Consider the following 51,071-nt stretch of genomic DNA (forward strand, 5'->3'; position numbering starts at 1 on the left):
GTAAGTCTGGGTTTTCAATTTTTATATTTCGCACTCTCATCGTGAAAACCTCTTTTATTTACTATAATTATAGACACTTCTGCAAATAACTATAAATGTGAATTAAATGAATTAAATGTGAATTAAATGGGTCAGGTTCGGTTTATTTTTCAAGGCCGAATCTAATTCATCAAACCACCTAACACGGTGCTCCAGCCGAAGCCAGTTTCGCTCTCGCTGATGCTCGATAAATCCGCGTCAGCTAGAATCGGTTACAATAAAGCTAATTATCTACTGGATTTTTTGTGCAGACGTGGTTAGCCGATGTAAGCTTAAGCTGGCCGATCTTTCCGCGCTCGCCCGTCGCTGCACGCGGGTATTCTCAAATCGCTGGAGACGCTTGATTTTATGTCTGTTTCACCTTTCGCCCTTGACGACGATTCAGCCTATCAGCACTGGCGCGAACACAAGCTCGCGCAGACTCCGACCGATCTTGCGGCGCTCATCGTCGAAATCCGCGATCCGCGACAACTCACCGCAGCCGAGCGCACGGCACTGCTCGACCGCTGTCGGCGTACCAATATGGCGATCTATATTGGAACAACGGGCGACGATCCCGATAAAGCGATTCCGCGTATGCTCGGGGCGCAACTCGGTTTACATTGCCTCGATCATAATGCCGGAGCCGATGACGATGCGATTACTTCATTAACGGTGCAAACAGATGCCCGACATCGTGATTACATTCCGTATTCAAATCGCGCAATTTCGTGGCACACCGACGGCTATTACAATCGCCCCGAACAGCAAATTCATGGTTTGCTATTACATTGCGTGCAGCCAGCGGCTGAGGGCGGACAAAACGATCTGCTTGATCATGAAATCGCCTATATTTTACTCCGCGACCAGAATCCTGAATTTATTCGTGCCTTGATGCATTCGGAGTGCATGACGATTCCGGCGAATCATGTTGATGGTGAAGAAGTGCGACCCGATCAAACCGGCGCAGTTTTTACAGTGCGGGCAGATGGACGCTTACATATGCGTTATACCAATCGCGCCCGCAATATTCGTTGGCGTGATGATGCCGTAACACGCGAAGCGGTCGCGGCACTGAAATCACTACTGGAAACAGGCACGCCCTGGATGATGAGCGGACGATTAGAGGCGGGCTGGGGTTTAATCAGCAATAACGTGCTGCATACGCGCAGTGGTTTTACTGATGGAGCAGTGCCGCGTTTGTTATATCGGGCGCGATATTATGATCGGCTGCAAGAGACATGATAGATTCGGGCTTTCAGCTATCAGCCGCCTGCGACCAGTGTTTAGGAGTTATGAAGCCTTGAGCTTTGTGACTAAAAATAATTAGACAGGATTAACAGGATTGATTTAAAAATAAATTCAAAATTGTCTTAAAAAATCCTGTCAATCTTGAACAATTCTGTTAATCCTGTCTAAATCTGCGCCTGACTCTCTTGCTCTAATTGCCGTTTCACTGCCCCGGGTGAACCAGTACACCGCGCTAGTCGATCATAGGCCACTGGCACCACGAACAGCGTAAATACGGTCGCCGCTAATACGCCGAATAAAATCACAACCCCAATCACAGCGCGGGTTTCCGATCCTGCGCCACGCGATAACAACAGCGGCACCGCACCCGCTGCGGTAGTAATGCCGGTCATTAAAATCGGGCGCAAGCGCGTTTCACTGGCTTCGAGCAGCGCGGCACGCAAGGCTAAACCTTGATCGCGTAATTGATTGGCAAATTCGACAATCAAAATGCCGTTTTTCGCGGCTAATCCTACCAGCATCACTAAGCCAATCTGACTGAATAGATTAAGACTGTGCCCGGTGAGCCAGAGACCGAATAACGCGCCCGCCATCGCTAATGGCACGGTGAGCATAATCACGAACGGATGAATCCAGCTTTCAAATTGCGCCGCTAGCACTAAATACACAACAATTAAGCCGAGCACAAAGACAAATAACACCCCAGCGGCGCTATTTTTGAAATCACGGCTCTGACCTTTGTAATCAATTTGGGCGTGTTCGGGCAGATGGGTGCGGACTTTAGTTTCGAGATAAGCGAGTGCATCACCGAGCGCCAGCCCCTCGGCGAGACTGGCTTCCAGCGTGATTGCTCGCACACGATTAAAGCGATTAAGGCTGGGCGATTCGGCGATCTCCGATACCTGCGCGAGGCTGGCGAGCGGAATCAGCGCCTCGGTACGCGCCGAGCGAATAAACACATGATCGAGACTGGTCGGGGTGCGTTGACTGTCGCGCTTGCCTTCGAGGATCACGTCGTATTCTTCGCCCTGATCCAGATAGGTCGTCACCCGCCGCGAGCCAAGCAGGGTTTCGAGCGTGCGCCCGAGTGCGCCGACCGTCACCCCAAGATCGGCGGCACGGTCGTAGTCGATTGCAACCCGCAGTTGCGGCTTAGTTTCTTTGTAATCCCAGTCGATGCCGGTTAGCCCTGGATTGTCTTGGTCAATGGCCGCCAGCAGGGTGTCGCGCCACGCGGCCAATTCTTCATAGCTGCCGCCGCCGAGCACGAATTGCACCGGTTTACTGGTGCGGGTGCCAAACCCTTGCCGCATCACCGGAAATGCCCGCACGCCGGGCAGATCGGCGAGCGTGGCGCGGACTTCATCCATGATGACCCACGCGGAACGGCGGTTGGCGTGGCGGTCGAGCACCACGACCACCATGCCGGTGTTAAAGCTCGCGGTGTTAGAAAAGGCTCGCGGACTGCGCACTAACAGCCGAATCGCCTCGCCACTCTCGGCATAGGGCAGCAAGCGCCGCTCGATTTCGGCCAGATACCGCTGCATATAAGCGTGCGACGCGCCCTCGGGGCCGTTGACGAGAATAAAAAACGCGCCGCGATCTTCCTTCGGCGTGTATTCCTGCGGGATCTGCGTAAACAGCCACCCCGCCGCGCCCAGCGTTGCGATCAGCGTCACCAGCACGATCCAAGATTGACGCAATAGCCCATCGAGCAGCCGCCGATAGCCGCGCCGAATCAGTAGAAATGCGCGATCAATCTGGGTTGCCAAGCCGAACCGAGCTTGGGGCTTTGTTGTTACGGCATGGGCGGGCGGGAGGATTTTTGAGGCCAGCATCGGCGAGAGCGATAGCGCGACGATGGACGAAAACACCACCGCTGCCGCCATCGTCAAGGCAAATTCAGCAAACAAGCGCCCAAGATCGCCCTGCAAAAACGCAATCGGCACGAACACGGCGACGAGCACAAGCGTCGTTGCGACCACGGCAAAGCCAACCTGCCGCGCTCCGCGATAGGCGGCCACAAGGCGCGTTTCGCCGTACTCTTCCATGCGGCGATGAATGTTTTCCAGCACCACAATCGCATCATCGACCACCAGCCCAATGGCCAGCACCAGCGCCAGCAGCGTCAAAATGTTGATGGAAAAGCCTAGCCACAGCAGCACGGTAAAGGTTGCCACCACCGAGACCGGCACCGTGACCGCTGGCACCAGCGTCGCTCGCCAACTGCCCAAAAACAGAAAAATCACCAGCACTACCAGCCCAATCGCCAGTACCAGCGTGCTGTAAACCGCGTCAATCGCTTCTTCAACAAACACCGAGCTGTCGAAACTTTGGCTGAGGTGCATCCCCTCGGGCAGCGACTGATTGATGCGCTCCATCTCGGCTTTCGCCGCCTGCGCGACAGTGACGGTATTGGCGGTCGATTGCTTGATGATTCCTAAGCCAACCATCGGCTGACCATTGCCGCGAAACAGGGTGCGTGATTCTTCGGTGCCGCGTTCGACCCGCGCTACATCGCCGAGCCGCACTAAATAGTCATCGTCACCGCGCTTGAGCACCAGTTGCGCAAAATCCTCGGCGGTATTAAACGCCCGCTCCACGCGCACGCTAAATTGACGGTCAAGCGATTCGACCGCACCGGCTGGCAGTTCGATATTTTCCGCCCGCAGCGCCTCCTCGACATCAGCGACTGTCAGGTCACGCGCTGCTAGAGCATGGCGGTCGAGCCAGATGCGCATGGCATAGACCTGTTCACCACCGACCTGCACCCGCGCCACGCCTTCGAGCACCGAGAACCGATCCACCAGATAGCGCCGCGCATAATCCGATAATTGCGGCACGCTCAGGTGTTCGCTGGAGAGATTGAACCAGACGATCACATCATCATTGCTATCGACCTTTTGGATTTCGGGCGGATCAGCTTCGCTCGGCAACTGGTCGATGATCCCCGCAACGCGATCCCGCACATCATTGGCGGCGCTATCAACATCACGGTCAATGCTGAACTCGATACTGATGCGCGAGCGCCCGTCCTCGCTGCTCGATTCGACACTGCGCATCCCCGCCACGCCGGCGATGCGCTCTTCGATGATCTGGGTAATCCGGCTCTCAACCACAGCGGCGGCGGCACCACGATAAGTCGTCGAGATTGACACCACCGGCGGGTCAATATCGGGAAATTGACGCAGTGGCAGGCGATCAAAGGCGACCAATCCGAACGCGACCAGCAGCAGTGACAGCACACTGGCCAAAACCGGACGGGTGATGGAGAGATCGGACAGGATCATGGCGCGGCACGCGGGCCATCGATCAGGCGCAGCGGCTGACCGGGGCGCACTTTTTCCTGACCGTCGGTGATGACCCGCGCTGTCGCGGTCAGGCCGTCACGAATCTCAACCCAGCCCGGCAGCCGCGTGCCGATGCGCACCGCGATCCGGGTGGCGGTCAAACCGCGTTCATCGTCCTCTAGTCGCATCACAAAGTGTTCGGCCCCGCGCTGCACAATCGCTGCTTCGGGAACGGTCAGTGCCTCGCGTGGATCAAGCCGCAGAGTGACCTGCATCAGCAGCCCAGGTTTTAAGCGCAACTCAGGATTGGGCAAAATCGCCCGCACCCGCACCGAACGGGTGATCGGATCAATGCGGCTGTCGATGCCGCGCACCACGCCGCTAAACACCTGTGTACCAAAGGCCGGACTGACTGCCGCGATGGGCAATCCGGGCTGAAGCGCGGCCAGATGCGCACTCGGTACGCTGAAATCGAGCTTCATCAGCCGATCATCGTCGAGCGTGGTAATCAGATCGCCCGGCTCGACCAACGCGCCGACGCTCACATGCCGCAATCCAAGCATACCGGCAAAGGGCGCTTTGATGACACGATCCGCGACCCGCGATTGCAGCGCCGCCAACAGCGCCTGCGCTGCATTCAGATCGCGCTGGCGCTCATCGAGCAGCGATTCCGACGCCGACCGCTGCGTCACCAGTGATTTAACGCGCTGATATTGGCGCTCGGCTTCGTGAGCGCGGACTTCGGCTTCATCAAGCAGCGCGTGCTCTTCGGCGCTAGTCAGCTCGACCAATGGCGCACCGGCTGGCACGCGCTGCCCGTCATCAAAATGCAGTGCTGAGATGGTCTCCGTGACCCGCGAGGTGATGGCGACGGATTCATTAGCTTGCAGCGTGCCCAGCGCCTCAACTTCCTGACTCATCGGCTGGATGCGCACCGAGGCAGCGACGACGGCCAGCGGTGGCGCAGCGGCAGCGATGGTGGTCAGTCCTGCCAGCAGTACGATCAGGATTGGGATGAGGGCGACGGGCATGGGTGGGACTCGTTTGTCTTTGAATTTTCAGATTATCAACAATCGCACAGACTCAATACATAAAGTATATGTGGGAGCATATCTAGAATAGAACCGCACAGAATGCGACACTTACCCACTCACAATTCACCCTAAAACATCATCCAACCGGATCATTCAGTACCATGACCATGATTACTCCAAACGCGATTGACGATGCCCTAAATGCCTGTGTTTATGCCCGTGATGAACGCAAAGCACCGGACGCGCATCGGCGCAGTAAATTTCTCGTTGGTTGGGAGGATGCCACGCAGCATCAAAAGATTTATACAGACGAGGCACTTGAACGGCTCACCTGGAAAAATCTCGGCTACCGTTTAGGACAGCATTTCGGTGCGCAGACAGCGGCTGAAATTGATGCGGTATTTGATTATCTGACTGAAGTTTGGAATCGCACCGCGACCGCTTAAATGCACCGCGCTGCTACAGGCTTGCAATAGCACTCGCATTAACTTGCTTGTCTCTGACGCAATCAAAACTCGCGTCAGAGACAAGCGACTCACCGCTCACACACCCAACATCTTTTCGAGATAGTGAATATTCGCGCCACCGGCGAGAAAAGCACCATCGCGCATAATTGCACGCTGAAGTTTGATGTTGGTGTTAATACCCTCAATCACCGTTTCGCGCAACGCATTGCACATGCGAGCAGTCGCAGCTTCGCGGTCTTCACCATGCGTGATGAGCTTACCGATCATCGAATCATAGTGACAGGGCACGGTATATCCCGAATAAATATGGGTGTCGATCCGCACCCCAGGGCCGCCCGGAGCATGAAAATCGGTAATCTTGCCCGGACTTGGCATAAAGGTTTCGGGATGTTCGGCATTGATACGACATTCAATCGCATGGCCGCGCATCTGAATATCGGCTTGTCGATAACGCAAGGGTTCGCCAGCAGCAATTAAAATCTGCTCTTTGACAATATCGACGCCTGTGACTAATTCCGTAACCGGATGCTCAACTTGAACGCGGGTGTTCATTTCGATGAAATAAAACTGCCCGTTTTCATACAGAAATTCAAACGTCCCGGCACCGCGATAGCCAATCGAGCGACAGGCCGCTGCACAGCGTTCGCCGATTTCGCGCCGCTGTTGCTCGGTAATGCCGGGCGCGGGCGCTTCTTCGACAACCTTTTGATGGCGGCGCTGCATCGAGCAATCGCGCTCACCGAGATGAATCGCGTTGCCCATTTGATCGGCGAGCACTTGAAATTCGATATGGCGTGGGTTCTCTAAGAACTTTTCCATATACACCATATCGTTATTAAATGCCGCTGCTGCTTCCGCACGGGTCAGCGCAATCGCATTTAATAAGGTCGCTTCGGAATGCACCACGCGCATTCCGCGCCCGCCGCCGCCACCAGATGATTTAATCATGATCGGATAGCCGATCTCACGGGCTAATTCGAGCGTGCGTTTTTTATTATCATCAATTGGGCCATCCGAGCCAGGCACGCAGGGTACGCCGGCGGCTTTCATCGCGGCAATCGCTGAGACTTTATCGCCCATTAAGCGAATGGTTTCAGGACGTGGCCCGATGAAAATAAAGCCGGATTTTTCGACGCGCTCGGCAAAATCGGCATTTTCCGATAAAAAGCCATAGCCTGGATGAATGGCGACGGTATCAGTGACTTCAGCGGCGCTGATTAACGCCGGAATATTTAAATAGCTCTGCAATGCTGGAGCTGGGCCAATACAGACCGATTCATCGGCGTGTAGAACATGCTTTAAATCGCGGTCAGCTTCCGAATGTACCGCGACAGTTTTAATGCCGAGTTCGCGGCACGCTCGCAAAATGCGCAGGGCAATTTCGCCGCGATTGGCGATGAGAATTTTCTCAATCATGGCAGACATAATACAGCGGCCCTCAGTCGATTAAGAACAGCGGTTGGTTGTATTCAACCGGCTGTCCATTTTCGACTAAGATGCGCTTGATCGTTCCCGATTGTTCGCATTCGATCTGATTGAGAATTTTCATCGCCTCAATAATGCAGAGCGTATCACCAGCTTTGACGGCGTGCCCTTCTTCAACAAAGGGTTTTGATCCCGGCGCGGGCGCACGATAAAAGGTGCCGACCATCGGCGAGCGCACCAACGTGCCGGTGATGATTTCTTCGGCCTCTTCACTGGCGGCGGCGCTGGCAGACGCGGCAGCCGACGGCGCGGCACCGGCGTTCATGGGCATCGCCATCGGCATCCCCTGAGGCATGTAGAACGGCATCGCCGCACCGCCGTTGATGTGACGGCTGATGCGCACCGATTCCTCGCCCTCGTGGATCTCGATCTCAGCTACGTCGGATTGCTCCAACAACTCGATCAGCTTTTTGACCTTGCGAATATCCATCGTTTTAGGTGTTCTCGTTCGTTGAGTCCTGCGCCAAGCGGCCCAGCGCGGCGCGGAGCGCCAACGTGTACCCTTCGGCCCCGAGTCCGCAGATGACGCCCACTGCGATGTCAGAAAAATAGGAGTGGGCGCGGAATGGCTCGCGGGCGTGTACATTCGAAAGATGTACTTCGATGAAGGGGATGGCCACGGCGAGGAGGGCATCGCGCAAGGCGACGCTGGTGTGGGTAAAGGCGGCCGGATTGATGAGGATAAAACGCACCTCGTCGCGCCCGGCCTGATGTATCGCCTCGATCAAAACATGTTCGGCATTGCTTTGCACGAATCCTAGCGCGTGACCGGCGGCCTGAGCCTCGGCGCGAAGTTGGCGCTCGATGTCAGCGAGGGTGACGCGCCCGTAATGACTGGGTTCGCGGGTTCCGAGCAGATTGAGATTCGGCCCGTTGAGGACGAGGATCGAGGGCATGGCGCGACTGCCTGACAGACCAAAAAGGGGATGGGGGGGTGCGTCATTGCCGACCGGCCAAAATCGGCGGCAAATCGCGGCGAATTGTCCCGATTTCATCCGATCTTGTCCAGCGAGCATCGGAAGTTACTTTGAGCTTTCAGCGTTTTTCAGCGTTTTCAGCGGCCAAAACTAGGATGCTCTAAGCTGCTAACCGCTATGTGGAATCGCATCACTTCGGATGCGCCAATCACACCACAACCACGCGATCCCGTCCGCCTTCTTTAGCGAGATATAAACCGCGATCTGCTCGTTCAATGAACGACTCCGATGTTTCACCGGGTTGAAAGCGGGTTAAACCAATCGAAACAGTAATCGAGCGAATGGTATCCTGCGTGCTTTTACGGCGAATGTGTAGAGTGGCAATTTGACGGTGAATCTCAGCGGCAAGCTGCTGCGCGACGGCTAATTCATCATTTACAATCACCGCAAATTCTTCGCCGCCATAGCGTGCAACAAATACGCGCTCATTGTGCAAATGTGCGAGCACCTGTCCGACAACTTCCAGCACGCGATCACCCATTACATGCCCATAGCTATCATTGAGTCGCTTAAAATGATCGAGGTCGATGATTAAAAGGCAGGTCGGCTCATCGGGTGCGGACAATGATTGAGCAAGGGCTTCATCAAAAGCGCGGCGATTGGGAATCTGCGTCAGTGCATCTATCCGCGCTTGGCGCTCACTGGCTTCTAATTCGCGCTTAAGCTGTTCAACTTGGGCGTTGGCTGATTCGAGTTCATTGCAAAAAACTTGCGTTTGGTGCGCTAAATCACGGGTTTCTGTGAGCAATTGCCCGAGCATAAAGCGGATATGTTCTTGATCGACATTATTTTCAAAGACTTCTATTGCTTCGCGCAAGCTGGCTCCGTAATCCTGCGCGTCACGTAGATTACGCGAAACAGCCCGTGTCAACTGCGTGACAATATCGACAATCAGATCGCGGACTTGCGGGCTGCTAGGTAGGTAATGCTTGACGAAGTACTCAAAAAACAAGACTTCGCTAATTTCAGGGTTATAGGGGCCGCTTTCGGGAAATTCAGCCAGCAAAGCGCGGCTGAGTTCTGGCGAAGCGTTCTGCACATGCGCATACCAGAGTGCATAATTATAGGGCGTTGGCGGAATACGACGGCGTACCATCAGCGGCACTGCCATGCGTAGATAATCCGAAGCTGTACTGAGATCATCCTTGAAATTCATCCGGTTCACGCTCATCAATCTTACGCGAGAAACCCCGTCCTAATTATAGGGCTGGGAGGCAGAGCGCACGGTGCGGAGCACCATTAAGCCGCCAATCTCGCTTCCTCCGGTTGTGTTAGGTTGAATGAATAACCATAACCATCAGCGCGTTGCAGCACTGAGCAATGGCGATGAGCAATCCCTTGAATTACGCCGGTGGCGGTTTGAATATTGAAGCTGCCGGAGGTGCGCACCGCCACGCGCCCGACGTGAACTCCAGCTTTTTTACCGCTCGGTATGTGAGCGATGACCCGATCCCCGGTCTGAAATCCATGAATGCGCTTGTGGCGCATCAGATGACCACGCGGAAAGCCGAAGCGATTCAGTCGCGTGCGCTGATAGCTACCACGTCCCATCGCTTTAATAGCGAGTGTGGGGATTTGCCAATTGTGTAGCGCATCAAGCTTACCAACACAGGCGGCATCGAGCGCATGAGTTTTGGGAATACCGAGGCGTTGGCGGTTGTATTTGGTTTGACCACCTGAGCCGGTTTTGACTTGCAGGCCGGTGGCCTTGAGTGCATTAAACAGTGCCCAACGAGTCGTATTAACGGCAGCGGCATCTTTTAATGGAGCCTGAGCCTGCGCTTGAATCTGTTTAAGTAATTCCAATTTATGTTTCAGGAATGCTTCAATCGACTGTGCGCCTTTTTTGTGATTACAGGGCGCACAGGCTAACGTCAAATTGCTCAGGCGATTGGAACCACCAGCGGATTTAGGGCGAATATGTTCGATCTGAAGCGGAACCTGTTGTGCTCCACAATAAGCACAGGTGCGCTGCCATTTTTCTAATAAATATTCGCGCACTTCATACCCAGCTAATTCACCTTGCTGATATTCAATTCCACTGATTTCAGGATGCTGCATCGCTTGCAAATCAAAACGCACCAATTCCTGAGTGATTTCTGTAATCGGTGCAAGTCGGCGTAAGCGTTTTACCCAATTGATCGTTGTCTCGACACGATGACGCAGACTCGGTGCCAACCAGCCTTTTGGTTTGGTGCGATTGAGAAAGCGTGGGGCACGATAGCGGAGATTCGCGGAGCGCCGACGACGACGCATCGCACTACGTGCCCGCAGTGCTTCGCTGATTTGATAACCGCGATGGGTCAGTTCAGCTAACCACACTACAGACTCATCACGACGTACTACTTCACGCACTAGCGCAATCCCAGTGGTTTTGCTCCCCGGGTCAAGCTTTAGGCGCAGCGGTTGTAATACGCCGCCGATTCGATCCTTTAATCGGATCGTAAAAGGCACTAAACGCACCACCACCGCCCGACCGCGTTCAAGTAACAACCGTGCTCGCTTTTCCGAGCACGGCATCAGCGGTCTTTTCTGTTTATTCAGTACAAAAACAGACATATATTCACACTCAAACATCTGCCCTTACGGGCCTAGTAACGGAAGCCCAAAGGCTTCGCTCCCCTCGGGACTGTCTACAACCGGCTCCCGCTTCGCAGCGGCGATCAGAACCTTCGGCGTTTTACCTTGCGCCAGCCTAATCCTGACCTTTCAGAGCGGCGGACTGAGGAAGCATCCGCCGGTGAGTCTTGACGACCTATTGTAAACGGAGCGGGTTGGTTACCGCTTTCCCTGGTCAACGTGGCTTGCGAGTCACCTCACAAGCCCCTGCCATAAGGCGGGGGTTCGTTGACCGCTGGATTCGCCGCGAATTAGGTTGCAACATCGCGAAGCGGCGCTCCTGCGTACAGGTGGCGCTAGCTTCCAATTTCATTTATCGCGTCCCGTGCGATGGTGTTCTACGCCTAAGCTGGCAGCCGATTTCAACTCCCCTCAATCCGCTGGTGCAGATAGGCAAACACCGCCAGCGCCCCGGCGATCACCTGATCGGGGACTAGCGCCTGATGCAGCGCCAGCGTATTGAGGGCAGAAGTAAAGGCTTTCCATGCAGCGGCGGTCTGATCGCTGTGGAAATCGAGAAACCGTGCCGCGCCCAGCGACTCGCCGAGACGGCGCCGCAGATGACGCGCAATCGTCCGTCCGCCCAGCGTCGCCCCTTCCAGTACATACAGACCGCCGACGGTGGCGCTGAGATCGTGGGGCAAGGCAAGCGTCGCGGTCATCGCGACCAGTCTGGGATGATAGGTCAAGCCCTGTTCATCGAGATCGGCCAGCAGCGCCGGCAGCTTCGGGCGCACTCCGAGTTGTTCACGGATCGCCGGATCAATCACATCAAACAGCGTGCGTTCCAGCGGCGCAAGAATACTGACCATCGCGTGCAAATACTGCTGATAGGCCGCTAGCGTCACCGTCTCAGCGGTCAGTTGCGCCATCAGTGGCAACAGCTCAATCTCGGCATGAACGCCTGCCGTAGCACGGCGCAGCACACGGGCAAGATCGCGGTCAGTGCATGACGCAGAACCGGTTGCAGGATACGGCATAACACTGTCCATCTGGTTTAAGATCGCGCTACCCGACTTCAATACCCGAACCCCCATCATGAGCGAATCCCTAGCACCGGGCTTTTTGGCTGAATGCGAGCGTGAGCAGTTGCATCATGTCCAGTCTATCCAACCTTGGGGTTGCGTGCTAGGCGGTCGCACGGGTGCGCCAATCGTCGAGGTGGTCAGCGCCAATCTGCCCGCTTGGACGGGCTGGATACCCGAAGCGGTGTTAGGTCAGGCGCTCACAACCCTGCTGCCGGAGTTTCCACCGCAGACCGAACTGACCGATATTACCAACGCCCCGGATGCGTGGATGCTGGCAGCCAGCGATAAGCGGTTCTATCCGGCGCTGCTCGCGGGGCCGAGCGGCCCGCTCGATGGTTTGCTCTCCTGCAATGCGCACAACTGGCTGCTCGAATTAGAACCAGCTTTGCCCAGCGAGCAACAGGCCGATGCCTATCGTCCGGTGCCGCATCGCCTCTATCGGATGCCGTATTCAGAGCGCGATTGGGCCAGTCATTGCCAGTATCTTGCTGATGAGCTGCGCACCGCGAGCGGCTTTGAACGAGTGATGATTTATCGCTTTCGTCACGATGGGTGCGGCGAGGTCATCGCCGAGAGTCTGCGTGACGGACTGCCGCCCTATCTTGGGCTACGCTATCCGGCATCGGATATTCCACAGATTGCCCGTCAGCTCTATCGACTCAACTCCCATCGTCAGATCCCCAACATTGCCGCGCCGCCGGTGCCGTTGCTCAGTCTGGAGCCGGAAGCGGTCGCCGATTTAACGCTGTCGGATCTGCGTGCCGTCTCGCCGGTGCATCTGGAATATCTCAAAAATATGGGCGTCACCGCCTCGCTGTCGTTTTCGATTCTTATCAGCGGCGAGCTGTGGGGGCTGATTGCCTGTCATCATTCCGCGCCGCGTCATCTGGCGCTGCCGGTGCGCTTGCGCTGTGCTGAGATGACGCAGGTGTTTACGCTGGCGATCTCAGGCTATCAAAGTACACAACGGCTGATGGATCTGAACGAAAGCGATCAAGAGATTCTCGCGCTGTTGGCCGCGCTGCGCCTAGTGGATGATGAGCGCGATTTGATCGCCGAACTCGGAACTGGTCGTGCGAATGTAATCGACCACACCCTCGCGCAAGCCCTGCTATCGCTGGCGCGAGCAACGGGCGCGGCGCTGGTTGATGCGTCCAATATTGTGACTGTCGGCCAGACGCCAGAGGTGAGCGACATTCGCGCTCTGGTCAACTGGCTGCATGAAACCGTGACTGCGCCGATTTTTGTCACCGACCGGCTCGCGGCGCTCTATCCCGAAGCCATCGCCTTTGCTGAACTCGGAAGCGGTCTGATGGCGGTGCGGGTTGACGGCTATCGTGAGACCGGCGACCGCTGGTTTTTATGGTGGCGACCCGAGCAACCGCATACTGTTTACTGGGCGGGCGATCCGCGCAAAGGTGCGCTCTTTGATGAACAACGCCAAGTACTCTCGCCGCGTTCCTCGTTTGCCCGCTGGATTGAAACCACAGCGCGTCAGTCCGAACCCTGGACGGACGCCGATTGGCTCCGCGCTAAGAAGTTTCGCAGTCTGGTGCTACACGACATCAATGCGCGTTTTTTGGGGCGGTGAGCGGCATCACTGTCTGATAGCTTACAGGACTCACCCATGAACACGGCGCTCATCACTGGTGCAAATTCTGGATTGGGCCGCGCCTGCGCACAGGCGCTCGCGGCGGCGGGTTGGCGCGTGGGATTAGTCGCCCGCGACCGCACACGCGGTGCAGCGGCGCTGGCTGAAATTCAAGCCACAACCGGCAATCCGCATTTACATCTGTTTGTCGCCGATTTGGTCAGTCAAGCTGAGGTGCGGGCACTGGCCGCTGCGGTGCTTGCGCAGTTCGATCACCTACAGTTGCTCATCAATAATGCCGGAACAGCATTTCGTGAACGGCGGCTGAGTCCTGATGGCATCGAGCGGGCGCTGGCGATCAATCATCTTGCGCCATTTTTACTCACACAGTTGTTGCTCGACCGGCTGACGGCCAGTGCTCCAGCACAGATTGTCAATATCAGCACCCGCATAAACACCGCGCTCGATCTCGATGATTGGAACTGGGAGCGCCGCCCGTATCGCATGATGGCCGCCTATGGTCAGTCGAAGCTTGGCAATCTGCACCTGACATTCGAGCTGGCGCGACGGCTCGCCGATAGCGGCGTGCGCGTCAACGCAGTTTTTCCGGGTGTGTTCCGCTCCAATCTCGGCGGCACCGATGGCGCACAAGGGCGGTTCTGGCGCGTACTTGATCGTCTGATTGGCTGGGCACTGCCGACACCGGAGCAGGTCGCTCGCCGATTGCTGCCGCTGCTGCTGGATACCTCGCCGCCGCTGTTGCACGGCGCGTATCTCGATCAGCGTCGCCGCCTGTTGCCAGCTCCGGCGCAAGCGCGTGATCCGGCGCTCAATCAGCGGGTATGGGCGTTGAGCGTAGCCGCGACGGGGTTGGATCAGCCGCGCTAATTTCCCGTCGATTCTTCACTCTTCCCGCAACCACACACAGGCCCCGCTGGCCGCCTGAATCGCTGCCAACCGCGCCTGATGCGCGGCACATTCCTCAGCCGTAGCACGCACAATCGGCAAGCGCGGGCGATTCGGATCCAGACGACCGCGCAGACTCGCCTGCTCGCCGCCGCTATTCAGATCGCCGCGCTCGCCGCCGAGCAGCAGCGTCACCTGCCCGCCGGTCATCGCTAAATAGACATCTGCAAGAATCTCAGCATCGAGCAACGCGCCATGCAGCGTGCGTTCTGTGTTGTCGATCCCGTAGCGTTTACAGAGTGCATCGAGGCTATTGCGCTGGCCCGGATGCAGGCGTCGCGCCAGCAGCAGGCTATCGGTCACGGTGCATAGATCGGCGATGCGTGGCGCATCCGCACCGCGCCATAACGTCAATTCGTGGTCGAGAAAGCCGGCATCGAATGCCGCGTTATGAATAATGAGTTCGGCATCACGCAAATAATCCAGCAGACGCTCGGCGATCTCGGCAAAACGCGGTTTCGATGCCAGAAACGGATTGCTGATGCCATGTACCGCTTCGGCTTCGGCGTCGATGTCGCGGTCAGGATTGAGATATTCGTGAAAATTATGACCACTCGGGCGGCGGTCGATCAGCTCAACACAGCCGATCTCAATTATCCGATGTCCGTCACGCGGTTCGAGGCCGGTGGTTTCGGTATCGAGCACGATTTGACGCATGTTTAGCGCCCTCCTGATTGCGGCACGCCGCGATTCGCAAGTTGATCGGCGCGTTCATTTTCAGCATGTCCGGCGTGACCTTTGACCCAGCGCCAACTGACCGTATGCTGGCGCAACGCCAGATCGAGACGCTCCCATAGATCGCGATTTTTGACCGGCTGTCGGCCAGCGGTCAGCCAGCCGTTGCGCTTCCAGCGTGGCAGCCATTCGCCAACACCGCGTTTGACATATTGCGAATCAGTGGTAATGCGGATCGGCGTTGGACGCTTGAGGGCTTCGAGTGCTTGAATCACCGCCATCAGTTCCATGCGATTATTCGTCGTTTCGTGCTCACCGCCGTATAGTGTTTTTTCGACCGCACCCCAGCGCAACAGCACGCCCCAGCCGCCCGGCCCCGGATTGCCTTTGCAGGCACCATCGGTAAAGGCTTCGACGCAATTCGCACCATTAGCACTATCAGCATCATTAGCACCATCAGACATGGCCAGTTCCTCGCGTGGTCGGACGCACAGCGCCGCCCGGAAGTAGCGCACGACGGCAGGCGCGATAGGGTTTAATCGGGGTCAGGGTCGCCACACGCTTGACGGCACGCATCGCGTATACCCCACCGAACAGCGGCGCGAGGCGGCGACCGAGTGCTGCAAGCACCGAGCAGCGCCCGATGAACGCGGCTAACGGCGGTGGGCAGATAAGTGTTCGTTCGCGGGCTTCGATCTCAAATCCCTGTTCCCGCAACCACCGCTCAACCTGCCACGCACTGTGCCAGCGGCCACTGCTGAACGCCCGCCGTCGCCCTAATCCCCAGAGACTCAGCGGCTCAAATCCCAGCAACACGAGGCGTCCGTGCGGAATCAGCACGCGCTCGACTTCCGCGAGTAACACACGAGGTTGAGCGGTCGATTCGAGCGTATGCGGCAACAGCACTGCGTCCAGACTCTCGCTGGCCAGCGGCAGTGCGTGCAGATCCGCGACCAAACTGGCACCAGTTGCGCGGGCTGCCGTCAGCGTCGGCGCGAGGCGCACGCGCTGCCGAATCCGACTTGCCGCTAATGCCGAATCAAAGTGCTCGCCAGCGCCAATCTGCACCAGATAATAGCCAAAGGTATTGGCCAGCAACCGCTGCACAATCGCGCATTCGCTCTGCGCCAGCACCGCGCCCGGTGCCGTGCGCAACCACGCCTGCAAAGGATCGGATTGATCTGACTGAAGGGGATCTGTGCTCATGCGTAGCGCCTCTGTAGGGACTACATGGTACCCGTGATCGTCGGTCGCTGTCCCCGCGCCGCGAGGCGTTTCCAGACGCGCAATTCTGGAATTTAGCGCCCCCTTTGCGTATGATAGCTGGACAATTTTCATAATGTTTCGCTAAATCAAGGCGTTACGTTCATCGACTCGGGGTTTCCATGCCAGAAGTCAAACTTCTGGGGCCGACCGCCTGTGCGCTCTCGGCCCTCGCCCTCCCCTTTTTTACTGGGTGCGCTAGTCACAGCACCGTCGCCGAACGAGATCAATCCTTAGACCTCTATGCCGGTGTCGTCTCGGCGCGTGATTATGGCTATGTGCGCCCAGCACGCGATGTCAAGGTCACCGCCCGCTCACAAACAGTTGAGCGGGATCGCATCGGTCACGGTCAGGATCTGTGGCAGCGCGTGCGCTCGGGGATGCAACTCAACCTACAAGCACACGCCCATATCGACAGTGCGCTCGAACGCTTCCGCCGCGATCCGCGCTATCTGGAGCGCCTGTCGCAGCGCGGAGCACCCTATCTGCCGGTGATTGTTGCTGAGATCGAGCGGCGCGGCCTGCCAATGGAGCTGGCGCTTTTGCCGCACATCGAGAGCCGCTATAACCCAGCGGCGACCTCACCCAAATCCGCCGCTGGCATCTGGCAATTCATGCCTAGCACGGCGCGTGATATGGGCTTACATTTAGATGAAGCAACCGACGAACGCCGTGATGTCATTGCTTCCACTCGTGCGGCATTGGATTATCTGGAACGGCTCAATAAACGCTTTGAAGGCGATTGGGAATTAACAATGGCCGCCTATAACTGCGGCCCGGGTTGCGTATCTGCTGCAATAGATACAAACCGCCGTCAGGGATTACCGACTGATTTCTGGTCACTGAATCTGCCGAATGAAACGCGGCAGTATGTGCCACAAATTCTCGCCGCATCGCGTTTAGTAGCCGATGCGCGGCGTTATGGTCAACATCTGCCCGCGATTGCCGACCGAATTGGGGTTGATGTGATTCGCTCGAATCAACCGATGGATTTAGCCAAGCTCGCGCTCGATACCGGCATTAATCTCGATGAGCTAAAAAAGCTCAATCCAGACTTAAAACTCGGGCGCTGGTCACGACCAGATATTACGGCATTAAATGTGCCGCAAGGTCAGGGCGCACGCATTCGCGCCAAAGCTCCAGCAATTCAGCTCGATGCACTGCCCGTGATTGGACGACGCGCAGCTCCGGCGCGTTTAGCTGCACGTCAGCCGCCAGCGACACCTGCGACATCCGCCACGCGCACGCATCTTGTCAAAACAGGCGAAACGCTGGCTGCTGTGGCGCAGCGGCATGGCTTAGATCGCCAAACCCTAGCCGAAGCCAATGGTTTAACTGAGCACGATCCGTTATTACCCGGGCAAACGCTCGAATTGCCAATGCGTCACGCATTGCCAGCGGTAATTACGCATCGCGTACAACCCGGCGAATCCCTCACCGGCCTCGCTCGCCGCTATAACGTCTCAACCGAAGAAATCCGTCGCTGGAATCAACTAGCGGATAATGTGCTGAAAAGCGGCGCGATGGTGCGGATTTATTTGCGGGATCGGTCGTAGAGTGCGCTGCCATCACCCGATGTTGTTTATCTAATTTACATCTGGATTTTTAGTTTACTATTCAACGACCACCAACTTTAGCCGGTGGTTGTTGGAAGTAACTTAGCAAGACACTTACCCAAATGCGCGTTGTTTAAACACCATCACCGCGCACTACCCGCTCAAAAACAAATTGCTCGCCATTTAGCCCAACTGCAATTAAATCGCCCGGGCCAAATTTACCCGCCAAAATCTGCTGTGCCAGCGGATTTTCTAGTTGGGCGCGAATAGCTCGCTTGAGCGGACGCGCACCATAAACCGGATCAAATCCGGCTGCGCCTAAATGATCGAGCGCCGCATCACTGACCTCAAGCTGCATCTCGCGCTCGGCTAAACGCTGCTGCAAATAACCAAGCTGAATCCGCGCAATGGCGCGAATCTGCGTCTGTTGCAGCGGATGAAAAACGACGATCTCATCGAGACGGTTAATAAACTCAGGACGAAAAGCAAGACGCACACGCTCCATAACTGCCGCTTTCATATCAGCATACTGCGCTTCATTGGCGCGTTGCTGAATGATCTCTGACCCAAGATTTGAGGTCATGACAATCACTGCATTGCGAAAATCAACCGTCCGCCCTTGTCCATCTGTTAAACGGCCATCATCAAGCACCTGTAACAGCACATTAAAAACATCAGGATGTGCCTTTTCGACTTCATCGAGCAAAATCAAGCTATAAGGCCGCCGCCGAATGGCTTCGGTTAAATACCCGCCCTCTTCATATCCGACATAGCCAGGCGGTGCGCCAATCATTCGCGCCACTGAATGTTTTTCCATAAATTCCGACATATCAATGCGGATCATCGCCGCTTCGGTGTCGAATAAAAAGCTCGCTAAGGCTTTACAAAGTTCGGTTTTACCAACACCCGTCGGCCCGAGAAATAAAAATGAGCCAATCGGTCGCCCCGGATCGGATAAACCAGCGCGTGAGCGACGAATTGCATCACTCACAGCACGCACGGCTTCGCTTTGCCCAACCACGCGCTGTTCGATTTCGGATTCCATGCGTAACAGCTTGTCGCGCTCACCTTCGAGCATTTTTGCGACCGGAATGCCCGTCCATTTTGAGACCACTTCGGCCACTTCTTCATCCGTGACTTTATTGCGCAATAGTCGATTATCACCGTGCTCAATTTCAACCGCAGCGGTGAGTTGTTTTTCTAATTCCGGGATGCGGCCATAGGCTAATTCGGACATCCGCGCTAAATCACCGGCACGACGCGCCGCTTCCATATCAATGCGAGCGCGGTCGAGTAATTCTTTAATCTGTGCGGTGCCCTGTACCGCAGCTTTTTCGGCTTTCCAAATCGCGTCAAGATCGGCAAATTCACGTTCGAGTCGCTGAATTTGACCTTCTAAATCCGTGCGTCGTTTGCGTGAAGCCTCATCGGATTCTTTTTTCAGCGCCTCGCGTTCCATTTTCAATTGAATTAAGCGGCGGTCGAGCCGATCCATTGCTTCGGGCATGGAGTCGATTTCCATGCGAATGCGCGAGGCGGCTTCGTCAATCAGATCAATGGCTTTATCGGGTAATTGCCGGTCGGCAATATAACGATGTGAGAGCGTGGCGGCGGCGACAATCGCGGTATCGGTGATTTCGACCGCATGATGTACTTCATAACGCTCTTTTAAGCCACGCAGAATAGCGATGGTGTCGGCGACATTCGGCTCATCGACCAGTACTTTTTGAAAGCGCCGTTCGAGTGCCGCATCTTTTTCGACATATTTGCGGTATTCGTCGAGCGTGGTTGCGCCGACACAGTGTAATTCACCACGCGCTAATGCAGGTTTGAGCATATTGCCGGCATCCATTGCGCCTTCTGCTTTACCCGCGCCGACCATCGTGTGCAGTTCGTCAATAAAGAGAATGATCTTGCCTTCTTGACGGGCAATATCATTTAATACAGCTTTGAGTCGTTCTTCAAATTCACCGCGAAATTTCGCACCAGCAATCAATGCTGCCATATCGAGTGCCAGCAGCCGTTTCTGTTTTAGCCCTTCGGGAACTTCATTATTGACAATGCGCTGGGCTAATCCTTCGAGAATGGCGGTTTTACCGACACCGGGTAAACCAATTAATACCGGATTATTTTTGGTGCGCCGCTGCAAAACTTGAATGGTGCGGCGAATTTCATCATCGCGTCCAATGACTGGATCGAGCTTGCCTTGCTCGGCGCGTTCGGTCAGGTCAATGGTGTATTTTTGTAACGCTTGGCGCTGTTCTTCGGCGTTGGGATCGTTGACGGCTTGGCCGCCGCGCACCGTCTGAATCGCCTGCTCAATCGCGCTCTTGCTGGCTCCGGCTTGGCGCAGGGCGTTGCCAAGAGTGCCGGTGTCGTCGAGCGCGGCGAGCACGAACAGTTCGGAGGAGATGTATTGATCGTTGCGCTGCTGCGCGAGCTTGTCGGTGAGATTGAGCAGGCGCGAAAGATCGTTGCTGATATGGACATCGCCGCCGACACCCTGCACGGTCGGCAGGCGTTCGAGTGCCGCGCCGAGCGTTGAGCGGAGTGTGTTAGCGTTGACATCAGCGGTGTTGAGCAGATGGCGGATGGTGCCGCCGACTTGATCGAGCAGGGCAACCATCAAATGAACAGGTTCGATGAATTGATGGTCGCGCCCGAGGGCAAGGCTTTGGGCGTCGGCAAGGGCGAGTTGGAATTTGGCAGTCAGTTTGTCCTGGCGCACGGTCGGTGACTCCTATAAATATCCGGTCAAGTTGGCGGGGAATTTGGGGCGAGGTGGTGGGGGAATCAAGCGTTGGGGGCGGTGTGTCAAGTCCCTATAGCATGTTTCGTTAGTCAACTGATGCTGGAAGGCACGCTCTCGCCGCATTCTGTGTGTTCTAGCGAGACGGCCTTGCTATCGCCATCGCTGCGGCATAGGCTGAAGTTCGCCCAAGCTTGTGTCATAATTTTTGGCTAATCATCGCGTGCTACGGCTTGGATCCCACCCCTGCAACGGAGACCTGAATGGACGAGAACCGCAAGAAGGCGTTGGCCGCTGCGCTGACCCAAATCGAAAAGCAGTTCGGCAAAGGCTCAGTGATGCGCATGGGCGATGTCGGAGCTGTGCGCAACATTGAGGCGATTTCAACTGGTTCGCTCGGTCTGGATCTGGCGTTGGGGATCGGCGGGGTGCCCAAAGGGCGCGTGATCGAGATCTATGGCCCTGAGTCCTCGGGCAAGACAACGCTGACGCTGCATATCATCGCTGAGTCGCAGAAACTCGGCGGCACGGCGGCCTTTGTCGATGCTGAACATGCGCTCGATCCGGTGTATGCCGAAAAGCTCGGCGTCAATATGACGGATTTGTTGGTTTCGCAGCCGGACACCGGCGAGCAGGCGCTGGAAATCACCGATATGTTGGTGCGCTCAGGCGCGGTGGATATTGTTGTCGTGGACTCGGTGGCGGCGCTGACGCCCAAAGCTGAGATCGAAGGCGAGATGGGCGACTCGCATGTCGGGCTGCAAGCGCGGTTGATGTCGCAAGCACTGCGCAAGCTCACCGGCAATATCAAACGCTCTAATTGCTGCGTGATTTTTATTAATCAAATCCGCATGAAAATTGGCGTGATGTTTGGCTGTTTTGATTATCACGCTCGCGTCGTCTTAGCGGATGGTACGACACGCGCAATCGGTGAAATCGTCGAGCAGCGTTTACCAGTTGAGGTGCTGTCGATGAATCCCAGCACGGGCAAACTGTCGCCTTGTCAGGTAGTGAATTGGTTCCGCAACGGCGAAACGGATGAATGGCTTGATCTCGACATCGCGTCCCCTGACGGTATTACGACGCATCGTTTAACTTGTACGTCGAATCACCTTATTTTCACACCAAACGGAACCTGTCCTGCGGGCGAACTAGTTGCAGGTGATGAAGTCATGGCGGCTTTTGAGGGTAACATGCACTCTGCGCGTCTGGTGCAGATCGCATCTCGACCTGCTGCACCCGATCAACGCGAACGCTTTGACCTCGAAGTCGCTGGCAATCATAGCTATCTTGTCGATCATGTGGCGGTGCATAACTCACCAGAAACCACAACCGGCGGCAATGCCCTCAAATTTTATGCCTCAGTTCGGCTCGATATTCGTCGTACCGGCGGCATTAAAAAAGGCGATGAAGTCATTGGCAATGAAACCAAAGTTAAGGTCGTTAAAAACAAGGTCGCGCCGCCATTCCGCCAAGCTGAATTTGACATTCTTTACGGTCAAGGTATTTCACGCGAAGGTGAAATCGTTGATTTAGGCGTCGCTGAAGGTTTTATCGACAAATCCGGTGCTTGGTATAGTTACGAGGGCACACGCATCGGGCAGGGCAAAGATAACGCCCGTAACTTCTTGTGCGAAAATCGCGAGCTGGCCCGCACCATCGAAGCCCGCATCCGCGACAAGCTGCTGCCCAAAGATGGCGTCGAAGCACCAGCGGAAACCGATGCCCTTGAGTCACCGGAGGATTGATCTCTGAACGGCGCGGCGCAGGATGATCGGGATGCAGCGGGCGCAGCCGACGCCATCGATGAGGCGGTGCGCGTGTCCTTGCGCTTGCTAGTCGCCCGCGAGCATTCGCGGCTGGAACTGACCCGCAAGCTTCAGGCACGCGGTCATCGCGCCGAGGCCATCGGCGGCGCGTTAGAGCGTCTGATCGACGACGGCGCACTCGATGAAGCGCGGCTGGCAGCACACTATGTCGCCGAACGCGCCGCCAAAGGTTTTGGCCCGCAACGCATCCGCGCCGAGTTACGCGACAAGGGACTCGCCGCCGACCTGATTGAGCGTCACTTGCAACCGATGCACGACACTTGGCCGGAGCTGTTGGCGCAGACCCATGCGCGGCGCTTCGGCTCCTCACCACCCAGTGACCATTCCGACTATGGCAAACGTGCCCGTTTTCTCGAACAGCGTGGCTTTACGCCCGATGCGATCCGGCGGCTGCTGCGTTTTCCTGACTGATGCACATTGATTCAAGCCGTGCGGCGTGCGCGGTTCATTCGAGAGTTTTCCATGACCACCAGTGCCGAGCTTCGAGCAAGCTTTCTTGATTATTTCGCGCAACAGGGACATGAGCGGGTGGCGTCTAGCCCGTTGATTCCGGCTAACGATCCGACCCTGTTGTTTACCAATGCCGGGATGGTGCAGTTCAAGGATGCGTTTTTGGGCCGCGAGCGCCGCGCCAATCCGCGTGCCGTTAGCTCGCAACGCTGCGTGCGTGCCGGTGGCAAGCATAACGATTTGGAAAATGTCGGCTATACCGCCCGTCATCACACCTTTTTTGAGATGTTGGGTAATTTCAGCTTTGGCGATTATTTCAAGCGCGAAGCCATTGAATATGCGTGGGATTATCTGACCCGCGTGCTGGCGCTGCCGCCGGAACGTCTGTGGGTGACGGTGTTCGAGGACGACGACGAGGCCGCGAATATTTGGCTCAAAGACATCGGCGTCGATCCGCGTCGTTTTTCGCGCTGCGGGGCGAAAGATAATTTCTGGTCGATGGGCGACACCGGCCCCTGCGGCCCGTGCTCGGAGATTTTTTACGATCACGGCCCGCATATCCTCGGCGGCCCGCCCGGGTCGCCCGATGCAGACGGCGACCGCTATGTCGAGATCTGGAATCTGGTGTTCATGCAGTTCAACCGCGATGCTGAGGGGAATATGACCCCGCTGCCGCATCCGTCAGTGGATACTGGCATGGGCTTAGAACGGCTCGCGGCGGTGATGCAGGGTGTGCAGAGCAATTATGAGATTGATCTATTTCGGCATTTGATCGACGCGGCGGCGCAAGCGACTGGCTGCACCGATCTGGCGAACAAATCACTGCGCGTCATCGCCGATCATATTCGCTCGACGGCGTTTTTGATTATCGATGGGGTCACGCCGGGCAACGAAGGGCGCGGCTATGTATTGCGCCGCATCATGCGCCGCGCCATTCGGCATGGCTATCAACTCGGTTGCACCACGCCCTTTTTTCACAGCTTGATCGAACCGCTGGCCCGCGAGATGGGCGACGCCTATCCCGAACTGCGTACCCATCAGGCGCATGTCGAACGCTTGGTAAAGCTTGAAGAGGAGCGTTTTGCTGAGACCCTTGAACACGGAATGCGCTTGCTCGATGAGGCGATTGCGCATCTGAACGGCACGCAGATTGGCGGCGAGACCGTGTTTAAGCTCTATGACACCTATGGATTTCCGGTCGATCTGACCGCCGATATTGCCCGTGAACGCGGTTTGACGCTCGATCTGGTCGGCTTTGAACAGGCGATGGCGCAGCAAAAAGCCCGTGCGCGGGCGGCGAGTCATTTTGGCGCGAGTCAGGCGCACGAGATTCAGATTCAGGGTGAAACCGATTTCTGCGGTTATGAGCGGCTGACCGCTGATGCAACCGTGGTCGCGCTCTACCGCGACGGCACATCCTGCGATGTGTTGGAGACGGGCGAGGCGGGAATTGTGATTCTCGATCTCTCGCCGTTTTATGGCGAATCCGGCGGTCAGGTCGGCGATCAGGGCTGGCTGACGACGGAGAGCGCCCGCTTTGCGGTGCAGGATACGCAGAAAAAAGGCGATGGCGTGCTGGTGCATCTTGGGCGCGTTGAGAGCGGGCCGTTGACGGTCGGGGATCGCGTTGAAGCGCGGGTCGATGGCGAGCGGCGGCGGGCAACGGCGCTCAATCACTCGGCGACTCATTTGCTTCACGCTGCGCTGCGCGAGGTGTTGGGGACGCATGTGCAGCAAAAAGGTTCGCAAGTCGGCCCCGAGCGGTTGCGCTTCGATTTTGCGCATTTTGAGCCGCTGTCTCGTGAGCAGGTGTTGACCATCGAACGGCTGATTAACCGCGAAGTGCGGGCTAATCATCTGGTCGAAACCCGCATTATGAGTTTGGAAGATGCCAAAGCTACCGGCGCGATGGCGTTGTTTGGCGAAAAATATGCCGATCAGGTGCGGGTGTTGCGCATGGGTGAGTTCTCGACCGAACTCTGCGGCGGCACGCATGTGAAGGCGGTCGGCGATATTGGCTTGATTAAGATTCTCTCTGAAAGCGGTATTGCTGCTGGTGTGCGCCGCATTGAGGCGGTGACCGGCGCGACGGCGTTGGAGTGGATCGAAGCGGATGAAGAGCGTTTGTTGCGGCTTACTGGGTTGCTTAAAGGCGGACGTGATGACATCGACGAGCGTGTCACTCAGTTGCTCGACCGTGCTCGGCGATTGGAAAAAGAACTCGATCAGCTCAAGGCTAAAGCAGCCAGTTCTGCCGGGCAGGATCTCGCGGCGCAAGCGATTGAGATTCAAGGCATCAAGACGCTGGCGGCGCGGCTCGATGGCGCTGATTCTAAAAGCCTGCGCGTCACGCTCGATCAACTGAAAGATAAGCTCGGTAGTGCGGTGATCGTGTTGGCGACCGAAACCGATGGCAAGGTCAGTCTGATTGCTGGTGTGACTAAAGATCTGACTGACCGGCTTCAAGCTGGGGAGTTGATCCGCGAAGTCGCCGAGCAGGTCGGCGGCAAGGGCGGCGGGCGTCCCGATATGGCGCAAGCTGGCGGCACCAATCCGGCTGGATTACCTGCTGCGTTGGCGCTGGTGTCCGGCTGGGTCAAGGCGCGGCTGGGTTGATGGTTATGAGCGTTGTCTTGCTGCGCTTTTCAGTTTTTTGCCGCTGAAAGCGCGGAATTACGCAGAAAAATCTTTTCGGGTGACGAATTTTTAGCTTCGCTTGCTCCTAACGCCGCCCATCGTGCAAACTCCAGTGATTCCGAGGTGAGCACGGCGCTTGCTGCAAACGCCGGTTGCGCACGCGGGATATTCACATCACAACAACAATTTCGGAGGACACCCCGACTATGAGCCTTCAGCCCGCTCAAATGCCCTTGTGCCAACGCGCTCTGTCGCAGTTACTGATCATCGACGCACAAGAACGCCTCGCCGCCGCGATGCCGCCAGATGAACTCGAACAGGTCGTCGCTAACATCAATCGCCTGATTACCGCCGCGAAAGTGCTCGATATTCCGGTCATCGCTACGCAGCACAATTCCAAAGGTCTCGGCCCGATCATCGAATCCATCGGCACAAATATGCCGAAAGTTCACGAACCGACCGAAAAAACCGCCTTTTCCTGCTGCACTGCGCCGGGCTTTGAGCGCAACATTTCCTCGCATCCCGACCGGCGACAGCTGATCGTCGTCGGTATGGAAGCGCATATTTGCATTGCCCAAACCGTCTCCGGCCTGCAACGCTGGGGCTATCAGGTGTTTGTCGCGGCTGATGCGATTATTTCGCGCAAAACCGCCTATAAAGACAATGTGTTAGCGCGGATGCGGCAGGGTGGTATTCAGGTCGTCTGCACGGAATCAGTCGGGTTTGAATGGCTCGGCGATTCGACCGACGCGCAATTCCGCGAAGTCTGGTCGCTATTCAAAGGCGCTTGAACCGCCGCCGCTAACCAGGGCGCGAGCGCAATGAACACGCGCTGAAGCGCCCCACGCTGCGCAGCAACCACGGCCCGACCGCGTGCGCCCATCTCAGCTCGGCGTTCCGATGACGCAAGCAGGGTGCGTACCGCGTCACTCAGGGTCGCGGTATCGCTGATGCGCCGCGCCGCGTGCGCATCCAGCAGCCACGCGCTGATCGTCGCAAAGTTGAAGGTGTGCGGCCCGACGAGGATCGGAACGCCCGAGGCCGCCGCTTCCAGCGGATTATGTCCGCCGGTCGGCATCAGACTGCCGCCGATGAACGCCACATCACTCGCCGCCAACCACAGCGGCAGTTCGCCCATTCGATCCCCCAAATAGACCGCTTCGTGCGCGGCAACGGGACGTTCAGCACTGTGCCGAGTGTAGGCCAAGCCTTGCCGTTCGATGAGCGCGGCTACCGTTTCAAAGCGTTCGGGATGACGCGGTACCAGCACCAGCAGCGCATCCGGCCATTGCGCCAGCACCTGTTGATGCGCCTCTAGCACCGGCAACTCTTCACCGGCGTGCGTGCTGGCCGCGATCCACACCGGACGCGCCGCGCCCCAGTTCTGACGGATCGCTGCTGCGCGGGCTGCCAAATCCGCTGCTTGCGGTTGATCGAACTTCAGATTGCCAGTCACGATGACGCGCTCAGGCGGCGCACCGAGCGCGATGAACCGCTCGGCATCAGCGGTCGCCTGTGCCGCAATCAGCGTCAATCGCGCCAGCGCCGAGCGCGTGAGCGATCCCAGCCGTGCATAGCCGCGTGCCGAGCGTTCCGACAGTCGCGCATTGATCAGCGCCACCGGAATCGCCCGTTGTTCGAGCACCGCGAGCAGATTCGGCCAGATTTCCGTTTCCAGAATGATGACAAGTTTCGGCTGCACCGCATCGACCAAGCGCCCCATCATCACCGGCAGATCAAACGGCAGATAACGCTGCGGGATCGTCTCCCCGAACAGCGTCCGTAGGCGTTCGGCTCCGGTCGGGGTGGTAGTGGTCACTAGCAGCGACGGCGCAGGCGTTGTCGCTAGTAATTGCCGGAGCAGTGCTTCTGCCGCCTGCACTTCACCGACTGAAACCGCGTGGATCCAAATATCTGCGCGGGGTGTGTGACTGCGCCGACTGGCCAGCCGCTCGCCGAGGCGGTGCCGATACCCAGGCTGAACACGTCCGCGCCACAGCAGTCGCGCCAGCGCCAGCGGTAGCGCCAGCCACCACAGCACACTGTAAAGCCGTCGCGCCCTTCGGTCAGCGCCGCTCACGTCACACCGCCGCCCGTTCGGCAGCAGCGCGTGTCATGATCGATTTCATATCGCGCACCGCTTGATCGAGTCCCGAAAACAGCGCCCGCGCTATGATCGAATGCCCGATATTGAGTTCGCGGATGCCAGCAATCGCTGCAATCGCACTGACAGTATGATAATCAAGTCCATGTCCAGCATTGACCTGAAGCCCCAGCGATAGCCCCAGCTCGACCGCCGACTGGATACGGGCTAACTGTGCAGCGCGTTCCGGTGCGGTCGCTGCATCGGCATAGTGTCCAGTATGAATCTCGATCACCGGCGCACCAACAGCATGGGCGGCTTCGATTTGGCGCGGATCGGCGTCGATAAACAGCGACACGCGAATCCCCGCCTCAGCTAACCGCGCACAGAAATCGCGCATCAGCTCGGGACGACTGGCCACATCGAGTCCACCTTCGGTGGTCAATTCTTCGCGCCGTTCGGGAACCAGACAGCAATCAGCCGGGCGAATGCGGCAGGCAATGTCACCCATTTCGGGCGTTACCGCCATTTCCAGATTCATGCGCGTCTGCAAGATGCCGCGCAACAGCTCGACATCCCGATCTTGAATATGTCGCCGATCTTCGCGCAGATGCAGCGTGATCGCGTCAGCTCCGGCGTGTTCGGCGACTAACGCGGCTTGAATCGGCTCAGGATAGCGGGTGCCGCGTGCTTGGCGCAGCGTGGCAATATGGTCGATATTGACGCCGAGCAGCAGTGCGTGAGCAGGGTATAACAGCGATGACATGATTTTTTTATTAGCTCTCGTGAAGGTGGTGAGCGGCAAACCAGTGCCGGTACAGCTCGCGGCTGTGGAGCGGTCGCCCGCCAAGATAGGGTTCAAGCACCATGCGCAACAGGGTACGAGCCTCGCGGCGCTGTGTCGCGTCTAACGGTGCGCTTTGCGCCAGAGCTAACAGCGTCGCGCCGGAAACAAGCGGGCCATGTCGCCGTTCGGACGGATAACACGGCCCGCAGTCGCACACATAGGTATAGACCTGAGTCGGCTGAATCGGCGCTCCATCATCCACCACCCGTTCCAGCGTCAGCCCGTAACCAAGTTCGGCAAGCAGGTGACATTCAAAATGACGCAGTGGCGTTTCCAGTTCCGGGGTCGCGGCCAGTTGCGCAAGCGTCGCTTGATAGAACACAAATAGCGCCGGATGCGGATCGTGACGAGCGAGCAGGCGCATCAGCAGTTCATTAAGATAAAACCCTGCAAGCAAGGCTGGCCCGTGCAGCGCAAGCGGTGGGCTGACTTCTTCAATGGTGGTCAGGGTTTGTATCGCCCCGCGTCCACGACACGCAAGCCACAGCGGTTGAAACGGTTGCAATAGGGCGCTGGTGTGCTGATGTGGGCGGCGGGCACCTCGCGCAATCGCCGCAATCCGGCCCGAAGTATCACCGAATAGCTCAAGCAGGAGACTGGTGTTGCTGTATTCACTGCGTTTGAGCACGAAGGCGAGGAAGAGTGGAGCAGAGGTGGGCATAGGTCTGGTTTATGATAAAGCTTTTATCTGGTCACGAAACTTCCACTTGACCGACTCAGTGGAAAACTGGCCCTCTTCTATTCCACTGTACGTAACCAAAACGGAGGATGCGAGATTGGCGGCTTAACGGCGCTCTGCCTCCCCGTCAGTCAAGGACGGGGTTTCTCGCGCAAGATTGATGAAAATTCCCAAACGTCTCGAACCACTCGTTCAGGAAGGACTGATTGATGCTGTCCTCGGCTCGCTCAAAAGCGGCAAGGAAGCAGCCGTGTATGTGGTGCGTGCCGAGGGGGTCATCCGCTGCGCCAAGGTCTATAAAGCGGTCGATCAACGTGGTTTTCACAAGCAGTCGCTGTATCGCGAAGGGCGGCAGGTGCGTAGCAGTCGTCAAGCGCGGGCGATGGCAAAAGGCTCGCGCTATGGTCGCCAAGAACAGGAAGATGTGTGGCAAAACACCGAAGTCGATGCGCTCTATCGTCTGGCGGCGGCTGGAGTGCGGGTGCCGCAGCCGGTCAATTTCATCGACGGCGTGTTACTGATGGAGCTGATTACTGACGCCGACGGCGAGGCCGCGCCCCGACTCAACGATCTGGAATTAGCGCCCGAGCAAGCGCGGGCCTATCACGCTTCACTGATCGCTGATGTCGTCAAGATGCTGTGTATCGGCTTAATTCATGGCGATCTCTCTGAATTTAACATTCTGGTCGATGCGCACGGGCCGGTGATTATCGACCTGCCGCAAGCCGTCGATGCCGCCGCCAATAATCATGCGCCCTGGATGCTCAAGCGTGATGTGGCTAATCTGGCAGCATATTTCGGTCAATTTGCCCCGGAACTTCTAACCACCAGCTATGGCGAGGAAATCTGGCATCTGTACGAACATGGCCATTTGACGCCCGAAATCAGCCTCACGGGTCATTTCAAAGGTCAGCATCGCACGGTCGATCTCGATGGCCTGCTCCACGAAATCCACGACGCCGATGCAGAAGAAATGCGCCGTCGCCAGTTGGCTCAGGATAGCGATCCGCTCGATGCTGAATCAGTTTCGCAGTGAGCCGATCTTCGCCCGCCATCCCTCAGTTTTTAGCTGACTTGCCATCATTCGCCATGACCGATTCGCACATCTCGCCAACGCTTACCCCGCAAAATTGGCTGCACGACTATCGCATACGTTTGCATGAATGCGCTGTGCATGTCTGCGCTGATGAACCCCTTTCCCCCGCGCAGCGCATGATCTTAGATGCAAACGATTGGGAACCCGCCGCCCGTGTTGCCGCTGAATTGGGCGCACGTCATGCCGGTGTGTGGGTCGATCCACTCGATACCGCTGCCGATCTCGCTAATCACGCCGAACCACGGCTGCGCGTGATGGCCTGTCTGGAACGCGATGGCGCCTATCTGTTGCTGGAAACCGAAGTGCCATTGCAGCAACCGCATCTGGCTTCGCAAGCGCGGCATTTCCCCGGAATCAGCCGTCTGGAGCGCCACGCGCACGATCTCACCGGCATGATTTGGCATGACGCGCCCGATTCCCGCCGTTGGACGCGCCATCAAGCCTGGCCCGAAGCGTGTTTCCCCTTGCGGGCTGACTCGTCCATAAATGGCGAACTGCCTGGACGCACCCCAGCCGATGCGGATTATCCGTTTTTAGCGCCGCTCGGCGGTGGCACCTATGAAGTGCCGGTCGGCCCAGTTCACGCGGGCATCATCGAACCGGGACAGTTTCGCTTTCAGGCGATGGGCGAGGATGTGCTCCGGCTCGAAACGCGGCTCGGCTATGTTCATCGCGGTGTTGAAAAGCGTGCCGTTGGGCGCGATCCCGCCGGATTAGCGCGACTGGCTGGGCGGGTGTCGGGTGATTCGACTGTCGCCCATACTTGGGCGGCCTGTCAGGCGTTAGAACGGGCGTGCGGATGTACCGTACCGCCGCGTGCGTTGGCACTGCGGGCGCTGTTAGCTGAACGTGAACGCATCGCCAATCATCTCGGCGATATTGGCGCGATCTGCAACGATGTCGGATTTGCCTTTGCGCTGGCGCAGTGTTCGCGCCTGCGCGAGCAGTGGCAGCGCCGCTCGCACGCCCTGTTCGGACATCGCTTACTGATGGATGTCATCATTCCGGGCGGCATCGCGCCGGATCTCTCAGCAACTGGGTTCCAAACACTGCGGCAGGATCACGCCGCACTGCGGCAGGCGATTGAGCCGATTTTCAGCATCATCGAAGATCTGCCCGCACTCGACGACCGTTTGCTCACGACCGGCCGCCTCAGCACGGCGGATGCACGCGCCCTCGGCTGTACTGGTTATGTCGGCAAAGCCAGCGGCTTGGCGTTCGATGTGCGCCACGACAGTCCGTATCCGCCCTATGAACGGCTGCGGGTCGAGGTGCCGGTGCAGAGCGAAGGCGATGTCGCGGCGCGGCTGCGGGTGCGACTCGGCGAGGTGCGCGGCAGTCTGTGGATGCTGGAGCGGCTGCTTGACGATCTGCCAGCCGGTGAGATTCACACACCGCTACCCATGCCAACCGAGGCAGCCTGTGGTCTGGGGTTAATCGACGGATGGCGCGGTGAGGTGCTGAGTTTTGTGCGGCTCGATGCGGCTGGACGTATCGCCCGTTATATTCCGCGTGATCCAAGTTGGTTTACCTGGCCCGCATTGGAACGGTTAATTCTGGGTAACATCATTCCCGATTTTCCGGTTTGCAATAAATCAGTCAATGGATCGTATGCGGGGCAGGATTTGTAGGGTTAGCTGAACCGCGTGAGAGCTGCTAACTGATCGCTGATTTTTGCTCAAACGTGTTGACAGATGCTTAGGATGAGCATTGCTTGAGACCGCTAACAGCGGTTCAACGACGAGCTGATAGAGGACATTGCAAGTGGCCAGACTTCGGTTTGGCGCTTTACCGCAAGGGGATGAAACCTCTGGAGAGCTTGATCGATTGAGGGAATCCGGCGCTACTGAGCGTCAAGGGCTTGAGTTGGGCGGTTCGCCGCGTCAACCAAGTGCAGATAAATCCATTGAGCAAGTTCGCTCAAGTTAAATGGAGCAGCATAAGCCATGCAACATCACACATCTCATTCAATCACTATTAATTTGATCGCCGCTGCACTGTGTTCAACGTCGCTGTTGAGTGCATCAGCGTTCGCCCAAAGCTGCCCGTCCGGAAGCGGCGGGAATATCTTTAATTTATCGCTCTGTGTTGATGGTGAAGTCGCCAGTATTGGTGGCAATACGATTGAAGGCATTCTCGATCAGATCGACACCGACGCCCTCAAACAACGCTTTGCCAATTATGATGAAGACACAGCAGCCGGGGAATTTCGCCTCGATCTGCGCGGCTTACCGGTGACACTGTCCTACGGGCAAAATTCAAGTCAACTGGTGTTTGCCGTGCCCAGCATTGGCATCAATGAAGTGTTCGATGGTGGAACACGCGATGCCAGCAACGATTTGCTAGAAGATTATATTAAAAAGAACGGCGATTCGATTCTGAAAAAACTTACCGAAGTGTCGCCGATTGATCCAGTTGCGGGTAATCCAGCGAGTTTGCAAAGTCAAATGGCCGCTGGTGATTTTAGTGCTGGCGTTGATGCCGTGACTGATACGTTAGCGCCCGGTAGCTCTTTTGGTGTTGCCGCACGCTTTGGTAGCTACACGATTGATGGCTTAACGCAAAATATTTTCACGCTGCCGATTTCCTATAGCTACACCTTTGCCAATTATGATCGCTTGATTGTTCGCGCACCTATTACCTATATGGAAGTCGATGGCGCTGAATCCTATCAAGGCAGCATTGGCTTAGGCTATCGGAAAAATATTTTACCAAATTGGTCAGTCACACCCGCAATCAATTATGGTATCACTGGTTCAGCAGATCTGGGTGCAGCCGGTCAAATCTTCTCAGCTTCGGTGACCAGTGATTTATTGCTGTTCGCCAGTGATAAATTCCGCATTAATATGGGGAATATGGCTGGTTATTATCTAAGCATTCCAACTAGTGTTAGCGATTATAGTGTTGATTACGATCTGGAAAACACTATGGTGCGCAATGGTTTGCTGGTGTCGATGCCATTGCAAAAAAGTTTCTGGAATCGCGAATTTAGCGTCGATTTCTTTGTTACCGATACGCGCTTTTTTGGTGATGCGCTCTATTCTGAATATTATCAGGAAATCGGCATCAGCATTGGCCCTATGCGTTCCAGAAGCAAGATGGAGCCAAATGTTTCCTCGCATCCCTTCGGTCTGGGGATTAAATACACCACCGGCGATGGTGATGTTGAAGGGTTCGAGCTGAATTTTGCCTACCGCTTCTAAACGCATTGCGCTTGTATTCATCCTGCGCCTGATTATCACCTGATGACCAAACAGGCAAACAGGCGCTGGATGATCGCTTGTAACAATTCCTGCTAGGCTTCCACAACACTCACCGCAATCTTATCTAACGCATCGAGCGATTTACGGTAGCTATCGAGTTCTTTTTCAAGCGACCGCGTTTTTGTTGCCCCTTTGCTTTTTAAATCTTGGTGCGCTTGTTTATACATCGCATATTGATCGCGTGCGCCCTGTGCGGCTTTTTTCGTGACATCGCGGTTGCTCCATACACGCGCTTTAACCTGCTTGAGTTCAGCTTCAGTTACTTTGCCGCGTTTATGGCGCGATTCGATATCGGCTAACCGTTTTTTATCCGCTGCAACCACCGCTTTTGCTTCAGCAATCAGCGCATTTAACTCCCGATTTGAGCCGCGAACATCGGCGGTAATTGACTCTAATTGCTCCTCTTGTTTGGAATATTGTTTCTGTTTATTGGCAACATACATGCCGGCTAAGGCGCCGAGTCCAGCGCCGACAATGGCGCCACCAACGGCATCTTCAGCATCGCCGCCCGCAACTAATCCAATAGCGGTGCCAGTGACTGCACCAATTAACGCACCCTGCCAAACGGTTCGATCAAATTTGCGACTGCGTTCGCGAAGCGCTTGTTCTGAAGGGCTAAATTCGCCGGTATAGCCGTAATTATCAGCCGGTTTTAACAATTCAAATGCACCGACTAAAAATCGGTTGCCGACCTCTGGTGGCGCACGATTTAAATTCAGTCCGGCGTCAGTCAGCGTATTACAGCCAGCCAGCAACGTTAAACTGGCAGCAGTCGTAATAGATGTCATCAAGGTGCGGGTTTTTTTAGTGTTCGTGTTCATTGGCATTCGACCAGTATTACGGTGATACAGGTTCAGCGTGAAGCAGCTCTTGCTGCCAAACGGTTTTATCAACCGCTCGCGTTTGATGATACGCCTGTAAATGCGTGACAAACACCCGTAGATACGGAATCAGATAGGTGTTGTGTTTTGCGGTGAGTTCAGCTTCAACAACGGGTTGCTGCGTGTTAATTTCAGTGTCGAGATAATCCATTCCGACATTGACCGTCATATCAGCATAATAGCCGACGCTATTCGCAAGGCTGGTTTCAATCTCTTGCATGGATTCCTGCCAGTTTGTTTGTTTTTCTTCCAGTTTGGCGCGGGCTTGATCGAGTAAGCGCCGTCCTTCTGGGTCATTTTTAACGCGATCACGTAAGTCTTCAAAGCGATCTTGTGCCATTTTTTGTAGCTGTTTGAGCACTTCGGCGCGTTTGATGTCGGTGACAACACGTTTGCCCATGAATGCGCCAGTGCGTAATAAGGCGCGTAATGCACGCTGCCGCGCTTCATTGATCGCCGATTGTGACTGCTCTAAATCGCGCTGGATGATTTCCAAGCGCGTGCGCATGACCGAATCTGGAGTTTGCAATGACAGCGTTTTGAGTTGGGTCAAGGCTTGCATTGCATCGACGCCGGTTGTGCCAGCCATAACCGGCAGATCTTTCCAAGAATCTTTAATTGCATTGAGCCGTTCATTGGAGACAATCACTGGCGCAGTTAATAATAGCCGAAAGCCGAGGCTATCTAAACTTTTAGCGCGTCCGCTCTTGGCATCAAAATAATTGTGTTCTTGACGCCAGGCTGCGCCAAGCTGAATCTCCGGGGTAAAAATATCACCGCCGCGACTGACAAAACCGCCAGCTTGTCCATGGGTGCGGCCATGTCGATCTAAGCGAAATGGCGATAAGGTTAATTCGGCGGCGTTGCCGAGAATATCATGTAGACCGAGCGGATTTGGTTTTAATAATCCAGTTGGGCGTAATTTGCCGCCTGCTGATCCGGAGCTTTCGTACCACGCATAATCAGCCAGTTCACCGTCTGGCATGATAAAGCGAGTGGCGAGAAAATCCGCAGCATCGACAGCTAATCCGCCGCGTGCGGCAAATTCCCATTCTTCTTCTGTTGGTAAGCGCAAAAAGCCGGGTTCTTGATCTTCATGCGGTAACGCATCGCGGGCATGGGTTAAAAGCCATTCGGTGAATTGACGCGCAAAGGCAACGGCATCAAACCAGCTCATGCCAGTGATTGGCTGACGACCGCGCATTCCGACCTGTGGGCAGTCTTTGTCCATCAGTGTCGCGTATTGATCGCGGGTGACTTCGTATTTGCCGATATAATATAAACGAGCGGCTTTATTGCGATCACTAAATGAACCAGCGATATAACTTAAACGCCGACCTTCTTTATAACCGCGCTCACTGTTGCTGTCGCCTAATTCGACCGGCTGGTCATCAAGCCAATCAGCGGCGGGAATATCTACTGGCCTAAAAGTCATGGCGCCACCGCAGGGCATCGGTAGAATTAAATCAGCGGGTTGCGCGGCCGTAGCGGGTTGCGGGTTATAGAATTTTTCTGACCAAGTCATCGCGTTGTCTGCCGCGTTTGCTGCGCTGGACAATAAATACGCGAGACTCACAGCCAGCCAGATCGAGTGATTTTTACACATTTCGCACTCCTTCAGCAGGTTCAATACGCGCCGCTCGCCATCCGGCCCAAGCCGCCGCGATGACTGCGCCAATTAGGGTCGCGGCGAGCGCCAGCAAAATATGTTGCGGTAAGAGCCGACAAATCGCCTCGCTGGGGCGCAAGCTGGCAGCAAACCAGGTGTTCAGCAGCATTGACAGCGGCCAATAGAGCAGCAACGCGGCCAGTGCCGCTGCGGTCGCGATCAGCACTGCTTGCGCTACTGGATACAGGATCAAGCTGGCGGTGGGAAAGCCGATCAGCCTAATAATGCTCAGTTCGCGCTGTTTGCGCTCGACTGTGGCGACCAGACTCGCGGCCAGTGACGCGACCAAGCCGATCAGTCCGAGCGCGGCGATGAGCCAAAACACGCGCCCTAAATTGCGGTCAAGTGCGTGCAGGGCGGCGATCTCGGCGAGTTGACTGCGCACGCTGATACCCTCGGCGGTCAAATCCGCTTCCAAACGCGCCACATCATTGAGGCTCGCGGCATAGAGCCGAAAACGGGCGAACTGGCGCGAGGTCGGCGCGGGCGCGGTGCCGCTCCAGCCGAGCGCGGCGACCGCCACGCCATCGCGGTAATCTTCAGTGGCAATCAACAGCTCGAGCGGCACCAGCGCCGCATCTTCGGAGAGTGTCGCAGCGGGGAGAATGGCGACGACGCGCACTGTCCAGGTAACGAACTCGGGTTGACCGGAGCGGGTGCGGGCGATGCGGGCGATGAGCGGCCCCGGCTCGGTCAAATCGAGCGCACGGGCGGCACTGGCTGAGAGCACGATTTCGGCCATCCCCTGCGGCACCGGCTGGTCGGCGGTCAGCAGCGGATCGCCGGCCGCCGTTGGGATCATCTGTAGCGCCGTCGCGGTGCGTCCCGACGCTGGATTGTGGAGATGACTCAGGCTGGCGCTGATGCGGCGGGTGTTGGGCACAATGAAAGCGACATCGGGACGCGCCGCCATCTGCGCAAACCATGCGGCCTCATAATGGCGACTGCCGACCGCGATCACCTCACGATTGGCGGGAGCGGTCAGCAGGCGCGTGGTCAGGGTGTCAATCAGCCCGAACTTGAGCGCGAACAAAATCAGCAATGGAGCCAGCACCGCCAGCAGCGCCAGCACCTGACAGAGCGTGAGCCGCCGTTCATAGACGACATCACGATACGCAAGGTACAGCAGCTCGCGGGTAGCAGACATCTTCACGTCCAAAAATAAGCTTGGGTGCCGCGTGCTGTGCTCGCCAGCCGATGATTGAGCACGCGCACGCCGGTTATCGGTTCATCGTCCCAATCATGGGTTGCGATCACAGCCGCCGTTCCGCTCTCGCGCACCAGTTCGAGCAGCAGTTCGCGGATGATCTGGGCGTTGCGCGGATCGAGCGATGCGGTTGGCTCGTCGGCGAGAATCACCGCTGGTTGATGGGCCAGCGCCCGCGCAATGGCTACGCGCTGACGCTCGCCAAGTGATAACTGACGCGGGTAAGTATCCAGATGCACGGTGATCTGCAAGCGGGCGGCGAGCGGGCCGATCATCGCTGTTGCGTCACGTCCCAGCAGGCGAGCGGTCAGGCCGATATTCTCGCGCACGGTCAAAAACGGTAGCAGCCCGCCGGTTTGCAAAATGTAGCCGAGATGATGACGGCGGAGCGACGCGAGCGCATCGTATTGGCCGCGCTGCCAATGCGCCCAGAGATCGACCGGCGCGGCGGTGGTGGGCGGCTGAAAAACAAAGCACTCGGCCGCATCAGGTCGTAGCGCCAGCGCCAGCAAATCGAGCAGCGTGCTTTTGCCGCAGCCACTCGCGCCGCGCAACAAGATGATCTCACCAGCGTGTAGCTCAAAGGTCGGGACATGCAGACTAAAGCTGCTGCCGGTCGAACGCCGCTGTTTCACCAGAGCGCGGCAACAATAGACGGGAGTTGCCGCGCTGGTCATTAGGGCAGCGCATCCAGCGGAATGGTCGTTACCGCCTCACCTTTGGGCGCATCGGGCAGCAACGACACCCAACGGTCGGTTTCATCGTGAATCTGACGATAGAGGCGGATTTTTTCCTCAATCGCGTCGAGCACTTCTTGCTGTTCAGCGTAGGAACGCGCCAGCCAGCGGCTCTCGGTGAGATTCATAATCTGACTGGTGTAGGGCAAATCCTCTAGCCACGCGCCAATCTGACCGACATCCGCAAGCTCTTGCACCGCGATCTGATTGACGCGCTCCGGCTGCCGCGCCAGCACCGCTGCCGCGCCGCGCAGTTGGGTGAAGAAATCTTTCGGCGTCATAAAGGTTTGCTCGCCAGCCTGAAAAATCGCTTGCAGCGTTTCCTGTAAATCGCTGAGTTGATTTTTAGTAATCAGCACGCGCACTTCCAGCGGGCGTTGACTTGGATTGGCTAAATCGCCATCAGCAACCCACGCATCAATCAGACTCGGCGCACGCACGCCTTGCCGTCGTCCCAAATACGCCAGTTGAATGGCGCGACTGACGAGCGCAGTTTTGCGGGCGATTTCAGTCTGTGCTGGGTTTGTCTGTGCGATATCCGGTTCAGGCACAGTTGTATGATCAGCGTGGACGCTTTCCAGATGGGCGAGCACGGCATCAGCCAGTGCATCAACCTGCGCCCCATAGGACGCAATCGAGCCACCTTCGACCGGAAAATAGAGATGCTCATCACCCCAGCGACTGAGCGCACGATATTGCGCGGCGGCGCGGGCGTGATTGTTACGACCTTCGGGCGTCAACAGATGGAGCGTCGCAATGGCGATCTTGCTGCCGCCGTGCTCTTGATCCTTGTCTTGCGCGAGCAGTTGCAACCGTTCCGGGCCAAGCCGAGTGCGGGCCAACGGATCGGTAGCATCGAGCGCCCCAGCATCGGTAATCAAGACGATAAAGCGCCCGGCATAGCCGCTCCAGTCGATCTGTTCGAGTGCCTCGTAAATCCCCGCGAACGCATCTTCATCAAACCGCTTGCTCGACACCCGCGCCGGTTCGACCTGTCCCAGTGCGGCGAGAAAATCGTCTGTACTGGTATCAGTCAGCGGCGACACGATGCGCGTCACATATTCCAGTCCGGGTGTGGCATCGATGTTGCTGCGATAGGCGACCGCGCCGAACCCCAGTGCGGTGCGCATCGGCGAATCTTTCAGTCGGTTATAAATCCGCCGCACTGCGCTCTGCGTGCGTTCGATATATGGCCCCATTGAAATCGTCGTGTCGATGACGAACACGATTCCGACGCGATAGTCGTCAGCAGGTGTCGCGACGGCTGGACGGGCAGCACGGGCGAGCGGTTGCGGGGTGTCGGGTTGCAGCGTGACGGCGGCGACATTGAGCAGGGTCGTCGTGTGTCCCGATTCTAAAAAGACCTCTTCATGCGCGAGAATCGGCAGCAGATAAAACTGACTGTTGGGATCAACATAGGTCTCCGGCTCGCTGGCAATCACCGGAAACTCCTCCGGCAGCGAACCGCGCTGAATCGCCGTGCGCAAATCCGCATTGCGGGCGGCGGGTTGCGCCGATTCCAGCAGTTCGAGCAGCGGTTCGCGTTCGCGGAAAAATAGCGCCGGTTCACGACCGCCGGTGCGGTTAAAGGCGACAGTCAGCGTTTGTCGCCAGTCGATGACCTGCGCGGCGGGAAGCCAAGCGGTTTTAGCATCTTTTGCTGCGCTGCCGACTTCGACCCAATCGGCGCGACGTTGATAGACATAGAGCACGGTCAGGGGCGGCACTGGCTGACCGCCAGTGGTCGGCGCGGGGCTGGCGCTCAAGATCGCGCCTGGACGGGTGAGCACCCGTTGATAGAGTCCGGGTTTGCCATCGAGATTCAGGGCATCGCGGGCGTAGGCGATGCTAGTTAATCCCACGATGAGGCCGAATGCCACGCCAAGCTGTAGGCGTCGCTGCAATAGTCGTTGATTCACGGTCAGTTACTCCCGCGTGAGCGCAACGCATCTAAACGCGCCCTTGCTTCGACAATGCCCGCAGCGGCAGCGCGTTCGTACCAGGCTCGCGCCCGCTCAGGGTTGGGTTTGGATAACGGCGACGTGGTTGTTGACCAGTATAGAGGATCGTAAAACTCACCGAGGGCAAACAGTGCCGGGCCGAAATTGGCTTGTGCCAAACTGCGCAACACGGCAAATGCTGGATCTAAGCGCCCGCTGGTGTGAAGCTGTTTGGCGAGCGTCCACAGGGTTTCGGTTGGAATCGCTTGCTGTTCGGCTAACTGTGTTTCGACCAGCGCGAAAGCGGCATCAAGTTGACCGGCGGCGATCAGCGCATCAAGTTGTGGTGGTTGTGGTGGCGGTGGCGTGCTCGGTGCAGGTGCTGGCGCGGGTTGCGGCGGCGTCTCAGCGACGAGCGGCGCGGGTGGTGGTTGCGGTAAATCAGGCTTGGGCGTCGATGCGGGAAGCGGAGTCGGTTCCGGCTCTGGAACTGTAACCGGAGTTGGAGCCGTGAGCGTGGATGTTGGCGCTGAAATCGGCTCAGATGGCAGATTCGGCACCCAATAGAACGCATAAAATGCACCGCCGCTGAGTGCGGCCACAACCCCAGCGCCGGTTATCAGCAACGGCCAGCGCCGCGCCGCAGCGGATGTCACTGTTGATGATGGTGATGATGACGATGATTCAGGGACGATAAAAACCGTCGCGTCACTGGAACGCGGCAGCGGCGGTGCTGAATGAAGCGCCAGCGGCTGTGACCAGCAATCCAGCAACGCCTCAATCGTGCTCGGACGGTCGGCGGGATTTGGTTGCAGCATCAACGCCAGCGGTGTGCGCAAGTGCTCAGGCAGGGCGCTCAAATCCGGCACTTCACGCCGTTTATGGATCGCTTCACTGAGCGAATTGCCCATATCGAGCGGCGTACCCAGTGCCGCCGCGACGATGATCAATCCCAAGCTATAAATATCCGTTCGGGCGTCGATCTCCATGCCGTAGAGTCCGAATTGCTCGGGTGCGGCATAGCGATATTTGCCGGCAAACGACGTGCCGATGATCGTCCCTTGATTAGGCGCAGTCAGCTTGCACAGCCCAAAATCGATCAACTTCGCCGAATCAATATGGCCATTTTGCAAAATGACATTATCTGGCGACAGATCGCGATGCACTGCGCCGCGTCGATGCGCTTCAGCTAAACCGGAGCACAGCCGGTCGCGCAGTCGCAACACCTCATCCGTCGTCAGCGGGCCATGCTTGAGCCGGTCGGCGAGCGATTCGCCCTCGACATACTCCATGACCAGATAATCGCGCCCTTGATCGTCGCGCACAAATCCATCGTAATTGACTATCGCCTCGTGGCGCACACCGCGTAGTACCATCGCCTCGCGATAAAACAAGCTCATCACTTGTTGATCGCTGGTCATCGCCGAGCGAATCACCTTGATCGCATGGGCGGTGCCGAGCGAGACATGCCGCGCTAAATACACCTCACCCATACCGCCCTGACCGAGACGTGATTCGACCAAATAGGTATTCACCAAGAGCGTCCCTGGCCCGATGGCGTCCTGAACCGGAATGCTGGTTGGCGTGAATTTCAGGGTCGCATCAGAAGGCGATAAATCGGCTTGGGTCATGGTATGCAGCCGTTAAACGATTGATAAACAGAGTTTTTTAGCCATCGCTTGCCGCCTGCTCCGAACCAACGTTCTGCCGCGTGGCGCGTGGCGCATCCTACACCAGCTTGATCGTGCGCGATAATCCCTGCCGTGCCGCTTGAGCACAGATCTGCACGACCGACCTTTTTAACTTCCACGCAGAAGGAATCTCTGAATGCTGATCCAAGACCTTGACCGCGCCGGCGGTTATTGGGGTGCCGTTTATGTTTTCACTGCCATCAAAGGCTTACAGGTGATTATTGACGGGCCAGTCGGCTGCGAAAATCTGCCCGTGACCGCCGTGCTGCACTATACCGACGGTCTGCCGCCGCATGAACTGCCGGTGGTGGTGACGGGACTGGGTGAAGAAGAACTCGGTCAGAGCGGCACCGAGCAGGCGATGCGCCGAGCATTTCAAACGCTCGACCCCAAACAGCCCGCCGTCGTCGTCACCGGCTCGATTGCCGAGATGATCGGCGGCGGTGTCACCCCCGAAGGCACCGGCATCGTGCGCTTTTTGCCGCGCACCATCGACGAAGATCAGTGGCAGAGCGCCAACCGTGCGATCTATTGGCTGTGGACACAGTACGGTCAAAAAAAAGGTGCCGCGAAAAGCAAAGCCAAGCCTCGCGCCGCTAACGCCAAACCGCGTGTCAATTTGATCGGCCCGATGTACGGCACCTTTAACATGCCCTCGGATCTAGCCGAAATTCGCCGCTTAGTCGAAGGCATCGGCGCGGAAGTCAATCTGACCTTCCCGCTCGGCAGTCATCTCGACGAGGTGCCGCGTCTCGCCGATGCTGATGTCAATATTTGTCTTTATCGTGAGTTTGGGCGCACCCTCTGCGAGGCGCTCGATAAACCCTATCTGCAAGCCCCAATTGGCTTGCACAGCACGACGAAATTCCTCCGTACCCTCGGCGAGCTGCTCGGACTCGATCCCGAACCCTTCATCGAGCGCGAAAAACACACCACGATCAAACCGATCTGGGATCTGTGGCGCTCGGTGACGCAAGACTTTTTCGGCACCGCCAGCTTTGGCGTCGCTGCCAGCGAGACGTACAGCCGAGGCCTGCGGCATTTTCTCGAAGATGAACTCGGCTTGCCCTGCACCTTCGCCTTTGCCCGTCGCCCGGGGGTCAAGATCGACAATGACACCATTCGCGCCGCTGTCCACGACAAACCGCCGCTGGTGCTGTTTGGCAGCTACAACGAGCGCATGTATCTGACCGAAAAGGGCGCACGCGCCACCTACATCCCCGCCTCTTTTCCGGGTACCGTGATTCGTCGGCATACTGGCACACCCTTTATGGGCTATGCCGGCGCGACCTATCTGGTACAGGAAGTCTGCAACGCGCTGTTTGATGCGCTGTTCCACATCATCCCGCTTGGGACGGAGCTGGATAAAGTCGAGGCCACCCCAGCGCGGATGCACCGTGAACTGCCCTGGGATGAGGACGCCCGCGCCCGCTTTGACCAGATCGTCGAGTCACAGCCGGTGCTCGTGCGCATTTCGGCAGCCAAGCGGTTGCGCGACGCTGCCGAGCGTGCCGCCCGCGCCGCTGGTGAAGACCGGGTGAGCGCCGAGCGGGTCGCGCACACCCAAGCGACGCTGGTTTAATTGATCTAGCGCAAATCAGGTGTAAATGTAGATTGACATTCGTGTCAGTCAAGCTAGACTGACACCTCGAATCCAGTCACCCCGACGGCGAGCCAAAGACCCAACAGAATGGTCAGGATCAAAGCGGCGGTAGACAGGCGTTCAGCGATTAGCGTGATATTCAGCCCGCTGCGGCGCTCTGGCACCCCAGCGGACTGAATCGAGCAGAATTTGACGAACCCCACAACCGCACAACAAAACGGGGTTCGGTCGATGAGAACACGCCCGTGTGATTCGGGTGGCTTCTCGGCGGCGGATGTCGCGATCCGCCGCGCCCCCAAGCTGCACGGGCTGAGTGCAGCGTAAACCCAGGCTTATCTCCAGATTCGGAGGATTACACAATGGCTAACACCAGCATGACCGGTCTGACCGAGCAAGAAGCACAAGAGTTCCATGGCATCTTCGTGCAGAGCATGACGGCCTTCTTTGGCATCGTCGTCATCGCACACATCCTCGCTTGGCTGTGGCGCCCCTGGCTGTAATTGTGGGTCGAGTTTCAGGCCACCACCGGCCACTTGACAACTGATCGAACCCATTACGCATTTATTCTAGGAGAAAACGATGATGTCACCTGATCTTTGGAAAATCTGGCTGCTGCTCGATCCCCGCCGCATCCTCATTGCCATCTTTGCCTTCCTGACCATCCTGGGTCTGGCGATCCACATGATTCTGCTGAGCACCGCTGAATTCAACTGGCTCGAAGACGGCGTTCCGGCCGCTACGGTCCAGCAAGTGACGCCTGTCGTTCCCCAACGGTAATCGCGTCCTTGACGGGGGTGGCGGGTCAAGGGGGTTCGTCCGCCAGGTGAACCCCGCCCGCCACTGACAGTGCTCAGAGGAGGCGGCCGTCTCGATGGTGCCTCCCCAGCAGAGGATATTACGATGGCCATGCTCAGTTTTGAGAGAAAATACCGCGTCCGTGGCGGGACGCTGATAGGGGGAGACCTATTCGACTTCTGGGTGGGGCCGTTTTATGTCGGCTTCTTCGGGGTCGCGGGCTTCTTCTTTGCATTGTTGGGCGTGCTCCTGATTGTCTGGGGCGCGACCATGGGTCCGAACGTCGAACTCCAAACCTATAACATCTGGCAGATCAGTATTGCTCCCCCGGATCTGAGTTATGGTTTGGGAATGGCTCCTTTAGATCAAGGCGGCTTGTGGCAGATCATCACGATCTGTGCCATCGGCGCATTTGTGTCTTGGGCGCTGCGTGAAGTCGAAATTTGCCGCAAGCTCGGCATCGGCTTCCATATCCCGTTTGCGTTTGCTTTCGCAATCGGTGCCTATTTGGTGCTCGTCGTGGTGCGTCCGATCCTGATGGGTGCATGGGGCCACGGTTTCCCCTACGGCATTCTCAGCCATTTGGACTGGGTGTCGAATGTGGGCTATCAGTTCCTGCATTTCCATTACAACCCGGCGCACATGCTGGCTATCACGTTCTTCTTCACCAACTGTATGGCGCTGTCGATGCACGGCTCGCTGATTCTGTCGGTGACCAACCCCCAAAAGGGCGAAGAAGTCAAAACCAGCGAGCACGAGAACACCTTCTTCCGCGATATCGTGGGCTACTCCATCGGCGCACTGGCCATCCATCGTCTGGGTCTGTTCTTAGCCCTCAGCGCGGTGTTCTGGAGCGCGGTCTGTATCGTGATCAGTGGCCCCTTCTGGACACGCGGTTGGCCGGAATGGTGGAACTGGTGGCTTGAGCTCCCGCTCTGGTAGGATCTAGGAGACTACAATGCCCGAATATCAAAATATTTTTACGACCGTGCAGGTACGCTCTCCGGCTTATCCCGGGGTGCCGCTGCCGAAGGGCAGCCTGCCCCGCATCGGTAAACCGATCTTCTCCTACTGGGTCGGAAAAATCGGCGACGCTCAGATTGGCCCGATCTATCTTGGCTTCACCGGTACGCTGTCGATTATCTTCGGCTTCTTTGCGCTGTTTATCATCGGCTTCAACATGCTGGCCTCGGTGGACTGGAATATTATCCAGTTCGTCAAGCATTTCTTTTGGTTAGCACTGGAGCCGCCGGCACCGCAATACGGTCTGAGCATTCCGCCACTGTCTGAAGGTGGTTGGTGGTTGATGGCCGGTGGTTTCCTGACCGCTTCAATCATGCTGTGGTGGGTGCGTACCTACAAGCGTGCTGAAGCACTGGGGATGAGCCAGCATCTGTCTTGGGCGTTTGCTGCCGCGATCTTTTTCTATCTGAGCTTGGGCTTTATCCGCCCGGTGATGATGGGAAGCTGGGCGGAAGCCGTGCCCTTCGGCATCTTCCCGCATCTGGACTGGACGGCCGCGTTCTCGATTCGCTACGGCAATCTGTACTACAACCCGTTCCACATGCTCTCGATTGCGTTCCTATATGGTTCGGCGCTGCTGTTTGCGATGCACGGTGCGACCATTCTGGCCGTCAGCCGCTTCGGTGGTGACCGCGAGATCGATCAAATTACGGATCGTGGTACAGCCGCAGAGCGTGCAGCGATTTTCTGGCGCTGGACGATGGGCTTTAACGCTTCGATGGAGTCGATCCATCGCTGGGCGTGGTGGTGCGCGGTGTTGACCGTCATCACGGCTGGTATCGGCATTCTTCTGACCGGAACGGTGGTCGAGAACTGGTATCTCTGGGCTATCAAGCATGGTGTAGCTCCGGCGTATCCAGAGGTCGTGACCGCTGTAGACCCATACGCTGCGGCTGCGGGGGTGACGCAATGAATCTCGCCAAGCAACTGACCCTGCCCGCTGTCGCGGTTGTCGCCTCTGTGGTGCTACTCGGCTGCGAGCGCCCACCGCCGGAAACCGTCCAGATCGGTTATCGCGGTGTGGCGATGGAGCAGAACTTCAATCCGCGTCTGCTCGAAGCCAACATCAAGGCGAATATGCCGGTTGAGTCGCTGCCGCCCTCCGCGCCAGGTGGCCCGAAGGTCTCGGACGTGTATGAAAACGTCCAAGTACTGAAGGATCTGAGCGTTGCGGAATTTACCCGCACGATGGTCGCAGTGACGACTTGGGTGTCGCCGAAAGAAGGCTGTAACTATTGCCACGTTCCGGGTAACTGGGCCTCTGACGACATCTACACCAAAGTGGTGTCACGTCGGATGTTCGAGCTGACCCGCGCTGCTAACAGCGACTGGAAAAACCACGTTGCTCAGACTGGTGTGACCTGTTACACCTGTCATCGGGGTAACCCAGTGCCGAAGTATGTGTGGGTGACAGATCCAGGCCCGAACCAGCCTTCAGCGGTGAAGCCGACTGGTCAGAACTATGCGTCCTCAACTGTCGCTTACTCATCGTTGCCCTTTGATCCCTACACCCCGTTCTTGGATCAAGCCAACGAAATCCGCGTGATCGGTCAGACGGCGTTACCTGCTGGTAACACTAACTCGATCAAGCAGGCTGAGTGGACGTATGGCTTGATGATGCAGATCTCCGATTCGCTCGGCGTCAGCTGCACCTTCTGCCACAACAGTCGCGCCTTCTACGACTGGAAGCAAAGTACACCGCAGCGCACGACGGCTTGGTACGCGATTCGTCACGTCCGCGACATCAACCAGAACTACATCTGGCCGCTCAACGATGTGCTACCGGCTTCGCGCAAAGGGCCGTATGGCGACCCCTTCAAAGTTGGCTGCATGACCTGTCACCAGGGTGCATACAAGCCGCTTTACGGGGCACAGATGGCGAAGGACTACCCCGGGCTGCACAAGTCCACCCCGGCTGAAGCCGCTCCGACACCCGCCGCGCCTGAAGCACCCGCACCGGTTGAGAACGTCGCACCGGCTCCGCAGCAGTTGTAAGGTAAGGCCAGAGAGGATCGAACCGATGAGCAAGGACGCTCGCGGGCTGCTGGAGCGGAGCGCCAGCAGCCGATGTAAGACCCGCGACGAAATGCGCAGACACTGACTAGCGAACATCGCTCAAGGTCTGAATTGACCGAAGACACAGCAGAAGGAATTTCATGTTGTCTTTGAGTCCAGTTTCGTCGCGTTCACGGGGATAATCGTTATTGCGCACGTCCCCGTGTGGTTGTGGCGTCCTTGGCTATAATGGCCTAGGGTATTCATGTTCGTGAGCGAACGGGCGTTGATTCAGCACCGCCCACCAGTAAGAGACCGGAGAATACACATGCACAAACTTTGGCTGATCTTTGATCCGCGTAGAACCTTGGTTGCCCTGTTCGGCTTCCTGTTTGTCCTGGGCCTGCTGATTCACTTCATCCTGCTCAGCAGCCCGGCCTTCAACTGGCTGAGTGGCTCCTAAGTCCCAATTTGGGCGTCGGCAAGCTCTTGAATCGGATCAATCATTCGATCTATCACGGTTCATGAACTTGCCAACCGATCCCTAATAACAGGGATATTCGCGGTAACGGCCGATTTGGCCCAACTTGATTCAAAGTGAGGATAATTCAATGGCTGATCAGAAGAGCATGACCGGGCTGACCGAAGACGAAGCGAAGGAATTCCACGCGATCTTCACCCAGAGCATGACCATGTTTTTTGGCATCGTGATCATTGCTCACATCCTGGCGTGGTTGTGGCGTCCCTGGCTGTAATTGCCAGACTGCCGCTGCGTTGCGGATTATGACGGGAGGCAGGCGACTGAATGATTAAGTCGCCGCATCCCGTTTCATTCGTCAGGAGAACCCCCGATGATGCCTGAACAACTCTATAAAATTTGGCTGGCCTTCGATCCGCGCACGGCTCTGATTGGGCTGGGTGCCTTTTTGTTTGTGCTGGCTTTACTCATTCATTACATGCTGCTGCGCTCGCCAGAATTCGACTGGTTGCAGGGCCCGGATTATGCGCCGGTCACGCTGTCGGCCGGAATGTCCGCTCTGCCGGCTGGTCGTTAATTCGAGCGATCGAAGGCAGGCGCGGGCGGGGAGCGTATTGTTGCCTCCCTCGCCCGTTTTGCGTTTTGCGCGACGGTATTGATTGTTGTTGCACTGATTGAAATCAGAAATCATGCACTTTTACCTTGAATCCCTGTCTTTAGCCACACAAGCGCCGATTGAAATCATTGATCTCTCGGAACAAGTACGGCAGGCCTGTGCGCGTTATCCGCTGCAACAAGGTTGGGTGACGATTACATCTGCGCATACAACCGGGTTTATTGCGCTCAATGAACGTGAGCCAAAGCTGCAACAGGATATGCTCGATTTTTTGACGCGCTTGGCCCCACCTGCTCAAGCGCATTATCGTCACGATCTTGATCCAATTGATGGCCGTCCGAATACGCATTCGCATCTCATTGGATTGTTTATGAATGCGTCTGCAACCATTATTGTGGCAGATGGTCAGTTATTGCTCGGTGACTGGCAATCGGTATTCTTTATTGAACTCGATGGGCCACGTCCGCACCGTCAGGTACGCCTTCAGATTGCCGGTCAGCTTTAATCGCCAATCGCTAGGTGTATGTAAGCGTCTGGCTATCGACTGATCTGCTCCCTCTATTGAAATTCCCCGCAATGCGACTGATTCCATGACAGCAAGTGATTGGGCTGGATTTTTCGCTGATGCTGCCGCGCTTGATCGCGAAGCGTATCTGTTTCTTGAATATTATCTGGAATGCAGTGGCGATCCAGAATTAGCGGCCGCACATTTTTGTTCCGAGCAATCAACCGCACAATGGCGGCGCGTCGGTTTCGATGAAGATTTGCGCCCGCAATTCGGAGCGCGTGTTGTCGATCTCGAAATAATTGAATCCGGGCGTCGCGCATTTAGTTATGGCGTCGGATCGGCACAGCACGCGCCGGTCACTGCGTGTCGGATCCGCATTGCGCATCCGCATGGAAATTTCGGCCCGCGTTTGCCGAATTTATTGAGCGCCATCTGTGGTGAAGGGACGTTTTTTTCGCCTAGTGCGCCCATTGTCAAATTACTCGATATTGAATTTCCTGATAGCTATTTAGCGCACTTTCAAGGCCCGCAATTCGGTGTTGCTGGCTTGCGTGATCTATTACAAGTGTATGATCGCCCGATTTTTTTCGGTGTGATTAAACCGAATATTGGTCTGCCGCCAGAAGCATTTAGCGAATTAGGGCACGAAAGCTGGCTTGGTGGTCTCGATATTGCCAAAGATGATGAAATGCTGGCGGATACCGATTGGTGTCCGCTGGATCGTCGCGCCGAATTATTAGGCGCAGCGCGGCAGCGTGCTGAAGCGGCGACCGGTGTGCCAAAAATGTATTTGGCTAATATCACTGATGAAGTGGATCAGTTAATTGCTTTGCATGATCGCGCTATTGAACGCGGAGCAAATGCGTTATTGATTAACGCCATGCCAACTGGCTTGAGCGCGGTGCGCATGTTGCGCCGTCATGCTCGCGTGCCGCTGATGGCGCATTTTCCGTTTATTGCGCCCTTTGCACGCTTGGCGCACTTCGGCGTTCACACCCGCGTTTTCACCAAGCTGCAACGGCTGGCCGGCTTCGATGTCATCATCATGCCCGGCTTTGGCCCGCGAATGCACATGGATGATGACGAGGTGCGGGCGTGTGCGGCGGCTTGTTTGGAACCGATGGGGCCGATCAAACCGAGTCTGCCGGTGCCGGGCGGCAGCGATTGGGCGGGAACCTTGCGCCCGCTCTATGAAAAACTGGGCACGGTCGATTTCGGTTTTGTGCCCGGACGCGGTGTGTTCGGGCATCCGCTGGGGCCGCGAGCGGGTGCGGCGAGCATCCGTCAGGCGTGGGACGCGATTGTTGCTGGTGAGACGCTGGAGGCGTGTGCTGCCCGCCATCCTGAGTTAAGCACGGCGCTGGCCGCCTTTGGTCAACCGTCGCACGCTGGAGGTCAGGGATGACAGCACATCTTGTGCCGCCACTGCAGGCCAGTGATCTAGAGCGAGCCGCTGAGCGCGATGCTGCCGAGCAGGTGATTGCGGTCGATGCGCAGGATCAGCCACTCGGTGTTGCCGGAAAGCTCGCCGCGCATCAAGACGGGCAATTGCATCGGGCGTTTTCGATTTTAGTTTTTAATACCCAGGGTGAATTGCTATTACAGCGCCGCGCTGCCAGCAAATATCATTTTGCGAATTATTGGTCGAATACGTGCTGTGGTCATCCGCGCCCCGACGAGACCACGCCAGCAGCGGCTGGGCGGCGATTAAAAGAAGAATTTGGCATCCGCGTGCCATTGAGCGAGCGGGCTGAATTTGTCTATCGTGCTGAAGATCAGGCGAGCGGACTGATTGAGCATGAATATCTGCACGTTTTTTACGGCGTTCACGCTGAGGCACCGCGCCCAGATCCGACCGAGATCGGCGCGTGGCGCTGGATGTCGGTCGCGGCGATTCGGCGGGCGTTGCGGCAGCATCCCGATTGGTTTACTCCCTGGTTTAAGCTGCTGGTCGAGCGAATACTTACGACTTGATTATTGCCCCTCATTCAAATCTGCGCTTTTCTAAGCCAATCTAGGCTTTTGAAGCGCACAGTTGAGGGTGCAGGGTCAGGTCTGTGAGACCTACGTTGAAC

At 56.8% G+C, this 51,071-nt stretch carries 45 protein-coding genes and 4 pseudogenes; 27 read left to right on the forward strand and 22 right to left on the reverse strand.

Annotated features, from left to right (window positions below):
* The first annotated feature begins 387 nt into the window (after window positions 1-387).
* Entirely contained in the window at window positions 388-1,263 is an 876-nt protein-coding gene (locus tag BLW10_RS07280) for a TauD/TfdA family dioxygenase (protein ID WP_091333503.1), read from the forward strand.
* Window positions 1,264-1,433: 170 nt separating this feature from the next.
* Here BLW10_RS07280 and BLW10_RS07285 read toward each other — a convergent pair whose 3' ends face one another.
* Together BLW10_RS07285 and BLW10_RS07290 are read right to left on the reverse strand one after the other, a co-directional pair.
* Window positions 1,434-4,559 carry an efflux RND transporter permease subunit gene (locus BLW10_RS07285; protein ID WP_091333504.1) on the reverse strand — a complete coding sequence of 1,042 codons (3,126 nt, stop codon included), beginning with the start codon at window positions 4,557-4,559 and terminating at the stop codon, window positions 1,434-1,436.
* The gene (locus BLW10_RS07290; protein ID WP_091333506.1) at window positions 4,556-5,590 is read right to left on the reverse strand and encodes an efflux RND transporter periplasmic adaptor subunit; all 1,035 of its coding nucleotides are present in this window, start codon (window positions 5,588-5,590) and stop codon (window positions 4,556-4,558) included. The genes BLW10_RS07285 and BLW10_RS07290 overlap by 4 nt, the downstream gene beginning before the upstream one ends.
* A 164-nt stretch (window positions 5,591-5,754) precedes the next feature.
* Here BLW10_RS07290 and BLW10_RS07295 point away from each other — a divergent pair, with 164 nt between their 5' ends.
* Window positions 5,755-6,039 (forward strand): hypothetical protein, encoded by a 285-nt coding sequence (locus tag BLW10_RS07295; protein WP_091333507.1) that lies wholly within the window; start codon window positions 5,755-5,757, stop codon window positions 6,037-6,039.
* 96 nt (window positions 6,040-6,135) lie between these two features.
* On the opposite strand, the gene accC is transcribed toward BLW10_RS07295, so the two are convergent.
* The 6 genes from accC to BLW10_RS07325 form a co-directional block, all read right to left on the reverse strand.
* Complete coding sequence (gene accC / locus BLW10_RS07300) at window positions 6,136-7,476, reverse strand: acetyl-CoA carboxylase biotin carboxylase subunit (protein WP_091333509.1); 1,341 nt, start codon at window positions 7,474-7,476, stop codon at window positions 6,136-6,138.
* Window positions 7,477-7,498: 22 nt separating this feature from the next.
* On the reverse strand, window positions 7,499-7,975 hold the full coding sequence (gene accB / locus BLW10_RS07305) for an acetyl-CoA carboxylase biotin carboxyl carrier protein (protein WP_091333510.1): 477 nt from the start codon (window positions 7,973-7,975) through the stop codon (window positions 7,499-7,501).
* A gap of 4 nt (window positions 7,976-7,979) precedes the next feature.
* Window positions 7,980-8,441 (reverse strand): type II 3-dehydroquinate dehydratase, encoded by a 462-nt coding sequence (gene aroQ / locus BLW10_RS07310; protein WP_091333572.1) that lies wholly within the window; start codon window positions 8,439-8,441, stop codon window positions 7,980-7,982.
* Window positions 8,442-8,670: 229 nt separating this feature from the next.
* Complete coding sequence (locus BLW10_RS07315) at window positions 8,671-9,678, reverse strand: GGDEF domain-containing protein (RefSeq protein ID WP_245709189.1); 1,008 nt, start codon at window positions 9,676-9,678, stop codon at window positions 8,671-8,673.
* Window positions 9,679-9,761: 83 nt separating this feature from the next.
* Window positions 9,762-11,081: an RNA-guided endonuclease IscB gene (iscB, locus tag BLW10_RS07320; protein WP_091333514.1), complete on the reverse strand. Its 1,320-nt coding sequence runs from the start codon at window positions 11,079-11,081 to the stop codon at window positions 9,762-9,764.
* 422 nt (window positions 11,082-11,503) lie between these two features.
* Entirely contained in the window at window positions 11,504-12,121 is a 618-nt protein-coding gene (locus BLW10_RS07325; RefSeq protein ID WP_091333573.1) for a biliverdin-producing heme oxygenase, read from the reverse strand.
* Window positions 12,122-12,179: 58 nt separating this feature from the next.
* Here BLW10_RS07325 and BLW10_RS07330 point away from each other — a divergent pair, with 58 nt between their 5' ends.
* Both BLW10_RS07330 and BLW10_RS07335 read left to right on the forward strand, forming a co-directional pair.
* A complete protein-coding gene (locus BLW10_RS07330; protein ID WP_091333515.1) occupies window positions 12,180-13,760 on the forward strand; it encodes a GAF domain-containing protein in 1,581 nt (526 codons plus the stop codon).
* Window positions 13,761-13,796: 36 nt separating this feature from the next.
* Entirely contained in the window at window positions 13,797-14,648 is an 852-nt protein-coding gene (locus tag BLW10_RS07335; protein WP_091333517.1) for an SDR family NAD(P)-dependent oxidoreductase, read from the forward strand.
* Between the two features lie 15 nt (window positions 14,649-14,663).
* Here the strand turns inward: BLW10_RS07335 and dnaQ are convergent, their stop codons facing one another.
* The 3 genes from dnaQ to BLW10_RS07350 are packed head-to-tail and all read right to left on the reverse strand — an operon-like array spanning window position 14,664 to window position 16,607.
* The gene (dnaQ, locus tag BLW10_RS07340; RefSeq protein ID WP_091333518.1) at window positions 14,664-15,383 is read right to left on the reverse strand and encodes a DNA polymerase III subunit epsilon; all 720 of its coding nucleotides are present in this window, start codon (window positions 15,381-15,383) and stop codon (window positions 14,664-14,666) included.
* 2 nt (window positions 15,384-15,385) lie between these two features.
* Complete coding sequence (gene rnhA, locus BLW10_RS07345; RefSeq protein WP_091333520.1) at window positions 15,386-15,865, reverse strand: ribonuclease HI; 480 nt, start codon at window positions 15,863-15,865, stop codon at window positions 15,386-15,388.
* Window positions 15,858-16,607, reverse strand: a complete 750-nt coding sequence (locus BLW10_RS07350; protein WP_091333521.1) for a class I SAM-dependent methyltransferase — start codon at window positions 16,605-16,607, stop codon at window positions 15,858-15,860. The genes rnhA and BLW10_RS07350 overlap by 8 nt, the downstream gene beginning before the upstream one ends.
* 179 nt (window positions 16,608-16,786) lie before the next feature.
* On the opposite strand from BLW10_RS07350, the gene BLW10_RS07355 reads away from it, so the two are divergent.
* Window positions 16,787-18,220, forward strand: a complete 1,434-nt coding sequence (locus tag BLW10_RS07355; RefSeq protein ID WP_091333523.1) for a transglycosylase SLT domain-containing protein — start codon at window positions 16,787-16,789, stop codon at window positions 18,218-18,220.
* 133 nt (window positions 18,221-18,353) lie between these two features.
* Here the strand turns inward: BLW10_RS07355 and clpB are convergent, their stop codons facing one another.
* Window positions 18,354-20,948, reverse strand: a complete 2,595-nt coding sequence (clpB, locus tag BLW10_RS07360; RefSeq protein ID WP_091333525.1) for an ATP-dependent chaperone ClpB — start codon at window positions 20,946-20,948, stop codon at window positions 18,354-18,356.
* A 284-nt stretch (window positions 20,949-21,232) separates the two neighbouring features.
* Here clpB and recA point away from each other — a divergent pair.
* The 6 genes and pseudogenes from recA to BLW10_RS07380 form a co-directional block, all read left to right on the forward strand.
* A pseudogene (gene recA / locus BLW10_RS14425) lies at window positions 21,233-21,844 on the forward strand (recombinase RecA); the annotation flags it as partial.
* Window positions 21,836-22,081, forward strand: a pseudogene (locus tag BLW10_RS14475) (intein-containing recombinase RecA); the annotation flags it as partial. The pseudogenes recA and BLW10_RS14475, both read left to right, overlap by 9 nt.
* 204 nt (window positions 22,082-22,285) lie before the next feature.
* A pseudogene (locus BLW10_RS14430) lies at window positions 22,286-22,717 on the forward strand (recombinase RecA family protein); the annotation flags it as partial.
* Between the two features lie 72 nt (window positions 22,718-22,789).
* Window positions 22,790-23,209: a regulatory protein RecX gene (locus BLW10_RS07370; protein WP_091333575.1), complete on the forward strand. Its 420-nt coding sequence runs from the start codon at window positions 22,790-22,792 to the stop codon at window positions 23,207-23,209.
* A gap of 51 nt (window positions 23,210-23,260) precedes the next feature.
* Entirely contained in the window at window positions 23,261-25,864 is a 2,604-nt protein-coding gene (gene alaS, locus BLW10_RS07375; protein WP_091333528.1) for an alanine--tRNA ligase, read from the forward strand.
* Between the two features lie 227 nt (window positions 25,865-26,091).
* Entirely contained in the window at window positions 26,092-26,676 is a 585-nt protein-coding gene (locus BLW10_RS07380) for an isochorismatase family protein (protein WP_091333529.1), read from the forward strand.
* Here the strand turns inward: BLW10_RS07380 and waaA are convergent.
* The 3 genes from waaA to recO are packed head-to-tail and all read right to left on the reverse strand — an operon-like array spanning window position 26,580 to window position 29,476.
* Window positions 26,580-27,965 (reverse strand): lipid IV(A) 3-deoxy-D-manno-octulosonic acid transferase, encoded by a 1,386-nt coding sequence (waaA, locus tag BLW10_RS07385; RefSeq protein ID WP_091333531.1) that lies wholly within the window; start codon window positions 27,963-27,965, stop codon window positions 26,580-26,582. The two genes, BLW10_RS07380 and waaA, sit on opposite strands and share 97 nt — an antisense overlap.
* Before the next feature lies 1 nt (window position 27,966).
* A complete protein-coding gene (gene pdxJ, locus BLW10_RS07390; RefSeq protein ID WP_091333533.1) occupies window positions 27,967-28,734 on the reverse strand; it encodes a pyridoxine 5'-phosphate synthase in 768 nt (255 codons plus the stop codon).
* Window positions 28,735-28,744: 10 nt separating this feature from the next.
* Window positions 28,745-29,476: a DNA repair protein RecO gene (gene recO / locus BLW10_RS07395; protein ID WP_091333535.1), complete on the reverse strand. Its 732-nt coding sequence runs from the start codon at window positions 29,474-29,476 to the stop codon at window positions 28,745-28,747.
* A gap of 178 nt (window positions 29,477-29,654) precedes the next feature.
* On the opposite strand from recO, the gene BLW10_RS07400 reads away from it, so the two are divergent.
* The 3 genes from BLW10_RS07400 (at window position 29,655) to BLW10_RS07410 (ending at window position 33,793) form a co-directional block, all read left to right on the forward strand.
* Window positions 29,655-30,530 (forward strand): PA4780 family RIO1-like protein kinase, encoded by an 876-nt coding sequence (locus BLW10_RS07400; protein WP_091333537.1) that lies wholly within the window; start codon window positions 29,655-29,657, stop codon window positions 30,528-30,530.
* A 53-nt stretch (window positions 30,531-30,583) separates the two neighbouring features.
* The gene (locus BLW10_RS07405; protein ID WP_091333539.1) at window positions 30,584-32,221 is read left to right on the forward strand and encodes a hydrogenase large subunit; all 1,638 of its coding nucleotides are present in this window, start codon (window positions 30,584-30,586) and stop codon (window positions 32,219-32,221) included.
* 315 nt (window positions 32,222-32,536) lie between these two features.
* Window positions 32,537-33,793 (forward strand): hypothetical protein, encoded by a 1,257-nt coding sequence (locus BLW10_RS07410; RefSeq protein ID WP_091333541.1) that lies wholly within the window; start codon window positions 32,537-32,539, stop codon window positions 33,791-33,793.
* Window positions 33,794-33,885: 92 nt separating this feature from the next.
* Here BLW10_RS07410 and BLW10_RS07415 read toward each other — a convergent pair whose 3' ends face one another.
* From BLW10_RS07415 to BLW10_RS07440, 6 genes are read right to left on the reverse strand one after another with little or no spacing between them, the layout of a single operon-like run.
* Window positions 33,886-34,674 carry a glycine zipper domain-containing protein gene (locus BLW10_RS07415; protein WP_091333543.1) on the reverse strand — a complete coding sequence of 263 codons (789 nt, stop codon included), beginning with the start codon at window positions 34,672-34,674 and terminating at the stop codon, window positions 33,886-33,888.
* A gap of 16 nt (window positions 34,675-34,690) precedes the next feature.
* Entirely contained in the window at window positions 34,691-36,340 is a 1,650-nt protein-coding gene (locus BLW10_RS07420) for an SUMF1/EgtB/PvdO family nonheme iron enzyme (protein WP_091333545.1), read from the reverse strand.
* Entirely contained in the window at window positions 36,333-37,550 is a 1,218-nt protein-coding gene (locus tag BLW10_RS07425) for an FtsX-like permease family protein (RefSeq protein ID WP_091333547.1), read from the reverse strand. The genes BLW10_RS07420 and BLW10_RS07425 overlap by 8 nt, the downstream gene beginning before the upstream one ends.
* A gap of 2 nt (window positions 37,551-37,552) precedes the next feature.
* Entirely contained in the window at window positions 37,553-38,287 is a 735-nt protein-coding gene (locus tag BLW10_RS07430) for an ABC transporter ATP-binding protein (protein ID WP_091333549.1), read from the reverse strand.
* Window positions 38,287-40,266: a vWA domain-containing protein gene (locus tag BLW10_RS07435; protein ID WP_091333551.1), complete on the reverse strand. Its 1,980-nt coding sequence runs from the start codon at window positions 40,264-40,266 to the stop codon at window positions 38,287-38,289. The genes BLW10_RS07430 and BLW10_RS07435 overlap by 1 nt, the downstream gene beginning before the upstream one ends.
* A gap of 2 nt (window positions 40,267-40,268) precedes the next feature.
* Window positions 40,269-41,918 carry a protein kinase domain-containing protein gene (locus tag BLW10_RS07440; RefSeq protein ID WP_091333553.1) on the reverse strand — a complete coding sequence of 550 codons (1,650 nt, stop codon included), beginning with the start codon at window positions 41,916-41,918 and terminating at the stop codon, window positions 40,269-40,271.
* A gap of 196 nt (window positions 41,919-42,114) precedes the next feature.
* On the opposite strand from BLW10_RS07440, the gene bchZ reads away from it, so the two are divergent.
* Window positions 42,115-43,560, forward strand: coding sequence for a chlorophyllide a reductase subunit Z (gene bchZ, locus BLW10_RS07445; RefSeq protein ID WP_091333555.1), 1,446 nt, complete (start codon window positions 42,115-42,117; stop codon window positions 43,558-43,560).
* A 53-nt stretch (window positions 43,561-43,613) separates the two neighbouring features.
* Here the strand turns inward: bchZ and BLW10_RS13990 are convergent, their stop codons facing one another.
* On the reverse strand, window positions 43,614-43,784 hold the full coding sequence (locus BLW10_RS13990; RefSeq protein ID WP_177169015.1) for a hypothetical protein: 171 nt from the start codon (window positions 43,782-43,784) through the stop codon (window positions 43,614-43,616).
* 156 nt (window positions 43,785-43,940) lie between these two features.
* Here BLW10_RS13990 and pufB (BLW10_RS07450) point away from each other — a divergent pair, with 156 nt between their 5' ends.
* The 12 genes and pseudogenes from pufB (BLW10_RS07450) (at window position 43,941) to idi (ending at window position 50,970) form a co-directional block, all read left to right on the forward strand.
* Window positions 43,941-44,081, forward strand: coding sequence for a light-harvesting antenna LH1, beta subunit (gene pufB / locus BLW10_RS07450; RefSeq protein WP_091333557.1), 141 nt, complete (start codon window positions 43,941-43,943; stop codon window positions 44,079-44,081).
* 79 nt (window positions 44,082-44,160) lie between these two features.
* A complete protein-coding gene (gene pufA, locus BLW10_RS07455) occupies window positions 44,161-44,358 on the forward strand; it encodes a light-harvesting antenna LH1, alpha subunit (protein WP_091333559.1) in 198 nt (65 codons plus the stop codon).
* Window positions 44,359-44,481: 123 nt separating this feature from the next.
* Window positions 44,482-45,318: a photosynthetic reaction center subunit L gene (gene pufL, locus BLW10_RS07460; RefSeq protein WP_091333576.1), complete on the forward strand. Its 837-nt coding sequence runs from the start codon at window positions 44,482-44,484 to the stop codon at window positions 45,316-45,318.
* Between the two features lie 16 nt (window positions 45,319-45,334).
* Window positions 45,335-46,312, forward strand: a complete 978-nt coding sequence (gene pufM / locus BLW10_RS07465; protein WP_091333561.1) for a photosynthetic reaction center subunit M — start codon at window positions 45,335-45,337, stop codon at window positions 46,310-46,312.
* On the forward strand, window positions 46,309-47,394 hold the full coding sequence (gene pufC / locus BLW10_RS07470) for a photosynthetic reaction center cytochrome PufC (protein WP_091333563.1): 1,086 nt from the start codon (window positions 46,309-46,311) through the stop codon (window positions 47,392-47,394). Before pufM ends, pufC begins: the two co-directional genes overlap by 4 nt.
* Window positions 47,395-47,590: 196 nt before the next feature.
* Window positions 47,591-47,644 (forward strand): annotated as a pseudogene (locus BLW10_RS14250) (light-harvesting antenna LH1, beta subunit); the annotation flags it as partial.
* A gap of 78 nt (window positions 47,645-47,722) precedes the next feature.
* Window positions 47,723-47,857 (forward strand): light-harvesting antenna LH1, alpha subunit, encoded by a 135-nt coding sequence (gene pufA / locus BLW10_RS07480; protein WP_081763610.1) that lies wholly within the window; start codon window positions 47,723-47,725, stop codon window positions 47,855-47,857.
* A 148-nt stretch (window positions 47,858-48,005) separates the two neighbouring features.
* The gene (pufB, locus tag BLW10_RS07485) at window positions 48,006-48,149 is read left to right on the forward strand and encodes a light-harvesting antenna LH1, beta subunit (protein ID WP_091333565.1); all 144 of its coding nucleotides are present in this window, start codon (window positions 48,006-48,008) and stop codon (window positions 48,147-48,149) included.
* A 99-nt stretch (window positions 48,150-48,248) separates the two neighbouring features.
* Window positions 48,249-48,449: a light-harvesting antenna LH1, alpha subunit gene (pufA, locus tag BLW10_RS07490; protein ID WP_091333578.1), complete on the forward strand. Its 201-nt coding sequence runs from the start codon at window positions 48,249-48,251 to the stop codon at window positions 48,447-48,449.
* A 112-nt stretch (window positions 48,450-48,561) separates the two neighbouring features.
* On the forward strand, window positions 48,562-48,993 hold the full coding sequence (locus BLW10_RS07495) for a secondary thiamine-phosphate synthase enzyme YjbQ (RefSeq protein WP_091333567.1): 432 nt from the start codon (window positions 48,562-48,564) through the stop codon (window positions 48,991-48,993).
* Between the two features lie 85 nt (window positions 48,994-49,078).
* Entirely contained in the window at window positions 49,079-50,401 is a 1,323-nt protein-coding gene (locus BLW10_RS07500) for a RuBisCO large subunit C-terminal-like domain-containing protein (RefSeq protein WP_091333569.1), read from the forward strand.
* On the forward strand, window positions 50,398-50,970 hold the full coding sequence (gene idi / locus BLW10_RS07505; protein WP_091333570.1) for an isopentenyl-diphosphate Delta-isomerase: 573 nt from the start codon (window positions 50,398-50,400) through the stop codon (window positions 50,968-50,970). The genes BLW10_RS07500 and idi overlap by 4 nt, the downstream gene beginning before the upstream one ends.
* Window positions 50,971-51,071: the final 101 nt, after the last annotated feature.

This window comes from Allochromatium warmingii (assembly GCF_900107145.1).
GTDB classification, from domain to species: Bacteria; Pseudomonadota; Gammaproteobacteria; order Chromatiales; family Chromatiaceae; genus Thermochromatium; species Thermochromatium warmingii.

Coding starts and splice junctions, on each gene's coding strand:
- pufL (WP_091333576.1), top strand. CDS start 44,482: ATGGCCATGCTCAGTTTTGAGAGAAAATACCGCGTCCGTGGCGGGACG.
- pufM (WP_091333561.1), top strand. CDS start 45,335: ATGCCCGAATATCAAAATATTTTTACGACCGTGCAGGTACGCTCTCCG.
- BLW10_RS07410 (WP_091333541.1), top strand. CDS start 32,537: ATGCAACATCACACATCTCATTCAATCACTATTAATTTGATCGCCGCT.
- idi (WP_091333570.1), top strand. CDS start 50,398: ATGACAGCACATCTTGTGCCGCCACTGCAGGCCAGTGATCTAGAGCGA.
- BLW10_RS07355 (WP_091333523.1), top strand. CDS start 16,787: ATGCCAGAAGTCAAACTTCTGGGGCCGACCGCCTGTGCGCTCTCGGCC.
- dnaQ (WP_091333518.1), bottom strand. CDS start 15,383: ATGCGTCAAATCGTGCTCGATACCGAAACCACCGGCCTCGAACCGCGT.
- BLW10_RS07315 (WP_245709189.1), bottom strand. CDS start 9,678: ATGAATTTCAAGGATGATCTCAGTACAGCTTCGGATTATCTACGCATG.
- BLW10_RS07415 (WP_091333543.1), bottom strand. CDS start 34,674: ATGAACACGAACACTAAAAAAACCCGCACCTTGATGACATCTATTACG.
- BLW10_RS07425 (WP_091333547.1), bottom strand. CDS start 37,550: ATGTCTGCTACCCGCGAGCTGCTGTACCTTGCGTATCGTGATGTCGTC.
- alaS (WP_091333528.1), top strand. CDS start 23,261: ATGACCACCAGTGCCGAGCTTCGAGCAAGCTTTCTTGATTATTTCGCG.
- BLW10_RS07380 (WP_091333529.1), top strand. CDS start 26,092: ATGAGCCTTCAGCCCGCTCAAATGCCCTTGTGCCAACGCGCTCTGTCG.
- BLW10_RS07495 (WP_091333567.1), top strand. CDS start 48,562: ATGCACTTTTACCTTGAATCCCTGTCTTTAGCCACACAAGCGCCGATT.
- pufA (WP_081763610.1), top strand. CDS start 47,723: ATGCACAAACTTTGGCTGATCTTTGATCCGCGTAGAACCTTGGTTGCC.
- BLW10_RS07440 (WP_091333553.1), bottom strand. CDS start 41,918: ATGACCCAAGCCGATTTATCGCCTTCTGATGCGACCCTGAAATTCACG.
- pufB (WP_091333557.1), top strand. CDS start 43,941: ATGGCTAACACCAGCATGACCGGTCTGACCGAGCAAGAAGCACAAGAG.
- BLW10_RS07350 (WP_091333521.1), bottom strand. CDS start 16,607: ATGAGCACAGATCCCCTTCAGTCAGATCAATCCGATCCTTTGCAGGCG.
- rnhA (WP_091333520.1), bottom strand. CDS start 15,865: ATGTCTGATGGTGCTAATGATGCTGATAGTGCTAATGGTGCGAATTGC.
- pdxJ (WP_091333533.1), bottom strand. CDS start 28,734: ATGTCATCGCTGTTATACCCTGCTCACGCACTGCTGCTCGGCGTCAAT.
- recO (WP_091333535.1), bottom strand. CDS start 29,476: ATGCCCACCTCTGCTCCACTCTTCCTCGCCTTCGTGCTCAAACGCAGT.
- pufB (WP_091333565.1), top strand. CDS start 48,006: ATGGCTGATCAGAAGAGCATGACCGGGCTGACCGAAGACGAAGCGAAG.
- BLW10_RS07330 (WP_091333515.1), top strand. CDS start 12,180: ATGAGCGAATCCCTAGCACCGGGCTTTTTGGCTGAATGCGAGCGTGAG.
- BLW10_RS07500 (WP_091333569.1), top strand. CDS start 49,079: ATGACAGCAAGTGATTGGGCTGGATTTTTCGCTGATGCTGCCGCGCTT.
- BLW10_RS07325 (WP_091333573.1), bottom strand. CDS start 12,121: ATGCCGTATCCTGCAACCGGTTCTGCGTCATGCACTGACCGCGATCTT.
- pufC (WP_091333563.1), top strand. CDS start 46,309: ATGAATCTCGCCAAGCAACTGACCCTGCCCGCTGTCGCGGTTGTCGCC.
- BLW10_RS07335 (WP_091333517.1), top strand. CDS start 13,797: ATGAACACGGCGCTCATCACTGGTGCAAATTCTGGATTGGGCCGCGCC.
- pufA (WP_091333559.1), top strand. CDS start 44,161: ATGATGTCACCTGATCTTTGGAAAATCTGGCTGCTGCTCGATCCCCGC.
- BLW10_RS07430 (WP_091333549.1), bottom strand. CDS start 38,287: ATGACCAGCGCGGCAACTCCCGTCTATTGTTGCCGCGCTCTGGTGAAA.
- iscB (WP_091333514.1), bottom strand. CDS start 11,081: ATGTCTGTTTTTGTACTGAATAAACAGAAAAGACCGCTGATGCCGTGC.
- accC (WP_091333509.1), bottom strand. CDS start 7,476: ATGATTGAGAAAATTCTCATCGCCAATCGCGGCGAAATTGCCCTGCGC.
- BLW10_RS07295 (WP_091333507.1), top strand. CDS start 5,755: ATGACCATGATTACTCCAAACGCGATTGACGATGCCCTAAATGCCTGT.
- BLW10_RS07290 (WP_091333506.1), bottom strand. CDS start 5,590: ATGCCCGTCGCCCTCATCCCAATCCTGATCGTACTGCTGGCAGGACTG.
- BLW10_RS07420 (WP_091333545.1), bottom strand. CDS start 36,340: ATGTGTAAAAATCACTCGATCTGGCTGGCTGTGAGTCTCGCGTATTTA.
- BLW10_RS07400 (WP_091333537.1), top strand. CDS start 29,655: ATGAAAATTCCCAAACGTCTCGAACCACTCGTTCAGGAAGGACTGATT.
- BLW10_RS07285 (WP_091333504.1), bottom strand. CDS start 4,559: ATGATCCTGTCCGATCTCTCCATCACCCGTCCGGTTTTGGCCAGTGTG.
- BLW10_RS07280 (WP_091333503.1), top strand. CDS start 388: ATGTCTGTTTCACCTTTCGCCCTTGACGACGATTCAGCCTATCAGCAC.
- aroQ (WP_091333572.1), bottom strand. CDS start 8,441: ATGCCCTCGATCCTCGTCCTCAACGGGCCGAATCTCAATCTGCTCGGA.
- BLW10_RS07405 (WP_091333539.1), top strand. CDS start 30,584: ATGACCGATTCGCACATCTCGCCAACGCTTACCCCGCAAAATTGGCTG.
- pufA (WP_091333578.1), top strand. CDS start 48,249: ATGCCTGAACAACTCTATAAAATTTGGCTGGCCTTCGATCCGCGCACG.
- bchZ (WP_091333555.1), top strand. CDS start 42,115: ATGCTGATCCAAGACCTTGACCGCGCCGGCGGTTATTGGGGTGCCGTT.
- accB (WP_091333510.1), bottom strand. CDS start 7,975: ATGGATATTCGCAAGGTCAAAAAGCTGATCGAGTTGTTGGAGCAATCC.